Genomic DNA, 57,671 nt, shown 5'->3' on the forward strand with positions numbered 1-57,671 from the left:
TTGCGGCCAAAGTCTCTTTGAGGCTCTAGAAGACGAGTCTAAACCCATCTACCTTTAATAAACAGTGTTTAATATCACTCATGTCTTTATATTTAAGACATATGTATGGTCATACTTTGGGGTCCTGGGACGTGAACTGTGGTGCCTGTGAAGGTGTGTTGTTCTGACTTCTGAATACTTTTCTGGGTAAGTTTTCTTCCTTTTGGGTGGCCGCTGGGTGTGTTGAATAGAGTTGATGAATCTGTCAGATTTTTTTATTTGGCATAGCATGCGGGTGCAGAAAACCGCCCCACTCCTGAAGGAGTGGGGCGGTGAGGTAATAGAGGAGCTGGGGGCTACTTCTTCTTGCCGGAGAAGAGGAGGGCCAGGCCTGCGCCGAGCAGGACGACGTCCTTCGCCATGGCGGTGCCTTCCTGGGTGGGGCGGATGCCGTCCTTTTCAGTCATGGAATCAATGCCGAAGTACATGCTCAGCAGGCCGCTTGAGAAAGCGGTCAGGCCCAGGCCCGCCAGTTTGGGAGAAACGAAAGGGGTCAGTAGGGCAGCACCCAGGGCGGTTTCACTGACGGCAAGGGCCTTGCCGAACTGCTTGTCGGAGAGCTTGGCTACCTGGGGGACGCCGGCTGAAGCCATGCCCTTGAGGTGGCCGTAGGTGGCCTCGTCCATGGAGAGCTTGCCGATACCTGAGTTGAGAATCAGGGCGCCGGTGGTCAGGCGGAGGGCTGCGTTTGAAAGCTTGGGCATGAGAAATCCTGTCGATAGGGGTCTCGGGGCCGCATAGCAACCCGAGAAAATTTTGTTTCCGTGTAAACATTCTAGCGCGGCGGTGGCGGCTTGAACAGCGGGAAAGTGTGGACGAGCGGACGCCCGGGGTGACCCTGTGCGGAAAAACACCCCTGCTAGAAGGAGTACACTTGACCTGAACTATAACAAAATACCGGTCTGGAAAGGCGCGCAATCCCTGCTCTCCCCGCAGAAGAGGGGCCGTGTTCGCTCCCGGCAGGTCTTTGACTCTTCTAAGGGGGGGCGCTCATGGCTACAGCCGAGCACACACCTGAACCGCAGGCGGCAGAAGGCCTGCAGCGCGGTCTTTCGAACCGTCATATCCAGCTCATCGCCATTGGTGGCGCTATCGGCACCGGCCTCTTTATGGGCTCGGGCAAGACCATCTCACTCGCAGGCCCGTCCCTGCTGCTGGTCTACGCCATTATTGGTGCTGTGATCTTCCTGGTGCTCCGCGCCATGGGTGAGCTGCTGCTGTCAAACCTCAACTACAAGACCTTTAACGACTTCATCACCGACCTGCTGGGCCCCAGCGCTGGCTTCCTGATGGGCTGGTCCTACTGGTTTACCTGGGTCGTTATCGGTGTTGCAGATATTATTGCTATCACCAGCTACGTCCATTTCTGGTGGCCCGACCTTCCGGCCTGGATTCCAGCTCTCTGCCTGATTGGCCTGTTGCTGGCCCTGAACCTACCCAGTGTGAAGAACTTCGGCGAAATCGAGTTCTGGTTTGCCCTCATCAAGATCGTGGCAATCGTCCTTCTTATCATCGTGGGCCTGGTCATGGTCATCGCTGGCTTTACCTCCCCTAACGGTGATAAGGCCTCCGTTGCAAACCTCTGGAACGACGGCGGCTTCTTCCCCATGGGCGCAAGCGGCTTTTTCGCAGCCTTCCAGATCGGTATCTTTGCCTTCCTGGGCGCTGAACTGATTGGTACCACTGCCGCTGAAACCAAAGACCCCACCAAGACCCTGCCCCGCGCTATCAACGCGGTGCCGGTGCGTATCATCATCTTCTACGTGCTGACCCTGGCCGTGATTCTCATGGTCACCCCCTGGCGCAACATCGACCCCAACCAGAGCCCCTTCGTTGAAATGTTCACCCTGGCGGGTCTGGGCTTTGCCGCCCACCTGGTGAACTTCGTGGTGCTCACCAGCGCGACCTCGTCCGCTAACTCGGGTATCTTCTCAACCTCCCGCATGATTTACGGCCTGGCCCAAAGCGGTAGCGCCCCCGCCATCTTCGGCAAGCTTTCAAAGAACGGCGTGCCCCGCAACGGTCTCTTCCTGACCACCGTGCTGCTCTTCTCGGGCCTGATTCTGCTCTACTCGGGTGACTCCCTTATCGCGGCCTTCACCCTGGTGACCACCGTAGCTTCGGTTCTGACCGTTGTTACCTGGTCGCTGATTATGATTGCCTACCTCAAGTATCGCAAGACCCGCCCGCAACTACACGAGGCATCCGTCTACAAGCTGCCCGGTGGCGTCTTTACCTGCTACGCCGTCCTCGCCTTCTTCGCGGGCGTCATCGTGCTGCTCTTTATGTACGAAGACACCCGCCAGGCTCTGATCGCCATGCCTGTTTGGTACGCCCTGCTGGGCGCAGGCTGGTGGCTGGTCTACCGCAAAAACCGCGGCCAGACCCTCACCGCCCGCGCTGAAGAGAAGGCTAAGAACAACTAGCCAGCGAAGCTGGACCTGTAAGCGGGCTGGTCAGGGCACGTCGCGAGGACGCCCTGCATAGCCCGCTTTTCAGCGCCTGTGACGGTGAGCTGGTAGGCAGCTTTTACCGATACCTGCCGTGCCACGTATTCGCAGCGGTAGCCGGGCTGGGGGAGCCAGGCGTCCGCGCTCTTATCGGACTTCTCGGTATTCGCGGCCTGCCCCGCCGCCTGCAGGTTGAGCGGGTCATTCGCTAGTAGTACGCGCTGGTCTGCGCTCCACTTCCAGGCCCCAGAAACCCAAGCATTAGAGAGCGCCACTACATGGTCAATCGGCACAGCCTCGCTGGTCTTGGGGCCGCGGGTAAAGTCAATGCTTTCAGCGGTGTAGGGGTCTAGCAGGTTCCCCGAGAGCACATAGCAGTTAGCTCCAATCTCAAGGTGGGTGAGGTCGCGGGTCAAAATATCGTTGCGCTGGTCGCAGCCGTTTTTGTCAATATCCGTCCAGGGCTCCCCATAGGCGTCCCGTTTGTAGCGTGTTTCTGCGTAGGCCTCTGCCACTGTGAGGCCATCTAACACCTCACTGGCGGTGGAATAGGTCTGCACCCCCGAACCCGCAAAACCGGTACTCACAGCGGTACCCGCAGGATTGAGCAGGCTATCGAGGGCAGACCGCACATTCCACTGGTGTGACCGCAGCCAGAGCACGCCACCTACCAGCAACACCGCAACCAACAGAAGGGCTAACGCCCGCCGCAGACCCCGGGGCAAATCCGCTACAAAACGGACGCCCGCACGAATCTGGCGGTCACTGGGCGAGGAAAGACGGGGCGCGGAACGGCGCTTACGGGAGGTGCTCATAGGCCACCTATTCTAGCCCCGTAAGCTGGGTGTTCTAGTCAAAATCCTCAATCACCACGTAGCCGCTGCCGGTCACCGGCACCATGGGGATAGACCCGGTGCTGGGGTGAGCAACATTGGCCGCGGGGCTACCGGTGGGGTCGTCCGACTGGAAGTAGTCAGAGTGGTCACAACCCATGCCCTCGCGCATGGCCTCAATAATGCCGTGCGCGGCGTCCTTGACCGACAGGAAGTTGCGGGTCCAGCGTCCGCCCGCTGCGGGCGTCCGCCAGCCTGCCCCCTCCAGAAAGTCCGTATCGAGCTCTACCTCAATCAGGGCAAACTCTTCAGGGGAGGTCAGCTCACAGAAGTATCCGGCAGGGGAGCGCAGAATACTGACATAGTTGGTGTAGTCCCCGGTGGCCACTACCTCGGGTGAGATGTAGTACATGCGTAGGGAAAGGCTCCAGGGCAGCTCTTCCAGGCGCTGCTCCATCACCGACATCAGCCCCTGCCAGGCGCGGGCCGAGCGCTCGCTGTCGGTCAGGGGCTTGGGCCGCACCACGCCGATACCCTGGGCTTGGATATCTTCGATGTTAAGAGGCTCCGTGGGGTCCACAGGGGGCTGGGCGACAGACCTGGCAGGTAGAGCCGGTGAGCCCCCCATAGCCAGGGCATCGTTGAGCATCTGGCGGCCAGCTTGCAGGGCCAGGTGCCAGGAACCGTACTTGGCCCGAACCGCACCCAGGCGGGGCACGCGCCCGCTCCGGGCAGGGTCTTCAGCCCAGCTACCGTAGAGCAGCACCGAAGGCTTGCGGTCGTAGCGAATACAGTAGTTCAGGAATTCACCTAGGGTGTTGCGGAAAGTGCGCTCACTCAGGCTGTTGGCCTCGAGTTTAATTCCCTGATCTTCAGCGTCCGGCGGGCAGACTCCCACCTTCAGCAGGGCCTTCGACCAGGAACGGTCCCCCAGACGGTCTTCAATCAGTGCGCGGGACGGGGGCCACGAGAAATCCCCGCGAGAGATATGGGCAATTTCCTGCGGCAGGTTGGCGAGGAAGTCATCGTAGGCCTGCTCCTCAAGCAGGGTATAGGGGAGCTCTGCCATATATTTGAGGGCAGCACCAATGAGCCCAACGACACCGGCAATCGCATCAGAAGGAACCGCAAAGGACTCAAGCATGCGCGGAAGATCCTGGATGATGGTGGGGTCAAGGCCCACCGCAGCGTACTCGTAGTCGGGCTCAAGACCATAACTGACAGCTACCGCATACCAGATAGCCGAGGCCATGAGCACGTTCGAGTGGGTTTGCCCCTGGCTACCGCTAAAGAGCCAGCGGCCGGAGTGAACTGCCTGATCCAGTAAATCGCGGTCGATATCGGGGTAGAGAACGGACGCGCGGTGTACAGCTTCAGAGGAGGTCCAGCCCATGCACGCGAGCCCGCCCAGCAGGGAGTCGTATCGCTCGCAGAATTTGGCGTAGGTAAGGTCGGTTGCATCTGGCACGGTGGTTCTCCAAAGCAAAGGTCATACAAGATTGTGTTTGGGGTGAAAAAGTTTGGGGCTAGGCCTACCTAGACCGGCCCCCAGAATACCCTGTAGAACTACTTTAGGGGGTGCTACCCCTCTCTGACCACTGCAAGCGCAACTATTACACACAGATGAACGGACGCCCGCACCCGGCTTGGGGGCCTTGGGCGGCTGGGTTGCGTCCCTGGCTAATCTGCCCTGCTGATTCCGGTAGCAAACCGGTATGAGAAACTAGAAACTATGACACACGCAGGCCCGGTAGCAGACCCCCACGCCCCCCTTCCCTCCATCGAGGAACGTATCGCTGTAGAACTCGGTGCCCGCCCCGGCCAGGTGCGCTCGGCTGTAGCCCTGCTTGATGACGGAGCCACCGTGCCCTTCATTGCCCGCTACCGTAAGGAAGCCACCGGCGGGCTTGATGATGCCCAGCTACGCACTCTAGCTGAACGCCTGCGCTACCTGCGGGAACTTGAAGAGCGCCGGGTAGCTATCGTGCAGACCCTGCACGAGCGGGCTCTGCTCACCGACGAACTGGCCGCCGCGCTGGCGTCCGCCCCCACCAAAAACGAGCTCGAGGCGCTCTACGCGCCCCACAAAACCAAGCGCAAGACCCTGGCCTTTCTTGCCCGCGAGGCCGGGCTGGAGTCCCTGGTCGAAGACCTGCTTGAAGTTCCCTTCGCCCCCACCGCCGATATTGCTGACGCCTACGTCGAACCTGAACTGGCTGATGCCGAACCCGGTACTGTTGAGGCCACCGTCGCCTCGGTCGACAATGCCCTGGACGGAGCCCGGGCCATCTTGATTGAGCAGGCCATGACCGACCCCGCCCTGGCCGAAACCCTCCGCCAGCGCTTTGTACGCCGCGGCGTTATCACCTCCCGGCTAGTACCCGGCCAGCAGGAGGCCGGGGCGAAGTTCAGCGACTACTTCGAGTTCAACGAAGAGATCCGCCGCATCCCCTCCCACCGGGTGCTGGCCCTGCTCCGTGCCGAAAAAGAAGGTGCCGTTAAGGTCAGTTTTGACGTGGACGTGCTGCCCCCGGCCAAGTCCTCCCTCAAGGGTGCCGCCCGCGAAGCTGCCGAAATTTTGGCTGAAGAATACGACCGGGAGCGTAGCTGGTACGAACGTACCGTAGCTGAGGCTCTGGGGATCGGGGCCCAGGTGCTCAACATGGTCTCCGACGAAACCATGGTCGTTGGCTGGCTGGCCAAGACCGTGCGCATCGCCTGGCGTCAGCGCCTACTACCCCGCTTCGCCGCAGAAGCCCGAACCTCCCTCTTCGAACAGGCGGAAAAGGACGCCATCGCCGTCTTCGCCTCGAACCTGCGCGATGTACTGCTGGCAGCACCCGCTGGCTCCCGCACCACCCTCGGGCTCGACCCCGGCCTGCGCACCGGCGTTAAGGTCGCTGTCATCGGGCAGACCGGCCAGGTGCTGGCCACCGACGTCATCTACCCCCACGCCCCCCGAAACCAGTGGCAGGCGTCCCTCGACACTCTCACCCAGCTGGTGCAGGCCCACCGGGTAGAGCTCGTAGCCATCGGCAACGGAACAGCCAGCCGTGAAACCGACAAACTTGCCAGCGACCTCATCAAACAGTGCGCGGCTAACGGCTACCGGGGTCTTGAAAAAGTGGTGGTCTCCGAAGCCGGTGCCTCCGTCTACTCCGCCTCAGAACTGGCCAGCCGCGAACTACCCGGCATGGACGTCTCCCTGCGCGGGGCGGTCTCTATCGCCCGCCGCCTGCAAGACCCCCTGGCCGAACTGGTCAAAATCGAACCCCAATCCATCGGCGTCGGCCAGTACCAGCACGACGTTTCCCCGGCCGCCCTCACCCGCGCCCTCGACGGCGTGGTCGAAGACTCCGTCAATGCCGTTGGCGTACTCGTCAACTCAGCCTCCCCGGCTCTTCTTGCCCGGGTGGCGGGCTTCAACAAGACCATCGCCGAAAATATCGTTGCCTACCGCACCGAGCACGGCCCCTTCACCCGCCGCACCGACCTGCTCAAGGTACCCCGCCTCGGCCCCAAGGCCTTTGAACAGGCAGCCGGCTTCGTCCGTATCACCGACGGCAGCGAACCCCTGGATGCCTCGGGCGTGCACCCCGAATCCTACGACCTTGCCCGCAAGATTGTGGCCGCAGCCGGCGGCTTCACCCAGGGTAAAGTCAGCGCAGACGCCCTTGCGTCCCTCAACCCGCGTGACTTCACCACAGCCACCGTCGGCCTACCCACCATCACCGACATCATCACCGAACTTTCTGCCCCCGGCCGCGACCCCCGCCCCACCTTCCGCACCGCCCGCTTCGAAGAAGGCATCGAAACGATCGCCGATCTTACCCCCGGCATGATTCTTGAAGGAACCGTCTCCAATGTCGCGGCATTCGGCGCCTTCGTCGACATCGGCGTGCACCAGGACGGCCTGGTACACGTCTCGCAGATGAGCCGCGAGTTCGTCTCCGACCCCCACACCATCGTCAAATCCGGCGACATTGTGCAGGTGCGCGTAGTCGAAGCCGACCCCGCCCGCAAGCGTATCTCCCTCTCCCTACTCCTCGAAGAGCCAGAACCTAAGGCCCGCAAGACGAGCGGACGCCGGCGCCGCTAGTTAGAGCGGCAGAGCGGGGTACGGCTGCAACCAGCACCCTGAACGCCAGCCCCGAGCCAGCTGGCTGCCACCGCACCCCGCCTCTGCATTCTCCACAGCAAAGGACTTCCCTATGAACCTGTCCCTGACCATGAACGATGGCCGCAGCATTCCCCAGCTGGGCTTTGGTACCTGCCGTATCGCACCGGCTGCCACCGCAGCAGCAGTAGCAACCGCCCTCGACACCGGCTACCGTCACATCGATACCGCCACCATCTACAAGAATGAAGCGGGAGTGGGGCAGGCCGTGGCCGAATCCGGCCTACCCCGCGCCGAGCTCTTCATCACCACCAAGCTCTGGAACACCGACCAGGGCTACGACACCGCTATCGAAGCAGCCGAACGCTCCCTGGAACTTCTGGGTCTGGACTACCTCGACCTCTACCTCATCCACTGGGCCCAGCCCGGTCTTGGTCGCTACCGGGCCTCCTGGGAAGCCCTGGTCGAGCTGTGCGAGCGCGGGCTGGTACGCTCCATTGGCGTTTCTAACTTCACCGACACCCAGCTTGACCAGATCATCGGCGACACCGGCGTCACCCCGGCGGTCAACCAGATTGAACTGCACCCCTACCTCACCCAAAGCAGCATGCGGGCAGAAAACTCGGCCCGCGGCGTCCTCACCGAAGCCTGGAGCCCCCTCGGCAACGGCCTGGTGCTGACCGACCCCGCTCTGCAAGAGCTCGCAGACCGCCGCGGTATCGGGGTAGCCGAACTGGTGCTGGCCTGGCACCTGACCGTAGGTAACGTGGTTATCCCCAAGACCGAAACACCCGCCCGCATGGCCTCAAACCTGGCGGTGCAGGGCATGGAACTAACCCCTGACGAAATAGCGGCTATCGAAGCCCTGCACCGCAATCACCGCCTTGGCGGCGACCCCGCCGAAGGCGACCTGGGCGCCCCCGAATACAGCGACCGGCGCACGTTCACCCCTACCGAACAGGCTAGGGGCTAATCAGAAGAGCGGACTAGAGTGGGGTGTGACCGTGCATACTCGAAAGGAAAAACCATGACTGAGTCACCCCTTCTCACCTTCAACGACGGCAACAGCATCCCCCAGCTGGGCTACGGCGTCTGGCAGGTAGAAAACGACACCGCCGAAAAGGTCGTCGGCCTAGCCCTTGAAGCTGGCTACCGCCACATCGACACTGCCAAGATCTACGGCAACGAAGAGGGCACCGGCAAGGCAATTGCTGACTCCGGCGTCGCCCGCGAGGACGTCTTCCTCACCACCAAGATCTGGAACGACGAGCAGGGCTATGAACAGGCTCTAGCCGCGGCAGAGGCCTCCCTGGAACGCCTGGGCACCGACTACGTCGACCTGCTCCTGGTTCACTGGGCTAAGCCCTCCCAGGGTCTCTACACCGAGACCTGGAAGGCCCTCATCGAACTGCAGAAGCAGGGCAAAGCCAAGTCCATCGGCGTCTCTAACTTCCCCGAAGAGCAGCTGCGTGAAATCGTCGCCGAAACCGGCGTTGTGCCCGCTATCCACCAGATTGAGCTGCACCCCTACTTCGCCCAGGAGAACCTGCGCGAGGTCCACGCAGAACTTGGCATTGTCACCCAGGCATGGAGCCCCCTGGGCAACCGCTCCGACCTGCTGGATAACCCCGTGATTGGCGAAATTGCCAAGGCGCATGACGCCACCCCCGCCCAGGTTGTGCTGGCCTGGCACCGAGCCCACGGCATCGTTGCCATCCCCAAGTCAGTAACCCCCGAGCGTATCGTCTCTAACTTCGAGTCCCTGAACGTTGCCCTGACCGGCGACGAGGTTTCAAAGATTGACGCGCTCTCATCAGCCGAAGGCCGTATCGGCCCCGACCCGGCAGATATCGACTTCTAATAAGGGCTACCCAAGGGGCAGAGCAGGGTCACAGCGAAGCTGCTGGCTCGGGGCTGGCGTGAATCGCTTGTGAGCGCTAGCGAACCAGCGAGAGGGTCGGCAGCGAGCGTGACCCTGCTAGCCCCTGACTAGCGCGACTTCTAGGAGTCAACGATAGGCTGCTGCCGTGTTTCGGGGATAGGCTCCGGTACATAGCGCCAGAGGGCAGGTGCCGCCAGCGTTGCTAGGGCGATGGTGACCATCACCAGGGTTCCGCCGATGACCGCAGCTAAGGGGGAGCCCACCAGCTCGGCGGCACCACCCACAAAGGCCATGCCCAGGTTGGGGCCGCCCGCAACCGTGATGATGAAGAGCCCCTGTAAGCGTCCGCGCAGGGCGTCGGGGGTGGCTACCTGAATAATGGTGGAACGGTAGACCGACCCCAGGGCGTCTGCCCAGCCCATGAAAGCCAGCGCCGCAAAAGCCAGGCTGAGCGGCAGTAGGTTTTCGGTGATGGAGGCGCTGGGCACCCGCCCCTCATAAGCCCAGGCGATGAGCCCGAAGGCGATAAAGCCCAGCCCCCACCCGGTGTAGCTGAGGGTGAGGAAGCGCCCCTGGCGGCGGACGTCCTTAAGGAAGCCCGAGAAAGACACCCCGATCAAGGCACCCACGGGGCCGGCAGCTAGCAGCAGGCCGGCCCCGGCTTCACCGCCGCCGAAGGTCAGGGCCGCCAGGGCCGGGATGAGCGGGCGGGCCTGGGCGAAGAACATGCCGAGTAGGTCCACCACAAAGGTCATACCCACGACCGTGTTGCGGCGGACGAACCCCAGCCCCTCGCGGATTGAGGTCAGGACGGACGGACGCGCCGCCCCGCTCTGCTCCGGGAGCATGGCTGGGAGCCGGTAAAGGGCCCAGATGCCAACGGTCATCGCGAAAACGTTGATGGAGTAGGTGAGTTGGTAGCCGACGGAGGCTACGAGCAGGCCGCCGATGAGGGGCCCGGCGCTCATGCCCAGGGTGCCTACCGACATCATGAGGGTGTTGGCTGCCGGGAGTAGGCGGGGTTTGATGAGGCGGGGGATAATGGCCCCGCGGGCTGACTGGTTGATGGGCTGGAGCAGGGATTCTGCGGCGATGAGGGCGTAGAGTACCGCCACACTGTGGATGTTGAGCCAGGCGTGTAGAGCGATGAGTACGGTGACGCCCCACATGCCGAGGGTTGCTGTGAGGGCGACCTTGCGCCGGTCGTAGCGGTCGGCGATCACACCACCGTAGAGTCCGCCGATGACCAGGGGCACCACCGATACTAGACCCACCAGGCCCACGGCTCCGGCGGAGCCTGTGAGCGCGTAAATTTCGAGGGCGATTGCCACGCTGGTGATGGCAAAGCCGATGGTTGAGAAGAGCCCGCCGAGCCAGATGCGTCTGAAGTCGGGGGAGTAGGTGAGCGGGGTGAAGTCCATGAGAATTTTGCCCACGGTTAATCTCCTGTCTTCTCTGAGGCGGCACCCTGACCGGCGTCCGGTTCTGGGGCAGCCAGCAGGTCGCGTATCTGGGCGGCGGTGAGCTGGGAGGCAAAGAAGGCCCCCTCATCGACCACCGCGTCGAAGAGGGCCGCCTTGGATTCTTTGAGTTCCATGACCTTCTCTTCGATAGTGCCCGCTGAGACCAGTCGGTAGACCATGACGTTCTTGGTCTGCCCGATGCGGTGCACACGGTCAACGGCCTGCTGTTCGGCAGCCGGGTTCCACCAGGGGTCCATGATGAAGCAGTAGTCGGCGCTGGTCAGGTTCAGACCGAAGCCGCCTGCCTTGAGGGAGATCAGGAAGACGGGGACGGTGCCCGACTCGAACTCTTCGAGTAGCTCCCCGCGGTTGCGGGTGGAGCCGTCCAGGTAGAGGAAGGGGATGCCCATGTCAGAGAGCCTGCCCGCGACCTTTTTGAGGTAGCCGGTGAACTGGCTGAAAATCAGGGCCCGGTGGCCGTCGTGGATAATTTCGGGCAGGTTCTGCTCCAGGTAGTCCAGCTTGGACGACTCCACCCCGGCGTAACGCTCGGCGTCAATCAGGGTGGCATCCAGCGCCAGGCGGCGCAGGGTTGTGAGGGACTGGAAGATGGTGAAGCGGTTCTTGTCGATGTCTTCCAGTAGGCCCAGGATCTTCTGGCGCTCGCGCTGCAGGTGGGTGTCGTAGGCCCGGCGGTGGGCCGGGGCCAGGGGCACATCGATACGCATATCGGTCTTCTCGGGTAGGTCGGCGGCCACCAGTTCTTTGGTGCGGCGCTTCATGAGCGGACGGATGCGGCGGCGCAGTCTGCCCAGGGCCTTGGTTTCTTCACCGGATTCGATGGGGGTGGCGTAGACGTCCTTGAAAGCGCGGGCGGAGGGGAAGAGGCCGGGGGCGGCGATGGAGAACATGGACCACAGTTCCATGAGGTTGTTCTCCATGGGGGTGCCGGTCACCGCAATCTTGACGCGGGCGGGCAGGTCGCGGGCGGCCTGGTGGGCCTTGGTCTTAGCGTTTTTGACGAACTGGGCTTCATCGAGCACCAGCCCCTCGAAGGGCTGCTGGCTGCCCAGGTCAAAGTAGTGTTCTTCGTCGATGCGGAAGAGGGCGTAGCTGGTTACCACCACGTCGGCCGAGGCGACGGTATCGGCCAGGCGCCGCTTAGATTTCCGTACCGACTCTTCAACGCCGACCACCCGTAAGGAGGGGGCAAATCGTTTGATTTCCCGCACCCAGTTGGGCACCACCGAGGTGGGGGCGACCACCAGGAAGGGGGCGGACGCGTCCGCCCCGGCTTCCGCCCCACCCAGCTGCCCGGCGGCGTCCTGCCTCTTCTCCTGGGCGTGCAGGAAGAGGGCGATGGTTTGCAGGGTCTTGCCCAGGCCCATGTCGTCGGCCAGCACGCCGCCTAAGCCGTGCTCCCAGAGGAAGGCTAGCCACTGGTAGCCCTCCACCTGGTAGGGGCGCAGGGTGGCCTGTAGGCCGGTGGGCACCTCGGCGGGGGAGTGGTCATCGAGGTTGAGTAGGGCTGAAACCTGCTCGTCCCAGGCGGCTACGGTCTGGGTTTCGGCGGCGAGCTCTTCGAGTTCCTCCCACAGGCCTACCTGGTGGCGGTTGATTTCGAGCGGCCCGGTTTTATCGGTGAGCTGGGCGGCTTCGCGCAACAGCTCTTGTAATTTCATGAATTCGGGCCGGTCAAGGGCAAAGTATTGGCCATTGCCCAGGAGCAGGTGGGTTTGGCCCTTGGCCAGGGCAGCAACGACCTCTGAGAAGGCCACATGCCAGTCCCCGACCTTGATAGCGACACCCAGCCCGAACCAGTCGCGGCGGCGGGTGTCGTCCACAGTGACGATGATTTCGGGGGCTTCGTCAAGCTCACGGAACTCAGGTTTTGGGCCCTTGATATCGACCCGCACACCCTCAATCTGCTCGTAGTCGGGCACATAGGTTTCGAGCAGGGTGCGGGTGCCCCAGTTCTCGGTGTAGTGGCGGGTGAAGGGCACGCCGGGGCGAATCTTTTTGACCTCTTTGAGCACCCGGTACTCGTGGGCGGTATCGCGCACATCGGCCCGGTCTTCGCCGGGGTAGCCCAGGGCATCGAGCCTGAGAAAGTCGCTGTCGTCGCCGGTGGGATTGACCGGGTACTCCCAATGCCAGGCGGTGTGGGCGGTGAAGGGCGGGCCCGGCTCGTCAAAGGCAATGCTCAGCACCAGGGTGGGCATACGGACGGCAGGCAGCTCAAGATCTTCGCTGCTCGTTGAGATGGGCAGTGCCCGGGTGAGGGCAGGGTAGTAGTCGGCGAAGAAGGCGGGGACATCGGTAGCCGGAACGGTGACCGGCTCACCGGATATCAGGGATTCGGCAACCGCATCCAGCGGCTCAGCTAGGGGAATGAGCACCAGCTCGGAGTCGGCGGTGAGCCAGGAGGGGCGGTCCGTGGGCGCTACGTCCTCAGCCTGGGCCAGAGCCGAGGGCAGGGTGGACTCCCAGCGGGCAGCGGCCGCAGCCTTCACATAGGTCTCCTGGGCCGCCCCGCCCAGGGCGATAAAGCCCTGCCGGTTATTGCCCAGCTTGTGGGTAAAACTAGCGGGCAGGATGTAGGCCCCCCAACGGAGCAGGGGAGTCAGGCGCAGGGCATCGGCGGACGACCCCCGCTCGGGTACCGGTTCAAGGGCCAGTTCAACCTGGGGAGCGCTCGCGATAGTCAGGCCGGTTTCTTTGCCGTCTAAGAGGATAGACAGGCCCACCTCGCTAGCAGATTCCAGCATCTGCCAGAGCAGGGAAGAATCCACATTCGAGATAGAAGCCCAGTCGCGGTGGGAGGAATAGATGGACTGGGAGCCCCGAATCACCGCGTAAAACTCATTGAACCAGGCCGCGTGCTCGGGGAGCAGGCCGGTTCCCGCCGACCCGGCGGCAGAACCCGAAAACTTCTCCCAGCTCAAACCGCCCTTAATCCACTTGCCGCGGGCACCCATCATCAGGGGCCGGGCTTCAAGCGATACGCGGGGCGCCCCGATGTTCTTGGTCCACCCGTACTTACCGGGCACCACCAGGCGCAAATCAAGGGCACCGGCCACCCGGTGATTGCGGCTATCGTAGCTGGGGCGGGCAGCAAGAGAATGGGCCAGGGACCGCCGCCAAGCCGGTAGGGACTGCCCAGCCCGAGCACCGGCGTCCGCCTGCTCCTCGGTACCGGCACTCGCCTGCTCGCCCCGGTGTTCCCTCAGCAGATCTGCAGCCCGCTGCAGGCCCACCGTATCGGCCATCTCCAGGATCTCCTGCACCTTCTCGTCGGCGCTCGCTGTGGTCTTCCAGGTACTTGAGGACGCCGTCATAGCCCGCTTAGCCTTGGCCGTACGGTCGATTGCGGTCAGCATCAGCGCCACCGCATGCTTGCAGTTATGGGCCACCGGGCAGGAACAGGTCGCCGAAAAAGCATAGGAGCCCGCGGTGACCTCCGCAGGGAAAGCCACCCGCGCGGTGTAGGGAGCAGAACCAGAGCCAGCCACCTGCCCCTCCAGCACCCGCGCCTGCTCGTCATAGGTGTAACGAATGACATTACCCTCCCGCATATACCGCTGCCCCCGCGTGTAGGCACCAGAGCCCACCTGCCGAATAATGGCGGGGGCTGTCACCGGGATTTCAGGGAAAGAAGTAGACACAGGCACACCTTCACAACAGAGCAAATACCTAGTCTTCTAGCGTATCGCACCGCCTTACCCACAGCGCCCACGGGCAGGTTCGTCACAGTAAGAAAAATTTCTGAGACCGGTGTTTACAGAAGCGCCAACAGCGAGTTATGCTTTTACCAGCTTCAAGAGATTCAACTGTCAAGCTCCGACTTTGGTTGAACGCCAACCCCATGTTCACGGGTGGCTCGGATGACGAAGCGGTCTGCATCGCGCATTTCGGCGCTGTTTGGTGCAGGCAAGAGCAAGTTTCGAAAGGAATGCGCACTTTACGCGCAACGACGGCATGTCAAACGCTCGACCTCACGCCCACCGTCCTCACATCACCGTTCAGAAGAACATCTCTGCTGCCTCTGTACCCGCCCGCGGCGGCTACACCGCAATGAGCATCCAGGACTACACCCGCATCTCCAACGAGCGCAGCGAATTCCTCAACTTCCTGCTGGCCCCCAACCCCAGCGGTATCCCTGCAACTGAGTACGGTGTTCTGAAAGCTGCATGAGCCAGGTAGGTCTGCTTCTCGATTCCGATGTCCTTGCCGAGATCCGCAAGGCCAACCCGCACCCGCAGGTAGTGAACTGCCTGCGCCGCCGCTCCTACCGCACCATGTACATCTCGGTGCTCAGCCTCGGTGAACTCAAGGGGCTTTACCCCTACCCAGAAACCGAACGCTGGCTCGCTGAGCTCATGGACCGCTTCGACTCTCACGTACTAGAAGTCGACGCGAAGGTATCACTGGAGTGGGCCGGACGCCACGCCGAGAAGCACCTCCACCTGGTGGGTGGGCAGCGCCCCGCCCCCCTCGCCACAGCAGCCCTTGAGGGCCTGATGGCTGCCACCGCGACCGTCCACCAGCTTGAGATTATTTCGAGCAAGGCCGAGATTTATAAGTCCTGGGGCGTCCCGGCGGTGGATCCCTGGGAAGACTAGAGCCCGTAACATAGGTTCCACAGGCTCACGCTCGCTGCCGACCCTCTCGCTGGTTCGCTGACGCTCACGAGCGATTCACGCCAGCCGCCGAGCCAGCAGCTTCGCTGTGAGCCTGCGGAACCTTATCTAGTAGTCTCGCGTCCGCGCTATCGCAGCTGCCACCAGCCGGCGGGGTAGTGCCCGTGAGGCTGTAACCGCCAGCTTGTAGGGTAAGGACGGCACACAGATCGGCTTCCCTGCCGTCACCGCAGCGATACCTTCGGCAACAACCCGTTGGGGGCTCAGCCACAAAAAGTTCGGTAGGCTGGGCTCGCCCTGGCCCATGGCGTCGTGGAACTCCGAGCGGGTTAGGCCCGGGCATAGGGCCGTCACATGGATACCCCGATGCGAATACTGTAGATGGGCCGATTCTGAGGCCACCACGAGGAAACGTTTAACTGCCGAGTAGGTGCCGCCGGGGGTAAAGGCTGCCACTGAGGCAACGTTAATAATGCGGCCCCGGCCGCGCGGCAGCATGGCAACAATCGCCGTGTGCATGAGCTGGAGCGGAACCCTGGCCAGCACGTCGACCTGGTCAAGGTGGCGTTCTACAGGTGCTGCATCAAAGCTCTTGCCGAGCCCGAAACCCGCATTGTTGACCAGTATCTCAACGGGGCACTCAACCTGCTGTAGGCGCTCAACTAGGCGGGTGACGTCCTGCTCCACCAGCAAGTCGGCAGGGATTACCTCAATGTCCACCGCGAACCTGTCGCGCAGCTGGCCTGCTAAGTCTTCTAGAGCATCGGACCGCCGGGCGGTGAGTATCAGGTTGTACCCGGCTGCTGCATACTGGTGGGCGAACTCGGCGCCGATACCTGCTGAGGCGCCGGTAATCATCACATATGAAGTTTCACTGCTCATGGCTCCCACTCTACCGCCGGGGCGAGCTGGGCCGGTTATCTTCACCGCACTCTTACCCTGTTTACCGGCGCCATCAGGCACACAACAGAGAAACATGACATGATGAAAGACGATGAATACCACCGCTCACCCCAAACGTTCCCTCCCTATGCCCCTGTGGCTGCAGGGCTCAGTTGAACTTGCCCTCGTGGCGCTGGCCTCCTACCTCACTGTCGTCCTGCTCCTGGTGGCGGTCTGGTACACCAACGGCTTCAACAGCAGCGGTACCCTAGCCGGTGCTGTCTCTGTGGCCGGGCACCTGTGGCTACTGGTTCACGGCGTGCCCCTGAACATGAATATCCCCGAGCAGGGGGTCTTCTCAGCGGTGACCGGAACCATGAGCCTGGTACCCCTGGGCCTCACTCTGATCCCCCTAGCCCTCTGCTACCGCTCCGGCCGCCGCCTGGCCCGCGCCAGCTACGAGGGCCAGTTCTGGCAGCCCCTGGCCGGTGGTCTTCTCGCCTACGCCGTAGTGGGCGCCGGGGTGAGCCTGCTGTCCACTAACGACTTCTTCTCCACCTCACCCGCTCTCGCGGCCCTGGTACCCCTCTGGGTAGCGGCCCTGGGTATCCTCCTGGGTGGGTATGCCGAATCGCGCTCACTGGCCGCCATGATCGGTGTGAACGCGGCCGACTGGGTCAAGAAGTTCAGCCAGTATTCCCGCTGGGCAGGCTCCTATGTCTGGGCCCTGCTGAGGGCATCCCTGGTGAGCGTGCTGGCCTTTGTCGCCGGTGGTGCCCTACTACTTGCCGTCACCCTTTTCTGGCACTGGGACGACGTCGTCTCCCTTTATCAGACCCTGCACGCTGGTGCCGTCGGCGGCCTAGCCCTAACCCTGCTGCAGCTGGGTCTGCTCGTGAACCTGGTGGTCTACTCCATGGCGTGGAGCTCCGGCGCAGGCTTTGCCCTGGGCACCGGAACCTCCGTTGATCTGACCGGCACCAACGTGGGGGTCATGCCCTCCCTGCCGGTGCTGGGGGCGCTGCCGCACGCGTCCGAACCCTGGGGATACCTGGCCCTAGCTGTTCCCCTGGTCGCCGGTGCCCTGGGTGGCTGGTGGTTCTTCCGCGAAGGGGAAAACCACTTTGACGAGTGGCTTTCCCTCAAGATTCGCTTCCGCTGGCTGTCCTGGCCCCTCTCGACTCTGGGGCTTGCTCTCCTGACTCTGCTGCCGACCTTCCTGCTGACCACCCTGCTGGGCTGGGCTGCTAACGGGTCGTTGGGGCTGGGTCGCTTCACTGCTATCGGCCCGCACCCCCTCATCTTTGGGGCTTTCTCTGCCGTGCTGCTGGCTGTTGGCACCATGCTGGGGCTGGGCCTGGCCCACCTTCTGGTGCGCGACACCTCCGGTGAACTGGAGCGCTTTGCCCAGGCTAAGCCCACCCGCGAACAGAAGCGTGCCGCCCGCGCCGAGGCCAAAGCCCAGAAGGCAGCGGCCCGCGCCCAGCGCAAGGCAGAAAAGGCAGGGGCTGACCAGCCGGACGCTGCCGGGCCCGATACCGAGCAGGCCAGCCAAGAGCAGGAAGAGGCGGATTCTCAGGACGCCGGGGAAAAGACTCCCGCTGAGGGTGGGTCGGTTGCGGCCTCCAGCGAGAAGGGCGCCGCTACGCTGGCGCTAGCCCGTATTCTGGCCGACCGCGAGCAGATCCAGCCTGCCCAGAGCGATGAGCCCGCCGATAGCGATGAGCCCGCCGATAGCGATGAAGCTGCTACTGAAACTGACGAAGTAGCGCCTGAGAATGAAGCTGAAGATATCGCACCTAGGGCAGAAGAACCTGAAACTGTAACCGCTACTGAAGCCGAAGAGTCTGCTCTTGCAGAGCCCGAATCAGCTGATGCTGTCCCCGCAGAACTTGCTGTGCCCTTCCGGGCCGTGGTCAAGCGTCCTAAGTCCCTGCGTGCCCGCCGCCAAAAACGCCTTGAAGAGCTGGCAGACGGCACGGGTAAGGAACCTGAGACTCAGTAAGAGGTGGCCCAGACTCGCAGCGACGCTGCTGGCTCGGGGCTGGCGTGAATCGCCTTGTGAGCGCTAGCGAACCGGGCGAGAGGGTCGGCAGCGAGCGCGAGTCTGGGCCACCTTTGTATAAGGTAACTACTCACAGCCTACTGCCCCATAAGCTGCTGCAGCAGGCCGTCGCTCATTTGCGAGGTGCACTGCTGCTGGCGGCTCAGGGTCACAGCCTGCTGCAGGCACTCCGCGTAGGCGATGGTGGCGTCCACAAAAATCAGCTGAACCAGCGCGGCGAAGCCCAAAAAGAGCGACCAGAGCATCACCATGACCATGAGCACCACCGAAAAGGCGGGGAACTTAGCTCCCACCATTTTCACCAGGGTCACCGTGGCAAGAGTGCAGGTCAGCACTGCCAGAGCCGCTGTTACCGCGGCAAACCAGCCCGGGTAGGAGGTGCTAGCCACCGTAGCAACCATCGCCAAAAACGACAGGCGGGACCACACCTTGATATTCTCAAGCACACGGTCAGAGGGCAGCTGGGCAGAAGGACGCACGGTGTCAGACATACCTACCACCTTACCGCGCTCTGCCACCCGCCTCACACAGCACAAACTGCTGGCGTCTCAGCATGAAAACGCGGCAGTGTGTTGGCGCTCGCATGCGATAAACTTTTCTGTATGCGCATTGTGGTGATGGTGTCCGGATCGGGCACAAATTTACAGTCCATCCTTGACTCCGTAGCAGCCGGCGACCTGAACGCCACGGTCCTGGCCGTGGGTGCCGACAAGCCCTGCCTGGGAATCGAACGAGCAGAAGCAGCCGGAATCGAGACCTTCCTCGTAGAACCTTCCAGCTACGACACCCGCGAAGCCTGGAACCGCGCCCTGGAAGAAAAAATTGCCAGCTACGGCGCCGACTACATCATCTTCGCCGGCTTCATGCGCATCGTCGACGCCCAGCTCGTTGACCGCTTCAAAAACCGCATCATCAACACCCACCCCGCCCTGCTGCCGTCCTTCCCAGGAGCCCACGGCGTGCGCGACGCCCTTGCCCACGGGGTCAAAGTCACCGGGCTCACCGTGCACCTGGTCGACTCCGGCGTCGACACCGGCCCCATCCTGGCCCAAGCCGCCGTCGACGTCCTCGATGACGACACCGAAGAAACCCTGCACGAGCGTATCAAGGTCAAAGAGCGAGTGCTCCTGGTAGAAACCATCGCCCGCCTAGCTCAAGACCTCAACGGCGAACCAGCCTAACCCACAAGTTTAGCCCCGCACCACGGGGCTGGGCCTAGGGTCGGGGCTCCTTACCAAAACGACTCACACCCACGTAACCACCTGCTGACCCGGCCCAACCCGGCAGCAAAAGAAACGGAGTTAATCTGTGAGTCTCATTGAGCTCGACCGCGTACCGCTCAAGCGTGCCCTCATCTCTGTCTACGACAAGACCGGCCTCGAAGACCTAGCAAAGGGCCTGCACGAAGCCGGCGTCGCTATCGTCTCCACCGGTTCAACCGCCTCCACCATCGCCGCAGCCGGCGTGCCCGTCACCGAAGTCTCCGACATCACCGGCTTCCCCGAATGCCTCGAAGGCCGCGTCAAAACCCTGCACCCCCGCGTCCACGCCGGCATCCTGGCAGACCGCCGCAAGCAGGACCACATCGACACCCTTAAAGACATGGATATCGAGGCCTTCGACCTGGTCGTCGTCAACCTCTACCCCTTCGTTGAGACCGTAGCCTCCGGTGCTGACCAGGACGCCATCATCGAAAAAATCGACATTGGCGGCCCCTCTATGGTTCGCGCGGCAGCTAAAAACCACGACGCTGTAGCTATCGTCGTTGATCCCGCCAAGTACGGCCAGGTCGTTGAAGCTGCCAAGGCAGGTGGCTTCAACCTGGCAGAGCGCCGCCGCCTGGCGTCCGCCGCTTTTGCCCACACCGCCGCCTACGACACCGCCGTCGCCACCTGGACCGCTGCCCAGCTCGAGCAGGACGAGGATGCCAACTACTGGCCCCCCTTCGCAGGTCTCGCCTTCGAACGCTCTGAGTCCCTGCGCTACGGTGAAAACCCCCACCAGGCCGGTGCCCTCTACGTTGATCCCGCCGCAACCCCCGGTATCGCCCAGGCAGAACTGCTCGGCGGCAAGGCTATGAGCTACAACAATTACGTTGACGGCGACGCTGCCCTACGCGCCGCCTACGACTTCGACGAACCTGCCGTTGCCATCATCAAACACAATAACCCCTGCGGCATCGCCGTCGGCGCCGCAGATGCAGCCGATCCCATTGCAGATGCCCACGCCAAGGCCCACGCTTGCGATCCCCTCTCCGCCTACGGCGGTGTCATCGCAGCCAACCGCGAAGTTACCGCAGCCATGGCAGAAACCGTCAAGGGTATCTTCACCGAGGTCATCATCGCCCCCTCCTATGCCCCCGAAGCCCTGGAGATTCTGCAGACCAAGAAGAACCTGCGTATTCTTCAGTTGCCCGAAGGTTTTGCCCGCGATGCTATCGAATACCGCCAGGTATCTGGCGGTGCCCTCTTCCAGGATACTGACCGCCTGCATGCCGACGGTGACCGTGTGGAGAACTGGCAGCTGGTTGCCGGTGAGGCCGCCGACGCAGCCACCCTCGCTGACCTCGAATTCGCCTGGAAGGCCCTGCGCGCCGCCAAGTCCAACGCCATCCTGCTCGCCAACGACGGTGCCGCCGTCGGCATCGGCATGGGCCAGGTCAACCGCGTTGACTCCTGCCGCCTCTCCGTCGAACGCGCCAACACCCTGGCAGAAGGCGCAGAACGCGCCCGTGGCTCCGTCGCAGCCTCAGACGCCTTCTTCCCTTTCGCCGATGGCCTCCAAGTACTCCTGGACGCCGGCGTCCGCGCGGTTGTACAGCCTGGCGGCTCCATCCGCGATGAAGAAGTCATCGCTGCCGCCAAGGAAGCCGGAGTGACCATGTACTTCACCGGAAGCCGTCACTTCTTCCACTAGGCTCATCAACACGGCGGAGTGAATATACCTTCGCCGCTGATAGAACCAGTCAGCCACAGTAAAAAGTCCGCCCCTCCACGTCTGGAGGGGCGGACTTTTTACTGTAATCAGGGAAGATAGCCTACTGCTGCGCAGCTGCGTCCGAGATACCGGTGAGGGCTTCTGCGAAGATACGCTGAATGTCGGTGGGGGAGGACGCCATGTGGGCCTCGCCGCCGACGCTCTGGGCGATGGTGGTCAGAGCATTCATATCGGCGTCTTCAGAAACACCAATCATGATGATGAAGACCGGGTTAGCCGGGTCTTGCTCAGCCTGGATTGTAGAAATCAGTTCTTCCTGGCTGATGGAGTTATCGTCGTGGTTCTCACCGTCGGTCAGAACAATCACTGCGTTCACCGAACCGTAGGTGTAGTTTTCCTTAGCGGAACGGAAGGCCGCCAGGGTGGTGTCGTAGAGAGCGGTAAAGCCGTTGGGGTCGATAGTTGCTGCGATACCTGAGCCAGCTTCCTGTAGCAGCTCGCGCTGGGTCTTACCGTCTACAGTCTCTTCAAAACCGCGAACGGGTAACAGCTCCTGGTAATCAGAAACCGTGCCGTCGGGCAGAGTAAGGTCGCGGGAGAACTTCCACAGACCCATAGAGTCGCGGGCAGGGAAGAGCTGGGAACCTGCCAGAACAGACTCAACGGTAATGTCCATACGGGACTTATCGGTGCCCGCTACCGGCAGCAGCATGGAACCTGATGCATCGAGCACCACCAGGGCGTTCAGCGGTGCAGACTGGAGCGCGTAAGAAGTCCACACCTGGGTGAGTACATCCTGGTTGCTGGGAGCTAGCGCCGCAAAGCTTCCGACGCTGTATTCGCCCTCTAGTTCCTGGCCATCCGCAGCACGCAAGCCCGCACCAGCAAGAGCCTGTTTGCCCTCGTCGCTGGCCATAAAATCGATAATCTGCTGGGCAGCCTCATCAATGGTTGTGTTATTGCTGGTTGATGCCTGGTAGAGCGGGTAGTTCAGAGCGAAAGAAGCATTGCCAGGTATGGTGGCGGTCAGCCCGGAATCAGCGTGCGTCGAAGCGTAAGCTGCATAGTCAGCTTCAGTGACGATTGCGGCGTCCTTGGTGCCTTCATCAACATCGGTCAGCAACTCGGTGGCACTCTGGGCAGCTTCGGTAACACCGATGCTCTGGGCACGCAGAGCAGTGCCACCGGTCAGATCTTCGACGCTGACGGTGCCCGCTGATGCTTCAGAAATACCGCCCAGCAGGGCTGCAAAAGCGCCAGGGTCTTCCTTGGGGTCGCCCATGCTGACGGTGTCTTTAGCGTTGAGGGCTTCGAGCCAGGTGCTGTAGCTGGTGTTGTTTTCTGAAACGATGACGCCGGGGGTTTGCGCCAAGGACTCAGCAAGAGGCGTCAAACCGGCATTGGCCTCGCTCATGGCCAGCTCAGCACGTGCGGTGGAATCGGGAATCCAAAGGTTGGTGGTTGCTGAACCGCTGGTTGATTCGGACAGTACATCGCTGGCGGTTTTCTCGGTGGTGATGTCGAGAGTGATGCAGGTGTCTTCATCTACGGGCATAGCCTTGAGGGCTGCTGCCATGGGCTCGGTGGTGGCAACGGTGACGGCCTGGGTGGTGGAGCAGACAGCGGGTACGGTTTGGCCGTTGGTGGACTGCTTACCGTCGCTGGTGATGTTGGTGTAGGCGATAGCGCCACCGCAGAGCAGAATGACGGCTGCGGCGCCGGTTGCAATCCACTTGCGGCTGTTCTTCTTTTGCTTTTCAATGCGCTCTTGACGGCGCGATTTGGCGGTGTTCACCATGGGGTAGGTGCCTCTTCCCTAGTGCTATGCAGTGGAGTGGGCGAGCAGGGGCGCCTCAGCAGGTGCGGCTGGTGAGGTACTCGCAGATGCGGGTAACTGCTGCTGGGCAGTGCCGCTAGTTTCGCCCTTTAGTGTAGCAAGAAAGGCGCGCTCTGGCGGGGTTTATCGGGGTGAAGCCGTGACGGTGCCGGAGGTTGCTGAAGTAGTCAACGAACAGCTGGGTCTCTTACGCTCGCGTGTAGTGGCCAGTTACCGGGCCTGGGCCGAGACCGAACTAGATTTTTCCCCCGCGGAGCTTGAATCTTGGTTACAGGTGCTTGGCTCTGCTGTTCTCTCTGTACTGACCGGGTTTGCGGTGCAGGCCAGCACCATACAAGACTTTGACGCCGACAGCTACTTCGAATTCGCCCGCATTATTTTGAGGCAGGCCTAACCACCTCTTTCTCTGGGCGGACGTCGGTGGGCAGCTCACCGGCGTCCGCCCCCGCTGAAGGGGGAGGGGCAGAAAACCTGAAAATTGTCTCAAATCTGCCGGGGCAACGGGCACCAGCTAGCTAGGTCACATACACTTAAAAACAGAGTGCGCTCACACGCGCTACTCGGAAAGCATCACGTGATCTTCTGTATCCTTCGTACAGACAACAGAAGAAACTGATTCACCATACTCAAGGAAGTGGCATGACCAACCTTTCACCCAACGTCACCAACCTGCCCCTGGCTGAGGTAGACCCCGAGGTCGCCGAAGCTATCCAGCACGAGCAGGAACGCCAGCAGAACACCCTCGAAATGATCGCATCCGAGAATTTCGCCCCCCGTGCAGTTCTTGAGGCTCAGGGTTCTGTTTTGACCAACAAGTATGCCGAAGGCTACCCCGGCCGCCGTTACTACGGCGGCTGCGAATTTGTTGACGTGGTGGAGCAGCTGGCAATCGACCGCGCTAAGGCTCTTTTCGGTGCTGACCACGCCAACGTCCAGCCCCACTCCGGTGCCCAGGCTAACAACGCTGTCATGCATGCCCTGCTGACCCCCGGCGACAAGATTATGGGCCTGTCTCTGGCTCACGGTGGCCACCTGACTCACGGCATGAAGCTCAACGTCTCCGGTAAGCTCTACGAAGTCGTCGCCTACGGGGTGGATGAAGAAACCGGCCGCGTGAACATGGACGAGGTCCGTGAGCTGGCCCTGGCTGAAAAGCCCAAGGTTATTATCGCCGGCTGGTCTGCCTACACCCGTCAGCTGGACTTCGCTGCCTTCCGCGAGATTGCCGACGAGATTGGGGCCTACCTCTGGGTTGATATGGCCCACTTTGCTGGTCTGGTAGCAGCGGGTCTGCACCCCAACCCCGTCCCCCACGCCCACGTTGTGTCATCTACGGTCCACAAGACCCTGGCCGGTCCTCGCTCCGGCTTTATTATGTGCGTTGAAGACCTGAAGAAGAAGATCGATTCGGCGGTATTCCCCGGCCAGCAGGGCGGCCCCCTCATGCACGCTATCGCAGGTAAGGCAACCGCCTTTAAGATCGCTGGCTCCGACCTGTTTAAGGACCGCCAGAAGCGTACTCTCGAAGGCGCCCAGATTCTGGCTGACCGCCTCAACCAGGCTGATATGGCAGAAGCTGGCGTCAAGGTGATTTCCGGTGGCACCGATGTTCATCTGGTCCTGGTTGACCTGCGTGACTCAGAAATCAACGGGCGTGAGGCCGAAGATCTGCTGCACGAAGCCGGCATCACCGTCAACCGTAACGCAGTGCCTAACGATCCCCGTCCGCCCATGGTCACCTCGGGTCTGCGCATCGGCACCCCTGCCCTGGCTACCCGCGGCTTTGATGCTGAGGCCTTCACCGAGGTCGCCGATATCATCGCCGAAACCCTCAAGCCCGGCGTTGATGTCGCCGCCCAGCGGGCACGCGTCACCGCCCTGTGCGAGAAATTCCCCCTCTACTCCGGTATCGAGGAGTGGTAGGCATGCCCCAGATTCTTGACGGCACCGCTACCGCCGCCCAGATCAAGAAAGAGCTGGCTGAGCGCGTAGCTACCCTCAAAGAGAAGGGGGTAACCCCCGGCCTGGCGACCGTGCTGGTGGGCGATGATCCGGCTTCCCGCTCTTATGTGGGCGGTAAGCACCGCGACTGCGAAGAGGTCGGCATTGCCTCCATTAAGGTGGAGCTACCCGAGACCATTAGCCAGGAGGAGCTCGAAGCTGAGCTGGAGAAGCTCAATAACGACCCTGCCTGCACCGGCTACATCGTGCAGCTGCCCCTGCCCAAGCACATTGATACCAACCGTGTTCTTGAGAAGATTGCCCCTGAGAAGGACGCCGACGGCCTGCACCCCATGAACCTGGGCCGCCTCGTCCTCAACGTAGGTGAACCCCTGAACTCACCCTTGCCCTGCACCCCTAACGGGGTCATTGAGCTGGTGGAGCGTCACGGTATCTCCTGGAAGGGCAAGAAGGTCGCGGTGCTGGGGCGCGGTATCACCGTGGGCCGTCCCCTGGGCCTGCTGCTGACCCGCAAGGACGTCAACTCCACCGCTACCCTGGTTCATACCGGCACTGAGGACGTCACCGCCGCCCTGGCTGACGCTGACGTTATTGTCGCTGCCGTCGGCGTTGCCCACGCGGTGAAAGAACACCAGGTCAAGGACGGTGCCATCCTGCTGGACGTTGGGGTCTCCCGCATCGAGGACCCCGAGACCGGTAAGAAGAAGCTGACCGGCGATATCTCGCCCGAGGCCGCAGCTAAGGCCAGCTGGTACTCACCCAACCCCGGCGGCGTTGGCCCCATGACCCGCGCTATGCTGCTGGTCAACGTGGTAGAAACCGCAGAACGCCAGGCTGCCTAAGTCTAAGTGTCCACGAGAATCGCCGAGTGCCTACCAAGAGCGTATGCACTTGGCGATTCTCGTATGCACTCACGGAAAAAGAACTACCTCTTGACCTCTATCTCAAAGTCGTAACGGTCGCCCCGGTAGAGGGTCTGGGTACTTTCCACGGGCAGGCCGCGCACGGTGTAGCCCACTTTTTCAACGCGTAAGGCGGCTGCCCCGAGGGGAACCCCCAGCCGGGCTGCTTCTGCCTGGGTCAGGTTGGTCGCTACCACTCGCACGGTTGCGGTTTCTACCTGGAAGCCGGACGCCCGCATCTGGGCATCGAGCGAGGCAGACAGCTCGGGCTCCACATGGGAGAAGGCCTCGGGCAGGAAGTAGGCGGTTTCAAGAGCGATAGGGGAGCCGTCCGCCTGCCGCAGCCGCTGAATCTGGATCACCTTGGCACCGGCGTCCAGATTTAAATCGCGCTGAACCGCCAGCGGCGCCTCGATGAGGTGGCAGGTGAGGGTGAGGGAGTGGGGGCGGTGGCCGCGTGCAGCCATGTCGTCTGTGAAAGAGCGCAAGGACGGCGTCCGCATCGGGTGCTTGCGCGGGGCAACATAGGTGCCTGATCCCTGCACATGGTAGATAAGGCCGGCGTCAGCTAGTTCCCGTAGGGCCCGGCGGACGGTGTCGCGTGAGACGGAGAAGATATCCTGCAGCTGCCGTTCTGTGGGCAGGGGTATGTTCTCATCGGCCGGGCAGATATAGCGCTCTTCGATGAGCCTGGCGACCTGATGGTACTTCGTTTCACGTGATGAGGGCATCATGTACCCCACTTTACGCTTAAGTTGGGCCTGCGATTCAGCGCGGCCTGGCTTCCTTTGACATAATAGAGGTCATGCAGTCGAACGGTTCAGAAAAAACAGCACAAGAGCAGAACACTAAGGTCGTCCTCATTGGGGCGGGCATCGGCATGGCAATTCTCGTTGCCCTGCTGGCCTGGGCTATCGTCCAGTCAGCCCGCGAAGAGTCGGTGCTGGGTTGGATTCTGGCCGGTATTATCGCAGCCTGGCTGGGTATCGCAGCCTACCTCCTAGTAAACGTCAACCGTACCCTGGTAGCCCAGCGCAAGGCCTACGAGGAGCACGCCGTGAAGCGTGCTGAGTACGAGTCTGATGTGCACACCGAGAAGCTCGCCCACTCTTTCCAGATTTGCCTGGTGCAGTCAAAGGTGATTGCCGAGCAGCTTGAGGTCAACGACGAAAACTCCCGCGACATGATTGATCGCGCTATCGACACCATTAACTTCACCGCTAAGAACGGTATGGAACTGGCCCGTGAAGGGGCCTAAACACAGCGAAGGACGCCCCGTGAGCAAGTCACAGCAGACCACCCCCGAAGAAAACATCAAGGCTAAGATTCCCAACGCGGCAACCGGTGCGCCGCGTGCTTTCTCGGGCGCCCAGCCGTCCGCGGATTCCATGCACCTGGGTAATTACATTGGTGCGGTCAATAACTGGGTTGACCTGCAGAAAGACCACGAGTGCCTCTACTTTATTCCCGATATGCACTCGATTACCGTGCCCCAGGACCCTGCGGTTCTGCTGGAGCGCACCCGCAAGACCGCGGCCCAGTACATCGCAGCCGGTATCGACCCCGAGAAGACCCCGCTCTTCGTGCAGTCGCATGTGCCCGAGCACGCCCAGCTGGCCTGGGTGCTCAACTGCATTACCGGCTACGGTGAAGCTGCCCGCATGACCCAGTTCAAGGACAAGGCAGCTAAGCAGGGTACCGATAACGCCTCGGTGGGGCTCTTCACCTACCCCGTCCTTATGGCAGCAGATATTCTGCTCTACCAGGCCGACGTGGTGCCGGTAGGCGAGGACCAGCGCCAGCACCTGGAACTGACCCGCAACCTGGCCCAGCGCTTCAACTCCCGCTTTGGCGATACCTTCGTGGTGCCTGAGCCGGTTATTCTCAAAGAGACTGCCAAGATTTACGATCTGCAGACTCCGGATTCTAAGATGAGCAAGTCAGCAACCACCGATAAGGGCATTATCTGGTTGCTCGATGACCCCAAGAAGACCGCCAAGAAGATTAAGGGCGCAGTCACCGACGCCGGCAGCGAGATCACCTATGACCGCGAGAACAAGCCCGGTGTTTCTAACCTGCTATCCATCTACTCGGCAGTGACGGGCAAGGCCATTGACGACATCGTCGCTGAATACGAGGGCAAGATGTACGGCCACCTCAAGGTTGACCTGGCCGAGATCGTGGTTGAAGAGCTGTCGCCCATTCGTGAGCGCGCCCTGGAACTCATGGACGACCCGGCGGAGCTAGACCGCCTGCTGGCCATCGGTGCCGGTAAGGCCCGTGAGATTGCCTCTGTGACCGTGAAGAACGTGTATGACGCGGTAGGCTTCCTGCCCGCCCTCTAAGAGTTAGACGACCTAGCCTGGTGGCTTCTTCACCGACTATAGACCCCGACCGCAGGTACCTCAGCATTGTTGCCGAGGTACCTGCGGTGGTGTCTGCGCGCCTGGTCAGCTGGCGGGCAAGCCAGGGCCTGGTAGGCCCCGTTGCAGAAAGCTGCCACATTACGATTTTGATTAGCGAGGACGCCGGCGGCGACCCCCTGCGCTCCATTGAGCAGGTGGTGGCCGGCATCGGCCCCGTGCAGGTGGATCTGGGCCCAGCTGCTACCTTTGAGCCGGTTACCCCTGTAACCTACCTCCCCGTTGTTGCCGGGGCAGATAGGCTCACCCTGATTCATACAGCCTGCCAGAATGCGGTAGGGGAGTCCGTGTCACCTTTTCCCTACGAGCCGCACCTCACCCTAGCCAACCATGCCCCGGCCCCTGCCCTGGCGGCATCCTTACGCGATTTTGCGACCCTACCACCCGCGCTTGCCCATTTCACCGTGAACCGGTTGACTGTCTACCGATTCAGCGCAGGCAGCTGGCAGCAGCTGGGAACAGTGCGCCTTTAAACAATAGAAGCTTATTCATAAAGATCGGTGGAGCAGGCTCACAGCGAAGCTGCTGGCTCGGGGCTGGCGTGAATCGCTTGTGAGCGTCAGCGAACCAGCGAGAGGGTCGGCAGCGAGCGTGAGCCTGCGGAACCGCTTATGAATAAGCTTTATCGATAAAACGCTAGTGGTCAGAGTCCACTTCGGTAGTGGTGACCAGTTCTGCACTGCGGGAGATACCGTTGATTTCGTTGGGTACCTCGGGCAAGTCGATGCTGGCAAATACCTCGGCGGTGCCGTCGGCAATCTTCGCCAGGGAAACAACGTGTAGCTTCTTGGTGGCGGGGTCGGTGACGTAGGCGGTTTCGCCGTCAACCCAGATAGCGGGGCGGGGGTCCTGCCAGATTTCTGACTCGGTCCAGGAGTCCATGATGTCGACGGACCCCAGTTCGGTGCCGTCCTCAGCCCAGAAGCGGAGCTTGCCGTCGGTTGTCAGCAGCAGGTGGGAGCCTTCGGGGCCGCGGGCCAGTGAACGGAAGGTGTAGGAGACGCCTTCGGGCAGGGCAATCTTAGTGCGTTCCTTGGTGATGGTGTTGATCAGGGCAAACTGTTCGGGGCGTTCGAGCTCGGCGTCCTGGTCGGTTTTGTAGTCGGCAAGCACGATAGCTGAATCAGCTGAACCGGCCTGGTTGCCGGAGCGGGAGTAGGGGTCTTCGGGGTTGGTTACCTTGGTGAAAGTGCCGTCTGCGTAGATGAGGGCGCCGTCCTGGCAGCCAACAGTGAAGGTGTCGTTAGCGGCAATCGCTTCGCCGTGAATGCCGGGGCAATCGAGGTTTTCGGTGACAACCGAGCCGTCTGCGTTGATGACGGCGGCGCCGGTGCGGGCGTCCTCGGTGCCTACCGAAACCAGGTACTGGTTGTTCTCGAGGGGGATGGCCAGGCCGTGGTGGGCGTCGGGAAGGGCGATGGTTTCGGTGCTGACGCTGGTAGCGGTGTACTGGTCAGCACCGGTTAGGTCAGCGGGGGAGTAGACCTCGATGGTGCCGGTGTTGTCGGCGAACATGGCTGAGCGGCCGTAGTCGGTGATGACGTGGCCGGTGCCGTCCGCTGCGAAGGACAGGGAGGTGAGGGTGGGGGTAGTGGTGTAGTAGTGGTCGTGGTCGCCGTGAGCCTGGGTCCAGGCGCCCATGTCGAGCATGGTATAGGAGGAGCCGTCGGCTACGACCAGGTGGCGGTTGTCGCCTGCGGGCTGCAGGCGTAGGAAGCCTTCTTTTTCAATGGTTTCGATGACTTCAAAGGTCTTGCCGTCCACAATCATGATTCCGCCGTCGTAGGTCAGGGCGATGCGGGCTGAGGGGGTGGATGCTTCGGTGATGGCTGCGCGTTCTGCGGCTGCGGTGGCGCTGGCCTGATCACTGCTTGAAGTGGCGGAGGGGGAGGACGCTGCCCCGCAGCCTGCGAGGGCAAGGGCGAGGGTGGCGCTGATGAGGGCGAAAAGAGGACGATAGGTGTTGTGCATGCCCACCAGTCTAAACTAAATGAGAATCATTTGCATAATGTAAGTGTCAAAAAGGCCCGCACCGGGAAAACGGTGCGGGCCTTTGTGTAACTCTGATGGGCTAGAGCAGGTTGTCCTGGCCCAGTTCTTTCAGGGTATTGACGGTGTTCTTAACGCTCTGGGCGTCGTCGCGCACGGTGACAAGCAGGGCATCTGCGGTGTCAACGATAACAACATCTTCGATACCGATGACCGAAATCTTACGGCCGGTGTTGTTGACGACGATACCGGTGGATTCTTCACTGATGACGCTGGACTTGTCGCCCAGTACGAAGAGGTCGTCACCGCTCTTTTCGATGTTGAGGCGGGCTACGGCGTCAAAGTCGCCTACGTCGTCCCAGCTGAAACGACCGGGAACCATGGCTACGTCACCGGCTGCTGCGGCAGGCTCAGCTACTGCATAGTCGATGGCGGTCTTGGGTAGGGTCTCCCAGAGACGGTTCATGCAGGCTTCACGTGCGGGGGTGTCCCAGGCGCGGGCGATTTCCATGATGCCGGCGTAGAGTTCCGGCTCGTTGGCTTCGAGGTGCTGCAGCATGAGGGCAGCAGGGGCCACGAACATGCCGGCGTTCCAGGTGTAGTCGCCGCTGGCTACGTACTCGGTTGCGGTGGCCTCATTGGGCTTTTCGACGAACTGTTCAACGGCAAGGACGCTGGGGGCGTCTTCCAGCCCCAGGTTCTGGGTGGCCTTGATGTAGCCGAAGGCGGTGGAAGGTTCGGTGGGCTCGATGCCGATGGTGACAATCTTGCCGGAGGCCGCGGCGTGTACGGCCTCGCGTACTACGGCCTGGAATTCTTCGACCGGGCTGATGATGTGGTCAGCGGCGAAGGAGCCAATGATGGCCTCGGGGTCGCGCTCGTGCAGAATAGCGCAGGCAAGGCCGATGGCCGCCGCAGAGTCACGAGGTGAAGGTTCGAGTACCAGGTCAGACCCGCGCAACTCGGAAAGCTGCTGCGTGACGGCGTTGGCGTGGGCCTGCCCAGTGACGACAAGGACGCCGTCAGCTGCAAGATCAACCAAGCGATCGTAGGTAGCACGAAGGAGGGACGAACCTGTCCCGGTCAGGTCAAGCAAAAATTTAGGTTCTACGGCGCGAGAAAGAGGCCATAGGCGGGACCCTACGCCGCCGGCCGGAATGAGGGGGTAGAACCGTTCAAGTGGTGTTCTCATTGTTCCTACAGTGTACCGAGATTTGAAGTCATAATGATGAAATCTTTTCCTTAAGCTGTACGACGCCGGTCACTTTTGGCGTAAAACGTCCTGCCACCTCCCGCGTGATAGCGCACCTAGGTGGCTTAAGGGCATTAAAACCTTGCCTATTTGGGGCCACCTCAGGCCTAAAGTGATGGTGACACGGTGTAAGTAAGTGACCTCAAAACCTGATAATCTTGCTGTTGAGTAGAACACACAATACGTATGTTGCGTGGGCACGCCAACAGGCTGAAACCGTCGGCGTGTCGCTCCGCATCACACAGGAGGTTATTCAGTGCCGAATACATCCAAGGGCACGCTGTACCGCGGCCGTGAAGGTATGTGGTCGTGGGTTGCCCACCGCATCACCGGTATCGCCATTTTCTTCTTCTTGCTGGTTCACGTGCTTGACACCGCTGTTGTTCGCGTCTCCCCTGAGGCTTACAACGCTGTTATGCACATCTACAAGAACCCCATCATGGGTTTGGGTGAAGCCGTACTGGTAGCCGCTATCGTCTACCACGCTTTCAACGGTATCCGCATTATCCTGGTGGACTTCTGGAAGAACGGTGCCAAGAACCAGAAGGCAATGCTCTGGGGCGTTCTGGTGCTCTGGGCCGTCGTTATGGTTCCCTTCCTCGTCCGTCATCTCATGCTCGTCTTTGGGGGTCACTAAGACATGGCAACTCCTCTGAAAACCAAGATTTCGGTTCCCCGCAGCCGCGACAACACTGTTTCGGGCGTCAAGTACAACCGAGCCTCATCTAAGCGCAATAACTTCGAGATGTTCGCCTGGCTCTACATGCGAGTATCCGGTGTTCTGCTGGTTATCCTGATTTTCGGTCACCTTTTCGTCAACCTCATGATGGGCGAGGGTGTCCACCGTATCGACTTCGGCTTCGTCGGTGGCAAGCTGGCTAACCCCTTCTGGCAGGTCTGGGACCTTCTGCTCCTGTGGCTGGCTATGCTCCACGGCGCTAACGGTATCCGCGTCATCATCGATGATTACGCAGAAAAGGATGGCGTGCGCTTTGCCCTGAAGGTCGCCCTCTTCCTAGCCACCGCTTTCGTGATTCTGCTGGGCACCCTGGTCATCTTCACCTTTGACCCCTGCCCCGCCGGTGCAGCCGCAGACCTTCTGCCGTCCTTCTGCACCGCCCCGTAAGCTATTGGCGCTCTAGATTTTAGAAAGAAGCATTCACACAATGCAGGTACATAAGTACGACGTCGTTATCATCGGCGCAGGCGGCGCAGGTATGCGAGCCGCTATCGAAGCTGGCCAGCGCGTCCGCACCGCTGTGCTCACCAAGCTCTACCCCACCCGCTCCCACACCGGTGCCGCCCAGGGCGGCATGTGTGCGGCTCTGGCTAACGTTGAAGAGGACAACTGGGAGTGGCATACCTTTGACACCATCAAGGGTGGCGACTACCTGGTAGACCAGGACTCAGCTGAGGTCATGGCTAAGGAAGCCATCGATGCCGTTCTTGATCTCGAGAAGATGGGTCTTCCCTTCAACCGCACCCCCGAGGGTCGTATTGACCAGCGCCGCTTCGGCGGTCACACCCGCGACCACGGTAAGGCTCCTGTGCGCCGCGCCTGCTACGCAGCAGACCGCACCGGTCACATGATTCTGCAGACCCTCTACCAGAACTGCGTCAAGCACAACGTAGAGTTCTACAACGAGTACTACGTGCTTGACCTGGTTATGGTGGAGGACGAGGACGGCGTCCGCCGCCCCGCAGGTGTTGTCTCCTATGATCTGGCTACCGGTGACGTCCACGTCTTCCAGGCCAAGAGCGTTATCTTCGCCTCCGGCGGCTGTGGCAAGATCTTCAAGACCACCTCCAACGCCCACACCCTGACCGGTGACGGCATGGCAATTGCCCTGCGCAACGGTATTCCGCTGGAAGACATGGAGTTCGTGCAGTTCCACCCCACCGGCCTTGCAGGCCTGGGCATCCTGGTTTCTGAGGCTGCCCGCGGTGAAGGCGGTATTCTGCGTAACTCCGACGGTGAACGCTTCATGGAACGTTACGCACCCACCATTAAGGACCTTGCCCCCCGCGACATCGTGGCCCGATCTATGGCAAACGAGGTTCGTGAAGGCCGAGGCTGTGGCCCCAACAAGGACTACGTCCTTCTGGACCTCACCCACCTCGAACCCTCCCACATCGACGAGAAGCTCCCCGATATCACCGAGTTCGCTCGCACCTACCTGGGCGTTGAACCCTACACCGAGCCCGTCCCGGTTTTCCCCACCGCCCACTACGCCATGGGCGGTATCCCCACCAACATCAAGGCAGAGGTGCACTCCAACTCTGAGGACATCATCCCCGGTCTCTACGCTGCCGGTGAGGTTGCCTGTGTATCGGTCCACGGCTCCAACCGCCTGGGTACCAACTCCCTGCTCGACATCAACGTCTTCGGTAAGCGCGCCGGTATCTACGCAGCAGAATACGCAGCATCAGCTGACTTCCTGCCCGTCCCCGACGACGCCGCAGACGCCACCCTGGAACTGCTCAACCAGATCCGCAACGGCGAAGGCACCGAAAAGGTAGGCCAGCTGCGCAAGGAACTGCAGGACGTCATGGACGCCGACATGCAGGTCTTCCGCACAGAGGCAACCATCCACAACGCCGTCAACAAGATTGTTGAGCTCGAAGAGCGTTACAAGAACATCCAGATTCAGGACAAGGGCAAGCGCTTCAACCTCGACCTGCTTGAAGCGGTCGAGCTGGGCTTCCTGCTGGAACTGGCCAAGGTTATGTCTGTGGCTGCCCTGCACCGCAAGGAGTCCCGCGGCGGCCACTTCCGCGAAGACTACCCCGACCGCGACGACGCCAACTTCATGAAGCACTCAATGGTCTACCTCGATGAGAACGCCGAGATGGAAGGCATCAAGGGCCTGCGCTTCGACACCAAGCCCGTGACCTTCACCCGCTACGAACCGATGGAGCGTAAGTACTAAAATGGCTGATTTTGAAGCACGTGAACCCGAATCCAAGGTTGAGCTGAAGTCTGAGTCAGGCGAAGCGGGCGCTATTCCCACCTTCGACGTGACTGTGCAGGTTCGCCGCTACAACCCCGAAGAGTCAGCAGAAGCCCACTGGGACGAATTCAAGCTGACCATGTACGGCACCGACCGTGTGCTCGATGCCCTGCACAAAATCAAGTGGGAGATCGACGGCTCGCTGTCCTTCCGCCGCTCCTGTGCTCACGGTATCTGTGGCTCCGACGCCATGCGCATCAACGGCCGTAACCGTCTGGCCTGCAAGACCCTGCTCAAGGACCTTGACCTGTCCAAGCCGATTACCGTTGAGCCCATCAAGGGTCTGCCCTGCGAGAAGGACCTCATCGTAGACATGGAACCCTTCTTCCAGGCCTACCGTGAGATTATGCCCTTCCTGGTCAACGATACCCACGAGCCGGAGCGCGAGCGTTACCAGTCCCAGGAGGACCGCGCCCGCTTTGACGACACCACCAAATGCATCCTTTGTGCTGCGTGTACCTCGTCCTGCCCTGTTTTCTGGACCGACGGCCAGTACTTTGGCCCGGCAGCTATCGTCAACGCCCACCGCTTCATCTTCGACTCCCGCGATGATGCTGGCGATATGCGTCTTGAGATTCTCAACGATAAGGAAGGCGTCTGGCGCTGCCGCACCACCTTCAACTGCACCGAGGCCTGCCCCCGCGGTATTGAAATTACCAAAGCGATTGCCGAGGTTAAGCAGGCTATCCTAGCTCGATCTCTCTAAAGACCGGTAGAAAGTCGCGCTCCACATCCCCTGTGGAGCGCGACTTTTTTGTGCGAAGGGCTACTCTATATACATGTCGTCCTATTCTTTTGCTGCAAGCTCCTTGGATCTGAGCTCACCCTTGTTTGCCCAGCGTCTGCGTACCCTGGTGCCGGAACTGATTGCTTTTCGCCGCGAGGTGCATCAGAACCCTGAGCTTTCCTACCTAGAGAACAAGACGACCGAGCGTATTTTTCGTACCCTCACCGAAGCGGGTCTGGCCCCCAAACACTTGAAAGGTACCGGCTGTTACGTGGACGTAGGCTCTGGTCCGATAGCTGCGGCTCTTCGGGCCGATATTGATGCCCTGCCGATTCAGGAAGAAACCGACCTGCCCTATGCCTCGCAGGTCGATGGCGTCATGCACGCCTGCGGCCACGATATTCACCAGACCGTCATGCTGGGCGTAGCCATTGCCTTGCACCGGCTGCACAGCGAAACTCCCTTGGGAGGTACCGTCCGCATTATCTTCCAGCCGGCTGAAGAGCAGCTGCCTGGCGGAGCAGTGGACGTCATTGCTCAGGGCATCCTTGAGGGTGTGCCCCGCGCCTTCGCTCTGCACTGCGAACCCAAGGTTGACGTGGGCAAAATTGGTACCCGCATCGGTGCTATTACCAGTGCCTCCGATACCATCAAAATCACTCTCAAAGGCCGCGGTGGGCATACCTCCCGGCCCCACCTGACCGAAGACGTTATCTACGCGCTCTCTCAAATTGCTATTAACGTACCGGCGGTGCTTTCCCGTAAGACGGACGTGCGCTCCGGTGTGCTGGTTGCCTGGGGACAGATTGAGGCGGGGGTGGCTCCCAACGCTATTCCGTCTACCGCTTTTTTGGCGGGCACCATGCGCTGCCTGGATGCGGACGTCTGGAAGCAGGCCGGCGCCATGCTTGATGAGGTGGTCGACCAGATTGCTGCCCCCTACAACGTCGAGGTTGAACTGGAGCATTTCCGGGGGGTGCCGCCGTCCGTCAATACCGAGGACGAGGTTGCCATGATTGAGGCCGCCTCCCGCGCGGAGCTGGGGGAGGACTCCGTGGTTCTGGTGGAGCAGTCCATGGGCGGTGAAGACTTTGCCTGGATGCTCCAGGAGGTTCCCGGCGCCCTGATTCGTCTGGGGACCCGCGTGCCCGGCGGAGTAACCTACGACTTGCATCGGGGTGACTATGCGCCGGACGAGCGCGCCATCGAGTACGGGGTGCAGGTAATGGCTGCAACCGCGCTACGGGCTATTCGCTCGGAGCTGTCTCGCAGCTAACGTCCTGTAAGTTACCGGTCAGTAAGTTTTTTCAGAAAATTTTTTGCGAGGGTAGGACGCTGGCCCCCGCTGCCTGGGGCAGTCTCCTGCCCTGTGTGATTAGCTCAAACGCTCCACGGTGTGATTAAACAGCAGTGGCCTGTTATGCGGTTCACGTTCTTTAAGGTGAATCGGGGGTGAACGGGAAGCTGAATCACACTAAGATGTGTTGTGTTACGCAAAATTTTCTCTGAAAGCAGCACTCACACACAGGTGGCGTACACTATGCGCCATACGCTTTCAGGGCCGTACGAAAAGGACCTTCATGGCTTTCTCACGTAAGCACGTTGCTTCCACCGGTTCCATTCTGGGCATCTCAGCCCTGCTGCTGTCAGCTTGTGGCGCTGCCCCCGAAGAATCATCATCAGCTTCCGGCGAAGCAGCCGACTACCTGGGCTGCATCGTTTCTGACTTCGGTGGTTTCCAGGACAAGTCCTTCAACCAGAACTCCTACAAGGGTCTGAAGGATGCCGTCGCTGAATACGGCATCGAGTACAAGGAAGCTGAGTCCACCACCGAAACCGAGTACGGCCCCAACCTCGACCAGATGGTTCAGTCAGGCTGTAACCTGACCGTCACCGTTGGCTTCGGTCTGGCAGATGCTACCAAGGAAGTAGCAGAAGCTAACCCCGACATGCACTTCACCATCGTTGACGACAACTCCATCGAGCTCGACAACGTACGCCCCATCGTCTTTGACACCGCCCAGGCTGCCTTCCAGGCAGGCTACCTGGCTGCTTCCCAGACCAAGACCGGTAAGGTAGCAACCTACGGCGGTATGGAATTCCCCACCGTTACCATCTTCATGGACGGCTTTGCCCAGGGCGTTGCCTACTACAACGAGCAGAAGGGCGCCAACGTTGAGGTGCTCGGCTGGAACACCGAGAGCCAGTCAGGTACCTTCACCGGTGACTTCGAAGATGCCACCAAGGGCAAGACTAACACCCAGAACTTCCTGGACCAGGGCGCTGACATCATCCTGCCCGTTGCAGGCCCCGTAGGCTCCGGTACTCTCGAAGCAGTCAAGGAATACAACGCCACCAGCCCTGAGAACCCCGCCTCCGTGATCTGGGTTGACTCCGACGGCGTTGAAACCAATCCCGAATTCGAAAGCATCATCCTGACCTCTATCATGAAGAAGATGGATGCCGCTATCACCGAAACCATCAAGTCAGACATGGACGGCAACTTCACCAACGAAGCCTACATTGGCACCCTGGAGAATGACGGCGTTGGCCTGGCCCCCTTCCACAGCTTCGAATCAGCAGTCTCAGACGAGACCAAGGCTGAGCTCGACAAGATCAAGGAAGACATCATCTCAGGCACCATCAAGGTCGAAACCGCAGGTACCCCCACCGCCTAAGCAGGTAGGTTAGCCTCGGGCTATTTGAAACGGCTCACACCCTCAGCAACGAGAGGTGTGAGCCGTTTGTCTGGCCAGCGGTCCTGCTGTGGCAGACAGCCTTTAGGGCAGGGGCCTAACCCGCTAAACTAGGCACAAGCACTCCTTCACTCTGCAGCCCCCGGGCCCGCAGTGTGCGTCCGGTTCTCACACAGAAAGCCACCCCATGAAACTCGAACTGCGCAAGGTCACCAAACGCTTCGGTGACTTTACCGCGAACGACAGCATCGACCTTGTGGTCCGCCCCGGCACGGTACACTGCCTGCTGGGTGAAAACGGCGCGGGTAAGTCCACCCTCATGAACGTTATCTTCGGCCTCTACCAGCCCACCGAAGGTCAGCTCTTCATTGACGATCAGCCGGTTGAGTTTTCAGGCCCATCAGACGCCATGGCAGCGGGTATTGGCATGGTGCACCAGCACTTCATGCTGGTTCCGGTATTCACCGTTGCCGAGAACGTGGCCCTGGGCTCTGAATCAGTCAAGGGCGGAACCCTCGACCTTGAGACCACCCGCCGTAAGATTCGTGAAATCTCTGACCGCTACGGCTTTGCGGTTGACCCCGACGCTATTGTTGAAAACCTGCCGGTTGGTGTGCAGCAGCGCGTTGAAATCATCAAAGCCCTGGTGCGCGACGCAGAAGTGCTCATTCTGGACGAGCCCACCGCCGTGCTCACCCCCGCCGAAACCGATCAGCTGCTGGGCATCATGGACCAGCTCCGCAAGGACGGCAAGTCCCTGCTCTTTATCTCCCACAAGCTTCGCGAAGTCCGTGAGATTTCAGATGACATCACCGTCATCCGCCGCGGCAAGGTAGTTGGCCATGCTGACCCCTCCATGTCGACCACTGAACTGGCCTCTCTCATGGTGGGTAAGGCCGTTCAGCTAACCGTTGACAAGTCTGAGGCTCAGACTAATGAGCAGACCTTCGCCGTTGAAAACCTCACCCTAGTAGCCGATAACGGCGTGCCCCTGCTCAAGGATGTCAGCTTCACCGTGCACGGCGGCGAGATTCTCGCCGTTGCCGGTGTGCAGGGCAACGGCCAGACCGAGCTGGCAGAATCCATCATTGGACTGCACCCCAAGGCCACCGGCTCTATGAAACTCAACGGTCTTGAGCTTCTTGGGAAAACCACCAAGCAGGTGCTGCGCTCCGGGGTCGGTTTCGTGCCCGAAGACCGTAGCAAGGACGGCCTGGTCGGCTCCTTCTCTATCTCAGAGAACCTGATTCTCGACCTCTTTGACACCAAAGACTTCTCCTCAGCCGGTACCCTGAACCGCACCAAGATTTCTGAAAATGCCGACCGGGCAGGAGCCGAGTTCGATATCCGCATGGGGTCCAAGGAACACGCAGCTTCCACTCTCTCCGGCGGTAACCAGCAGAAAATCGTTGTTGCCCGCGAGCTCTCCCGCCCGCTAGAACTCTTCGTCGCATCCCAGCCCACCCGCGGCGTCGACGTTGGTTCTATCGAATTCATCCACAAGCGCATCGTCGAAGAGCGCGACAAGGGCGTGCCCGTCATCATCGTCTCTACCGAACTCGACGAAGTTTACGGTCTAGCCGACCGCATCGCCGTCTTCTTCCACGGGGAGCTCATGGGAATCGTCCCGCCCAGCACCCCGCGCTCCGTTCTTGGCCAGATGATGGCAGGAGTCACCTACGAAGAGGCTCTCGCAGCAGCTGCAGAACACGAAGAAGAAGCCCCCAGCGCATCCCACGCCAAGCACATGGCCCCCACCCCCGAGACCCCCTGGGCAGAAGGAGAAGAGAATGAGCGAGCATAAGCCCGCAACCCCGCAGGTAGACCCTGCCCTTGCTGCCGATACGGCAGATAAAACCCCGCCCCAGGACGTTCCCTCCCAGCTAGTAGCCACCGAGAAGCCCTCCGCCTTCGCTCGTATCGCAGGCGGCAACGTCGGCCTCTCCATCGGTGCAGCTCTGGCCGCCTTTATCGTGGGTGGCATTCTCATCGCTTTCACCGACCCGGCAACCCAAAAAGCGGCAGGCTACTTCTTTGCTCGACCCCTGGATACCATCAGCGCTGGCTGGACTGCCGCCTACGAGTCCTACCTGGCCCTGCTACAAGGCGCTATCTACAACCCCAACGGTAAGAGCTTTGTCCAGCAGATTCGCCCCATCACCGAAACCCTCACCGTAGCCACCCCGCTCATCTTTGCGGGCCTGGCCGTAGCCCTCTCCTTCCGAGCAGGTCTCTTCAACATCGGTGCCCAGGGCCAGATTATCCTCGGTGCTATCGTCTCCGGCTGGGTCGGCCTCAATGCTGGCCTCCCCGCCGTCGTCACCATCCCCCTGGTTATCCTCGGCGGTATCATCGGCGGTGCCTTCTGGGGCGGTATCATCGGCGTTCTCAAGGCTAAGACCGGTGCCCACGAAGTCATCCTGTCCATCATGATGAACTACATCGCGGCCAACCTGCTGGTCTACCTGCTCAAGACCCCCCTGCTCCAGCGCGAAGGCAGTTCCAACCCTATCTCCGAAAAACTGCCAGAAGCCGCGGCCTTCCCCCAGATCCTAGGCCCTTCCTTCCGCCTGCACCTGGGCTTCATCCTCGCGATTCTCGCCGTTCTCTTCATCAGCTGGCTCCTGAACCGATCCACCATCGGCTTCCGCCTGCGCGCAGTCGGCGCTAATCCTAACGCTGCACGTACCGCAGGTATCTCGGTTGCTTCGGGCTACATCATCGTCATGGCCATTTCCGGTGCCCTCGCAGGCCTCGCCGGTACCGCCCAGGTCTCTGGCACCGAAAAGGTGCTCACTACCGGTATCGCCGGTACCCTGGGCTTCGACGCCATCACCGTAGCTCTGCTCGGACGCTCCACCCCCTGGGGCACCTTCTTCGCTGCCCTCCTCTTCGGCGCTTTCCGCGCAGGCGGCGTCTCCATGCAGGTAGCCACCGGCACCTCTATCGACATCGTCCTTGTGCTCCAGGCCCTGATCGTCCTCTTCATCGCCGCGCCCCCGCTGGTTCGTGCCATGTTCCGCCTGCCCGATCCCACTGGCAAGCCCAAGAAAAAGAAGTCAGCTAAGAAGAAGGCCGTGGAGGCATAACCATGAGCGTCATCGCAACTCCCGAAACCACCGCCAGCACTTCAGAAGAAAAGCTGGTCGTCAAAAACTGGAAGAACCCCATCATCTACGGGGCACTTGCAGTACTTGCCACCCTGCTCATTGCCCTGCGCGCCCCCAAGAGCACCATCAGTCTGGGCATCTCGGACGGCGTCAGCTGGTTCTCAGCCGAACCCCTCCAAATCAATCCCCAGGTCTACGGCTGGGTAGCCTCCATCGTCATGCTTGCTGTAGCAGGCTATGCTCTGGTCACCACCAACGCCGGCAAAACCCTGGGCCGCTGGGTAGCGCCCCTCTTCTGGTTCGCCTTCGCCTCCGGTCTGCTCATCTGGGCCATCGGCTCCACCACCAAGCCAGAACTCTCCCTGGTTTCCCTGCTCAATGGCGCCGTGCTGCTCTCCATCCCCATGATCTTCGGCTCCATGGGCGGTCTGCTCTGTGAGCGTTCCGGCATCGTCAACATCGCCATCGAAGGTCAGCTTCTGCTGGGCGCCTTCTCCGCTGTCCTGGTGGGTTCCATCACGAAGAACGCCTGGGCAGGCCTTCTTGCAGCCATGATCGGCGGCATGCTGGTCTCAGCCCTGCTGGCCCTCTTCTCCATCAAGTACCTGGTCGACCAGGTCATCGTGGGTGTCGTGGTCAACGTCCTGGTCTCAGGCCTCACCGGCTTCCTCTTCAGCCGAGTCCTTGAACCCAACGCGTCCACTCTCAACTCTGCGCCCAAGCTGCCGGCCTTCGCCATCCCCGGCCTCTCCGAAATTCCTGTTCTGGGCCCCGTCCTCTTCAACCAGAACGTGCTGGTCTACCTCATGTACATCGTGGTAGCCGTCATCTGGTTCGCCCTCAACAAGACCCGCTGGGGCCTGCGTACCCGTGCTGTCGGTGAGCACCCCAAGGCGGCCGATACCCTGGGCGTTAACGTCAACCGCTTGCGCGCCACCAACGTCCTGCTGGCCGGTGCCGTAGCCGGTATGGGCGGCGCCTTCTTCACCCTGGTCTCCGTATCCTCCTTCAACTCCGACATGACCGCAGGCCAAGGCTACATCGCCCTCGCCGCCCTCATCTTCGGCCGCTGGACCCCCATCGGAGCCCTCTCCGCCGCCCTCCTCTTCGGCTTCTCCCTCAACCTGCAGTTCGTCCTCTCCATCCTGGGCACCAGCGTGCCCACCGAACTGCTCGCCATGCTGCCCTACCTGGTCACCATCTTCGCGGTAGCCGGTCTGGTGGGCCGCTCCCGCGGCCCCGCCGCAGTGGGCAAGCCTTACATCAAGGAGTAGGTCCGGACGGACGCAGGGAGATAAGTAGCGCCATCCGGGTATGCCGCCGCTGCGCAACCATTCTTTCTCCTCGCGCGGGGCGCTCGTCGAAATTCATCGCCAGGCCCGATCCACGCGCCGGCAGGCGGCATACCCTACCGGCGCTTGAACTCCTTCTCCCCTAAGCCAGGTGGCCGCTACCTTCATGTAGGGTAGCGGCCACTGCTGTCTTACCGTTCTTAAATTTCGGCTACCGGGGCGTCCGCCTCCCCCATACCTATAGAAAACTTACAAAGGAAGATACCAATGACTACACAAGATATTGACTGGGACCAGCTCACCGCTGCCGCCACCGCAGCCCTAGCGAACTCCTACTCGCCCTATTCCAACTTCGCGGTTGGGGTCGCTGCCCTGACCACCGACGGGCGCTTGATCACCGGCGCCAACATCGAAAACGCCTCCTACGGGCTCACCCTCTGCGCCGAATGTTCGCTGATTTCCGAGCTCTTCCGCACCGGCGGCGGTAAGCTTGCCGCATTTGCCTGCGTCGATAAGGACGGCAACGCACTTATGCCCTGTGGCCGTTGCCGTCAACTGCTCTACGAACACAGCACCCCCGGCATGCTCCTGCGCTCTACCAGCGGAGTGCTCACCATCGAGCAGATGCTGCCCGACGCCTTCGGCCCCGACCGCCTAGCTGCCCCCTAGCGTCCTCATCTTTCCCGTTCACCGACCGCTTTGCAGCGGCCACGCCCCGGCGCGAACTGGCATACTGGAAGATAAGACCGAAGAACACAAGAACACAGGGCAGGGGAGCGAAGCTGCACCCTGCCGGGAAGGTGAGCGCTTGAGCACCGAAGCTTTCGACGCCGTAGACATTATCCGCACCAAACGTGACCACGGAACCCTCACCAACGACCAGATCGACTGGGTCATCGACGCCTACACCCGCGGCGTTGTAGCCGACGAGCAGATGAGCGCCCTGGCCATGGCCATCTTCCTCAACGGCATGAACCGCGAAGAGATTGCCCGCTGGACCGATGCCATGATTCGCTCCGGTGAGCGCATGGACTTCTCATCCATCATCGGTCCCGGCAAAAAACTTGCCACCGCAGACAAGCACTCCACCGGCGGCGTCGGCGACAAAATCACCCTGCCCCTGGCCCCGCTGGTCTCCGTCTACAACGTGGCAGTACCCCAGCTCTCAGGCCGCGGCCTGGGCCATACCGGCGGCACCCTCGATAAGCTCGAAGCTATCCCCGGCTGGCAGGCCAACATTTCCAACGAAAAGACCCTGGACATTCTCGGTACCGTCGGCGCTGTTATCTCAGCCGCAGGCACCGGCCTGGCCCCCGCCGACAAGAAGCTCTACGCCCTGCGCGACACCACCTCCACCGTTGAAGCGATTCCGCTCATTGCCTCGTCCATTATGAGCAAGAAAATCGCCGAGGGCACCGACTCTCTGGTGCTCGACGTCAAGGTCGGCTCCGGTGCCTTTATGAAGGACGCCGCGCGCGCCCGTGAGCTGGCAGAGGTCATGGTTGAGCTGGGTCGGGGCGCCGGCGTTAAAACCAGTGCCCTGCTCACCAACATGGACACCCCCCTGGGCCTGGCCGTTGGCAACGCCAATGAGGTGGCAGAATCTGTTGAGGTGCTCGCCGGCGGTGGGCCCGCCGATATTGTCGAACTAACCGTCGAGCTGGCCCGGGTCATGCTCAAAAACTCCGGCATCGATGCCGACCCCGCCGAGGCTCTTGCGGACGGCCGCGCCATGGACAAGTGGCGCGAAATGATTTCCGCCCAGGGCGGCGACCCCGATGTAGCCCTGCCCCAGGCCCGCGAAACCCACACCGTCTACGCTGACGCAAGCGGCACCCTAACCCGCTTGGACGCCCTGGCTGTTGGCGTGGCGTCCTGGCGCCTGGGCGCAGGCCGAGCCCGCAAGGAAGACGCCGTGCAGCTGGCAGCGGGTATCAACCTGCACGCCAAGCCCGGCGACACCGTCACCGCCGGTCAGCCCCTGATGACCCTGATGACCGACACCCCCGAACGCTTTGAACGGGCCCTGGAATCCCTCAAGGACGCCTGGACTATCGGAGGCGATTACACCCCCACCGACCTGATTCTGGATAGAATCAACGCTTAAAACCTCCCTTCGACCCTGCAAGAAAAGAGAAGAACCGTGGGCCTATTTAGCCGCAAGAAAACTCAGGCACCTGCCCCCGCACAGAACACCGCCCAGCCCGCCTCTAGCGACACCGCTCAGCGGGATGTTCTGGCAACCGGTATCGACGCCGAGCAGGCGCATACCCCCAAGAGCGCTGAGACTGCCCCTGCCCCCACCCGCCTGGGCGCAGGCGAGGGCCTTAAGGCCGTCGTGAAGCTCATGCGTGCTAAGGCAGAGGGCCAGGTGACCCTGAACCTGACCCAGAACGCCAACGACATGAAGTACACCCTCTACCAGCGCGGCCAGGAAGTTGAGTCTGGTCTAGTCACCCCCGGTAGCGAGTGGTTCCAGGCCGTGGCTGACCTCTACGTTGAGGAAGAGAAGAGCGAGCGCGGCGCCTGGAACCGCGCCCTGATTGTGGTTAACCCCGCTATTGGCAGCGATGCGGCTGTGCACGCTTCTTTCATGAACACCGCCACCAGCAAGACCCACAACCTCAACTACGCCCTGGACATGGGCGCTGCCCAGGCTCAGCAGGCTGGCGAGGCTGAGCAGGCCGGTAAGGCCCAGCAGGTTGCTGAGGCTCAGCAGGGTAAGGACGCCGCCCCCGCCCCGGTTGCCACAGGGCAGGGGGAAACCGCAGCCCAGGCTGAGGACCGCATGAGCCGTATCTCAGCCCGTCTGGCTCAGGAGAAGGCAGCGCAAGAGAAAGCAGCACAGGAGAATACTGACCAGAGCGAAGCAGAGAATGCTGAAAGCCCCGCTGAGGAAGCCTCAGATACCGCTGAAGAAGCGGCTGTAGAGCCTGCGCAGGAAGAGGCCTCCGCAGTAGAAGCAGGTAGCGCTGAAGAAGCTGCTGCGGAAGAAGCTACCGCCGAGGAGACTCCCGAAGCAGATACCGCTTACCAGCAGGGTGCCGTAACCGCTGCTGCCGCTGAGAACTACCCGGCGACTGCGAGCGTCCGCTCTGCAACACTCGTCGAAGAAGCAGCACCTGCCGAAGAAGTAGCGCCCGCCGAAGACGCCGCCCCGGTAGAAGAAGCTGCCGCATCCGACGAGAATGATGCCCACCAGCTGCCCACCCACCTGGACGACAGCGAATTTGAAGCCGACGACCAGCCCCAGGCGTCCGCTGCACAGGCCCAGGCCCGCAGCCTGCCCGCGTCCGCACCGACCCTGGATGCCCCCATGACGAGCACTAGCGTGGACATCGCCCCCTCCTACGCCGAGCACAGCCAGCCCAAGCCCTCTGCCACCAAGAAAGCCAGCGGCAACCTGGTGCTCACCGAAGCCGAGGTCGTCTCCCGCTTCGCCCCGGCCTACGAAGCCCTCTTCGGTGCCTCTGGCACCGCCCGCGATGTCTCCACCGTGCTGATTCGCGTTCGAACCCTGGGCTCCTACTACGACGCCCTGACCCACGTGCGCCGCAACGGCTTCTGGGAACAGGTACGCACCTTCGACCTGATCCCCGAAGAAACCCTAGCGATTCTGCAGCTCAAGGCCGATTCCTACAAGGAAGGCCACGGCTCGCCCCTGGCCATCAACATCCGCTTCACCCCCGGCACCCCCGTTGAAGCCACCTTCGACTATGCCGATGAAGAGGCCTTTGTGCGCTACCCTGAGCACCTGCCTGCCCAGCAGTACGTAGAGGAGCTGCGCATGTTCCCCCGCACCGGTGAGAACATCCCGGCCCACATGAATGAGGCTCTGGCCTCCTGGACCTTCTAGGTCAGTACCCACCACTTTCTACCCTCCCGCCCCGAAAGAGCCCCGGCCTTTTCGGGGCGGGCCACTACCGAAAGAGCTTTCCCCGTATGACCGCCCCCGCGCCCACCCTGACCTGGCTCCAAAAGCTGCCCAAAGTCTGCCTGCACGACCACCTCGACGGTGGCCTGCTGCCCGAGACCCTCATCGAGCTAGCCGATCGAGTAGGCCACACCCTGCCCACAACCGACCCGCAGGAGCTGGGGGAGTGGTTCAAGCAGGCAGCAGACTCCCGCTCCCTGGCCCGCTATCTAGAAACCTTTGAGCACACCGTAGCTGTCATGCAAACCGCAGATAACCTGCGCCGGGTTGCCCGCGAGCACGTATTGACCCTGGCCGCCGACGGCGTTATCTACGGCGAGGTGCGCTGGGCCCCCGAACTGCACCTGCGCGGTGGGCTGACCATGGCCCAGGCCGTTGAAGCGGTCGCCGACGGGCTCATGGACGGCATGGAGCAGGTAGGTCGGGCAGGCGGACGCATCCTGGTCAACCAGATTCTGTGCGCCATGCGCCACCAAAACAACTCCCTGGACGTCGTTAAAACCGCCCTGGCCTACCGGGCCCTGGGCGTGGTGGGCTTCGACCTAGCCGGGCCCGAGGACGGCCACCCCACCTCATCTCACGCAGAAGCCCTGAACCTTGCCGCCGAGCACTTCCTGCCCGTCACCCTCCACGCCGGTGAAGCCTTCGGTCTGGCCTCTATCCGCGAAGCTCTGGTCACCGGCCGGGCTCTGAGACTGGGCCACGGCGTCCGCATCACCGAAGACATTACAGCCCGCACCCTGGCAGAGATCGACCCCGACGGCTCCCTCATGCCCGGGGCAGACCCCAGCCAGACCGTCCTGCAGCTGGGCGAGGTCGCCGAAGCCGTCAAAAACCGCCGTATCGTGCTTGAAACCTGCCCCTGCTCCAACCTACAGACCGACGCTGCCGAAAAAGCCAGCAACGTGGGGCAGAAGAAGGCCTTTGAACCGGCCCTCAGCCACGAAGAGCACCCGGCAGCCCTGCTCCTGCAGGCCGGGTTCGCGGTCACTATCAACCCCGATAACCGCCTGATGAGCGCCACCAGCATGACCCGGGAATTCGCCGAACTCGCCACCCACCAGGGCTTTGGTCTACCCGAATTCTTCGAAGTCACCTACAACGCCATCAACGGAGCCTTCTGCTCCTTCGACGAAAAACAGGCCCTGCTCACCAGCATCCAGAGCGCCTACGGGCAGCTGGCCCTCGAAGAGCCCGGCCAGGCAGGCACCGACCAGGCAGGCACCGACCAGGCAGGCACCGACCAGGAAGGGCAGCGCGGCGCATGACCCGGTCGAGACAAGAGCACCCCGCCCCAGCACCAGAACCCGGTGATCTCGGGGGCAGCTTCGAGCACCTGATGGGGCTCATGCAGACCCTCCGCAGCCCCGACGGCTGCGCCTGGACGTCCTCCCAAACCCACGCGTCCATCATGCACTACCTCATCGAAGAAACCTACGAGGTCGCCGAAGCCGTTGAAGCCCCCGGCGGAGTCAACCTGCCCCTGCTGTGCGAAGAACTGGGGGATGTGCTGCTCAACGTCATCTTCCACGCCACCATGGCCGCCGAAACCCCCGCCGCGCAGGGCAGCTTCACCATGCAGGACGTCATCGACGGGCTCGCCGCCAAACTGGTGCGCCGCAACCCCCACGTCTTCGCGTCCACCGACCAGGGCCGCGAAAAGCTCAGTGCCGCCGACATCTACGATGCCTGGGACCAGCTCAAAAAAGCCGAAAAACCCGAACGCACCGGCCCCTTCGACGGGCTCCCACCGGCCCTGCCCGCGCTCGCCCTCGCCGCCAAGGTCGCGGAGAGAGCCGAGACCGCCGGGGTTGACCTTACAGGCGCGGACGCCGGTGAGCCGCTCCCGGCCTTCGCCAACGAGCAGGAGCTGGGCGCCTACCTCTACAAGCTGGCAGCCTCCGCCCGCACCGCTGGGCTCGATGCGGAGCGGGCCCTGCGGACCTATGTGCAAGGGTTGATACGCGACTGAGGCGGTGGGGTGGCGGTGCTCTGGCAGCCCGCTGGCTGGATGTAGCGAGCGGGTGCGTCAGCACATAAGAGCGAGTGGAATCCGCCGTTAGGCGGGGCGTGAATCATGACGAGCCGCCAGGCGAGGAATGAGAGGGTCGGCGGGCAGAAGAGCACCGCCACCCCACCAGCACCGCCATAAGGTAGTTGTGACCCGTTGGTCAGAATCCCACAAAACCTCAGAAGTGCTGAAGAAAACCGTTGGAAATGTTGAATTCCTGTGTGCTTATGTGGGTTTTTTGGTAGACTGGGGGCATAAACGCGCGCGGGCTCCACGGCCCGATCAGCAACCGGCTGTAGCGCTATATAGCCATTTTCATTTCTCATCCTTCAAGGAGCATTTTCATGGCTTTGATTACCGCAGTTCACGCTCGTCAGATTCTTGACTCACGCGGCAACCCCACCGTTGAGGTTGAGGTTCTGCTCGAAGACGGCGCTTTTGGCCGTGCAGCAGTTCCCTCAGGCGCATCCACCGGTGAGTGGGAAGCCGTAGAGCGCCGCGACGGCGACAAGGCTGTTTACCTGGGCAAGGGCGTTCTCGGCGCTGTCTCTGCAGTGATTGAAGAAATCGCTGAAGAGGTTATCGGCATCGACGCAACCGACCAGCGCGCTGTTGACGCAGCCATGATCGCCCTGGACGGCACCAACAACAAGGGCAAGCTCGGCGCAAACGCTATCCTCGGCGTTTCTATGGCCGTTGCTAAGGCAGCAGCTGAGTCCTCAGACCTGCCCCTCTACAAGTACCTGGGCGGCCCCAACGCTCACATCCTGCCCGTTCCCATGATGAACATCCTCAACGGCGGCTCACACGCTGACTCCAACGTTGACATCCAGGAATTCATGATCGCCCCCATCGGCTTCGACACCTTCTCCGCTGCCCTGCAGGCTGGCGTTGAGGTGTACCACGCTCTCAAGAGCGTTCTGCACGACCGTGGCCTGTCCACTGGTCTGGGCGACGAGGGTGGCTTCGCTCCCAACCTCGACTCCAACGCTGCAGCTCTTGACCTAATCATCGAGGCCATCGAGAAGGCCGGCTACAAGCCCGGTGAAGAGATTGCCCTGGCTCTGGACGTCGCTTCTTCCGAGTTCTACAACGACGGCGCCTACGACTTCGAAGGCCAGAAGAAGTCCGCAGCTGAAATGTCTGCCTACTACGCTGACCTGGTTGCTAAGTACCCCCTCGTTTCCATCGAGGATCCCCTGGATGAGAACGACTGGGACGGCTACAAGACCCTCACCGCCGAAATTGGCGACAAGGTTCAGATCGTTGGCGACGACCTCTTCGTGACCAACCCCGAACGTCTGGCTCAGGGCATCGAGGGTGGCGCTGCTAACGCCCTGCTCGTGAAGGTAAACCAGATTGGTTCACTGACCGAGACCTTCGACGCTATGAGCATGGCTCAGCGCAACGAGTACCGCTGCATGGTTTCACACCGTTCAGGTGAGACCGAGGACGTGACCATCGCTGACCTGGCTGTTGCTACCAACGCTGGCCAGATCAAGACCGGTGCTCCCGCCCGCTCCGAGCGCGTTGCTAAGTACAACCAGCTGCTGCGCATCGAAGAAGAGCTCGGCGATCAGGCTGTTTACGCAGGCAAGGGTGCTTTCCCCCGCTTCGCAAAGTAGTCTGCCCACTCTCTAAGGTAAGAGAGTAAGGACGCCCGTGCCCCGGCCAGGTTGCCCCTGGCCGGGGCTTTGCGTATTTAAGAGGCTTATTCATAAGGTGTTTCACAGGCTCACGCTGGATGGAGCCCAGCAGATTCTGAGCGCGCGAGGAAATAAATCTGCGGGCGGAATAGACGGTAAGCCTGACCCTCACGCCCCGCCTAGCGGCGGATTCCGTTCCCTCTTGCATGCTGTCGCACCCGCTCACTTCATACGAGCCAGCAGCTTCGCTGTGAGCCTGCTCCACCTGCCCTAATGAATAAGCTTCTAAGAAGCTGATAGCTTTGATCGTATTTGCTCTACTACCTGGTGGTATCACCTAAAGATAAGGTTCTTCGTTTTTTGTAATTCCTGAGCAGTTTCAGGCCAGTAGAATTTGGTTAAAAAACCTAAAAATGTATTGTATGTCACTAAAGGGGGGTGTAATATGGCTATACACCTCTTAGGAGGGGTAAAGAAAAAGATGCATGGAAGGTGGTTGGGCCTACAATCCATGCATCACAGTGAATTATCACTAAGGAGAATATATCATGCGAACTGTAAGACTTGCATCTTCACTAGTAGTTGCGGTACTGACATTTGTAGCTATGGCGCCTGCGTCAGCTTTGTCAGCCGAAAACAATGATTCTGTAGCACCTGTCCCAGTTGCAGCGGCTGTAGGTGAAGATTTCGGTAGGGAGATAGCCCCTCTGTGGACAGCACTGGGTATGAAATCTCAGCACCCGGATGAAGGTGGTACCTGGGAGTATGGCTTTCAAAATGCAAAAGTTCGTTCTTACTACACTGTGAACAAGTGCCATGGCTCAACTGTGCGGGATGGGGCAGGTCGTGAATCACGTAGCGTTAATACTGCCTCAGGTCATAAATCGATTGCAGAAATCTGGGCGATCAATTCTCCCAACCTTAATCCTAGCTACTACTACTGGATTTGTTAGTTGACGATAGCCTAGCTAGTGGTGAGAGGCTAATTTTGGGTTAGTCTCTCACCATAGTTAAAGTGTGAAAGGATGGGTGAAAGTGATACGGCGTTGTATGGCTTTTCTCAGTTTTCTAGCTGCAATTTTGATTGCCTTTTCGCTTTGGCAGGCCATGCAGGGTGTACAGTATTCTTACCCCGCTGGCAGTAATATCAGTTTTTCGCTCAACACAGCAGGTCAGCTTGAAAATAAACAGACTCTCACAAAGACTCTCAACGATTTAGCTCTTAAGCACGATACCAATATTTATAAAATAACCAGTGGGCAATCTGAAACCACTGAAACGCAACGCAACCTCGTAGTCTTTGGAAATCCTCAAAAAATTTCAGACCTGCATATTACAGAGGGAAAAATTCAGTGGGCTGCGCCAGAGGTTTCAGGGAACCTCGTCACTTATGACAGGCTAGGAGAAATCCCTCTTAGTGGTGATTATGTACTCAAAAATAATCCTGAACTAATTAGGGATATACAAGAAACACTTGCTCAGGCCGGAGTAGACGTTGCAATAGGTAACGAACTGAATCCCCTTGTAAGAAGCGCAAGCTTGGTCGCTCAAAGTGGTGCTGGTGCAGCTCTCATAGCAACAACCTTAGCCACTGCTCTACTTATGACAGGCTACTTTGCCCGTAAAATGCGAGGCCGTTCTATCCGGTATCTAGGCGGAATGACATACCGTCAAATCCATCGACAAGATATAGGTGCGACAGTGCCCCCGCTGGGAATAGGTGCTCTACTTGGGGTGGTTTTCTCAGCTGCGGGGCTTTACGCGATGACAAACGTTGCAACCCTGCATACATTGTTACCGTTTATAGCAGGAGCAGTGCTCTTCTACCTTGTAATTCTTTTTTTCCTTACCGGAGGAATCTCATGGGTTTGCAAACCGACGCTTCAAGCAGTGAGGGAACGCCGGGAAAATTATCGAAAAGTAACACTTTTGTTAGTACTTCTAGCGACTTTTGCTCTTACGCTGACTACATTCACAACTGCGAATACTTTGGCGCTTAGTAAAGCTGCTTACAGAAGTCTGACACAAGCTAAAGAGCTTGAACTCCTCGGTGATGCCTATGCTCTTAATATCAACTCAAGTTATTTCGACAACCCAGAAAATTCCGACCAATTGGAGCAAACGCTCAATACTCTCGAGGCGCAGGGTAACCTCTACCTATCCCTCGCTTTCAGCACTGCTTTTGAAGGAATGGAAACTACGAGCGGGGACGCATTTGATGATATCTTCCTAGTTAATACTGAGTATTTGGAAGCAACCGGAACTACTCCAGGGCTAGAAATAAGAGAGCTGGATCAAGATATCCTTCAGGGGAGCTTCATCGATTTCTGGAAACCCCAACTAGAGATTCTGTTGAAGGACCCCTCAACCTTCAACCAGGCTTTCTCCTTCTATACTCCTACCGAAGATCACATGGTTCTGGGGCTGGGAACAAACTTTCACTATGGGGGAAAGACCGTCGAAAGCTCTGATGCTTTAGTAGTGCTAGTTCATAATCCTGTTCAATACTTGCAAGTGAATGGGGCTCTTATGCCTCTGATGACCACAGGGAATGTATTCTTCGCTAATCCAGAAGAGACTATGCAAATATTTGAAGCGGCCCCCTTTTATGCTCAAGGTATTTACTCAGCGGACAGCATCAATGAGAACTCTCTTACCAAAGCCCAAGGGTTTTGGCAGGAACTAGTCTTTTACCTACTATCAGGAATCTTGCTTGTAGTTTCACTGATAGCCTTGGTTTACACCAGAGCACTTACTTGGGCTCGGTCTCAACGCGAGAGTATCTTTATTCTTCGTTGTGCCGGTAAGAGTTACCAAAAAATCGTAAATAATCCTCTACGTGTTCAGGTAGGGTACGGTGCTGGAGCTTTGCTGCTTGGAGCAGTCCTTGCTATAAGCATCGGTTCCTATTCAACTGCTATAGATGGAATACAGTCCTTCATCCTTATGCTAGGGCTCTATCTACTGCTCCTGGTATCTTCCTATATTTTTGTTACCCGTCGTGAATTCAAATCTGCTGTACTGCGAGAGGAACAATCATGACCCACCTTGAGGCACAAAATATCACTGTAGTTATAAGAGAGAGAAAAATTATTCAGGAAGTTTCGCTTTCTGCTATGCCGGGGCAGATTACGGCGCTTACAGGAGTCAGCGGCAGCGGTAAAAGCACCCTACTAGCTACCCTCGGTCTTCTCGTAACACCAACATCGGGAAAAGTTACTATTGATGGCCATGACACAAGCCCATGGCCAGAGAAGAAACGGGCCCAGTTTTGGGCTCAGAAGGCAGCCTTCATATACCAGGATTACGGAACATTGACTGATGAAACAGTCGGCGCAAATGTAACCCTCTCAGACCGGGATTTTAAACGTAACCGCCAGACTGTCGAAGAGGCCCTAACCCAGGTAGGGCTGGAAGGGCGTAGTCTAGAATCCGCAACCGTACTTTCTGGAGGCGAAAAACAGCGACTAGGTATTGCCCGGGCCTTGTATAAAAGGGCTGATGTTCTCTACGCTGATGAGCCCACAGCTTCACTAGATCACCATAATAGCCAACTAATATATGACTTACTCAGAAAAAGAGCAGACGCCGGTGCTACGGTACTTGTAGCAACTCACGATGACTGGCTCATCTCACGTTGCGATGCTGTCTACCAACTGCCGTAAGCAAAGAAACAAGGTAGACAATATGCCTTGTCTGCTCCCTCTCTAAGGTAAGAGAGTAAGGACGCCCGTGCCCCGGCCAGGTTGCCCCTGGCCGGGGCACTGCCCTTTAAGAGCGAAGGCAGGAACCGTTCAGCGGGTGCCCAGTTCAGGCGGTAAAATAGGAAAATCACGGACGAGAGGGCAGGAAGAGCACATTATGGCACGCACACCGGGTAAGAAACCCAACCCCATCGCAGCCTTCTTCGGCTTCGGCCTGGGGAAGCCGGCGTCCGCCCCCTCCCCGGAAAAGCAGACCAAACCCCGCCGCGCCCGGGCAGCTAAGCCCCTGCGCGCTGAGACCGCTGAAACCCCCGCACAGGAGCTGGCCACCCCGGTAGCCGCCCACTCCTTTAGCGGGCACTTCATCACTTTCGCCATCGTGTTGGTGATTATTGCCCTGTCGGTCTACAACCCCCTGACCTCCTTTATCCGTCAGAACAACGAAATCAACGACGCCAAAGCCAGCATCGCTGCCCTGCAAGCCGAGCAGGACTCACTAAACGCCCAGGTCAGCTGGTGGCAGGACGACAACTACGTCAAACAACAGGCTAAAAGCCGTCTCTTCTACGTACAGCCGGGGGAGACCCCCTACCTGGTCGTGGGTCTGGACTCCACCAGCGAACTAGCGGACGACACCAGCGCATCGGCTAAAACCGCCCCCGAAGACTCCTGGACCACCAAACTCTGGGGCTCCCTGCAACTAGCTGCTGAAGACACCTCCGTCAGCAGCCCCGCCCCCGAAAGCTCAAGCAGCCCGAGCGCCAGCACCTCAGCTACCCCGAGCGCAGAGCCCACCGCTACCGCCACCACCCGCTAGCGCCGGTAGACTAGAAAAACCAGCACCACCCTCTAAGGACACCATGACCACACCCGCAAGCACCGAGCACCAGCCCCAGGGCTTTGGCGTCACCGCCGAAACCCTCGCCCCCACCGAGCTAGATCTGAAAGTGCTCTCAGCCCAGCTAGGTCGCACCGTGCGCGACGTTGTAGAAATCCCGGCCCGTTGCGTCTGCGGCAACCCCCTGGTCGCCGCCACCGCCCCGCGCCTGGCCAACGGCTCACCCTTCCCTACCACCTTCTACCTGGCCCACCCCGTTATCACCGCCGCAGCCTCCCGCCTCGAAGCTGAGGGCGCTATGTACGAGATGACCGATGAGGTCACCGACGACGAGAGCAAGGCAGCCGCCTACCGGGGCGCCCACGAGAACTACCTGGCAGAGCGCGAACGCATTCGCGTCAAGGCCGGTCTAGAAGAAGTGCCCGAAATTGAGGGCGTTTCAGCCGGTGGCATGCCCACCCGCGTCAAGTGCCTGCACGCCGTGCTTGGCCACACCCTGGCTGTTGGCCGCGGCATCAACCCCTACGGCGACGCAACCCTCGACCTTATCGCTGAGTGGTGGACCCCCGAAACCTGCCACTGCGACCCCGCCTGGCGCGACTAGCCGCCCACCGGCGTCCGCCCCACCCTACCTAACCTGCCCTACGAGTCACCGGGAGTAACCATGCGCGTTGGCGCTATCGACTGCGGAACCAACTCAATTCGCCTGCTCATCGCCGAGGCCGAAGCCACCGAACACGGCTTTGTGCTCACCGACCTTGAGCGTCGCATGAAGATTGTGCGCCTGGGCAAGGGCGTGGACGCCACCGGCTGGCTAGCCAAAGAATCCCTGGAGCGCACTTTCGCAGCGGCCCGTGAATACGCTGAACTTCTGCGCGAGTACGGGGTAGAGCAGGTGCGCTTTGCCGCCACCAGCGCCACCCGCGACGCGGGCAACCGCCAGATTTTCATCGACGGCATCCGCGATATTCTGGGGGTAGAACCCGAGGTCATTACCGGGCGGGAAGAGGCAGAACTGTCCTTTGCAGGTGCCGTCTCGTCGGTGGGTAACACCGACGAGATGACCCTGGTGATTGACCTGGGCGGCGGCTCCACCGAGTTCGTGCTGGGAAACAAGGACGGCCTGGCCGCAGCTCGTTCGGTTGATATCGGCTGCGTGCGTATGACCGAACGCCATATTAGCTCCGACCCTGCCAATGTCACCCAGGTTTCCCGCGTCATTGCAGATACCGACCGGGCTATTGCAACCGCAAGTGCCTCCGTTGACCTATCGGCGGCCCGCCGCGTTGTGGGCGTGGCGGGAACCGTCACCACCGTGGCAGCCCACGCGATGGGGCTTGACGCCTATGACCCCGAAAAAATCGACCGCGCCGAGATCGCCATTAAGGACATCTCCCGGGCCGCTGCCGATATGGTCGCTATGACCAGCGCCGAGCGTGCCGCCCTGCCCTACATGCACGAGGGCCGGGTGGACGTCATCCCTGCAGGGTCGGTTGTCTGGGCCCGCATCGTTGAGCGCATCAGCGCCCTCACCGGGGGAGCGGTCACCAGCGCTATCGCTTCAGAAAAAGACATCCTCGACGGCCTGGCCCTCTCGGTAGCCGAACGCGCCAGCCGCTAGGAGTCGCCCATGGCCTTTCGGCGACTTCCCACCGGCACCGCCCTGCTCACCAGCGGCCTTGCCCTCACAACGGCCCTGGCCCTAGGCGTCCTACCGGCTCGTGCCACCACCGCTAGCCCCTCTGCCAGTGCTAGCCCCACAGCCAGCGCTTCAGCTACGGCGACGTCTAAGGCTAGCGCCAGCCCCAGTGCCCTGGCCTCGGTGCCCACCATCGCTGCACCAAAGGGCGACTCTATCCGTGCCCGCCAGTACTGGCTGACCCAGTACGGCTTTACCGACCTGTGGAAGCAGACCACGGGTAAGGGAGTGACGGTGGCTGTGCTCGATACCGGTGTGGACGGCACCCACCAGGACCTGGCAGGTAACGTAGAAAGCGGCTACGACGCCTCGACCGGAACCACCAAGAACAAGGGCTGGAAGGGCCTGGGCGTTGAACCAGAACACGGCACCCTGGTTGCCTCTGTCATCGCAGGCCACGGCCACGATGACGGCACCACTCCCGCAAACTCCGGTGAACCCGGGGAGTCCGCAGGCATGATCGGGGTAGCACCCGATGCCACCATTTTGCCTATTTCCCTAGAGCTCGGTACCACCAGCGCTACCACCCGCTCGGTCGACGAGCAGATTCCGGACGCCGTGCGCTACGCCGTCGATAACGGGGCCGATATCATCAACCTGTCTGTGGGCTCCGACAAAACCAGCTGGCCCGAATCTTGGGACTCAGCCTTTGCCTACGCCGAAGAAAAGGGCGTCATTATCATCGCCTCTGCCGGCAACCGCGGTGCTGGACTCACTCAGGTGGGCGCCCCTGCCACCATGCCCGGGGTGCTCACCGTTGGCGGCGTCGATAAAAACAAGCAGGACTCCTGGTCCTCATCCTCGCAGGGTATCTCTATCGCGGTCTCAGCCCCCAGCGAGTCCATGATTGGCGCTATCCCCAACAACAAGTACGCCACCTGGTCAGGCACCTCAGCCGCCGCCCCCATCGTTGCCGGCCTTGCCGCCCTCATCATGGAAAAATACCCCGACCTGACCGGCAACCAGGTAATTCAGCGCATCATTGCTTCCAGCGATGACGCCGGAGCGGACGGACGCGATGCCCTCTACGGCTACGGCATCATCAACCCCAAAGCCGCCCTGGCCAGCTCCACCCCGGACGACACCGACACCAACCCGCTCGGCTCCATGAGCGACTGGATCAACGTCCACCGCAAAAACACCGCCTCAGCTGCGCCCAGCGCCAGCGAAACCCCCGTGCACCAGGCCGGCGAAACCATCACAGAAGCAGCCGCCCCCACGCCCGTCCGCCCCGTTGAAGACTCCGGCATCCTACCCTTCATCGTGCTCGCCGCCTTCGCCCTCTGGGTCGGCATCATCACCTTCGGCTCCATCCACCAGCTCACCAACA

Annotated in this window: 48 protein-coding genes and 1 riboswitch (1 of these 49 only partly in view); of the genes, 37 read left to right on the forward strand and 11 right to left on the reverse strand. The window is 60.7% G+C overall.

Annotated features, from left to right (window positions below):
- Positions 1-335: 335 nt before the first annotated feature.
- Entirely contained in the window at positions 336-743 is a 408-nt protein-coding gene (locus ACFP6B_RS01600) for a hypothetical protein (RefSeq protein WP_237207538.1), read from the reverse strand.
- A gap of 288 nt (positions 744-1,031) precedes the next feature.
- Here ACFP6B_RS01600 and ACFP6B_RS01605 point away from each other — a divergent pair, with 288 nt between their 5' ends.
- On the forward strand, positions 1,032-2,465 hold the full coding sequence (locus ACFP6B_RS01605) for an amino acid permease (RefSeq protein ID WP_377125947.1): 1,434 nt from the start codon (positions 1,032-1,034) through the stop codon (positions 2,463-2,465).
- Here the strand turns inward: ACFP6B_RS01605 and ACFP6B_RS01610 are convergent.
- Both ACFP6B_RS01610 and ACFP6B_RS01615 read right to left on the reverse strand, forming a co-directional pair.
- Entirely contained in the window at positions 2,462-3,304 is an 843-nt protein-coding gene (locus ACFP6B_RS01610; RefSeq protein WP_377125950.1) for an HNH endonuclease family protein, read from the reverse strand. The two genes, ACFP6B_RS01605 and ACFP6B_RS01610, sit on opposite strands and share 4 nt — an antisense overlap.
- A gap of 34 nt (positions 3,305-3,338) precedes the next feature.
- A complete protein-coding gene (locus ACFP6B_RS01615) occupies positions 3,339-4,790 on the reverse strand; it encodes a hypothetical protein (RefSeq protein WP_377125953.1) in 1,452 nt (483 codons plus the stop codon).
- A 264-nt stretch (positions 4,791-5,054) separates the two neighbouring features.
- Here ACFP6B_RS01615 and ACFP6B_RS01620 point away from each other — a divergent pair, with 264 nt between their 5' ends.
- From ACFP6B_RS01620 to ACFP6B_RS01630, 3 genes are all read left to right on the forward strand, one after another.
- Positions 5,055-7,421 carry a Tex family protein gene (locus tag ACFP6B_RS01620; protein WP_377125956.1) on the forward strand — a complete coding sequence of 789 codons (2,367 nt, stop codon included), beginning with the start codon at positions 5,055-5,057 and terminating at the stop codon, positions 7,419-7,421.
- A 112-nt stretch (positions 7,422-7,533) separates the two neighbouring features.
- The gene (locus ACFP6B_RS01625; protein ID WP_377125959.1) at positions 7,534-8,412 is read left to right on the forward strand and encodes an aldo/keto reductase; all 879 of its coding nucleotides are present in this window, start codon (positions 7,534-7,536) and stop codon (positions 8,410-8,412) included.
- 54 nt (positions 8,413-8,466) lie between these two features.
- Complete coding sequence (locus ACFP6B_RS01630) at positions 8,467-9,300, forward strand: aldo/keto reductase (RefSeq protein WP_377125962.1); 834 nt, start codon at positions 8,467-8,469, stop codon at positions 9,298-9,300.
- A 140-nt stretch (positions 9,301-9,440) separates the two neighbouring features.
- Here the strand turns inward: ACFP6B_RS01630 and ACFP6B_RS01635 are convergent, their stop codons facing one another.
- Both ACFP6B_RS01635 and ACFP6B_RS01640 read right to left on the reverse strand, forming a co-directional pair.
- Positions 9,441-10,757: an MFS transporter gene (locus tag ACFP6B_RS01635; protein WP_237222387.1), complete on the reverse strand. Its 1,317-nt coding sequence runs from the start codon at positions 10,755-10,757 to the stop codon at positions 9,441-9,443.
- 2 nt (positions 10,758-10,759) lie between these two features.
- On the reverse strand, positions 10,760-14,449 hold the full coding sequence (locus ACFP6B_RS01640) for a DEAD/DEAH box helicase (protein ID WP_377125966.1): 3,690 nt from the start codon (positions 14,447-14,449) through the stop codon (positions 10,760-10,762).
- Between the two features lie 150 nt (positions 14,450-14,599).
- Positions 14,600-14,727, forward strand: a riboswitch (SAM riboswitch).
- Between the two features lie 35 nt (positions 14,728-14,762).
- Between ACFP6B_RS01640 and ACFP6B_RS01645 the strand changes: the two genes are divergently transcribed.
- Together ACFP6B_RS01645 and ACFP6B_RS01650 are read left to right on the forward strand one after the other, a co-directional pair.
- Positions 14,763-14,978 (forward strand): nuclease PIN, encoded by a 216-nt coding sequence (locus ACFP6B_RS01645; RefSeq protein WP_083091505.1) that lies wholly within the window; start codon positions 14,763-14,765, stop codon positions 14,976-14,978.
- The gene (locus tag ACFP6B_RS01650) at positions 14,975-15,406 is read left to right on the forward strand and encodes a PIN domain-containing protein (protein WP_237197002.1); all 432 of its coding nucleotides are present in this window, start codon (positions 14,975-14,977) and stop codon (positions 15,404-15,406) included. Before ACFP6B_RS01645 ends, ACFP6B_RS01650 begins: the two co-directional genes overlap by 4 nt.
- 126 nt (positions 15,407-15,532) lie before the next feature.
- Here the strand turns inward: ACFP6B_RS01650 and ACFP6B_RS01655 are convergent, their stop codons facing one another.
- Complete coding sequence (locus tag ACFP6B_RS01655) at positions 15,533-16,306, reverse strand: SDR family NAD(P)-dependent oxidoreductase (RefSeq protein WP_377125976.1); 774 nt, start codon at positions 16,304-16,306, stop codon at positions 15,533-15,535.
- Positions 16,307-16,418: 112 nt separating this feature from the next.
- Here ACFP6B_RS01655 and ACFP6B_RS01660 point away from each other — a divergent pair, with 112 nt between their 5' ends.
- Positions 16,419-18,311, forward strand: a complete 1,893-nt coding sequence (locus ACFP6B_RS01660) for a cell division protein PerM (RefSeq protein ID WP_377125979.1) — start codon at positions 16,419-16,421, stop codon at positions 18,309-18,311.
- 137 nt (positions 18,312-18,448) lie between these two features.
- Here ACFP6B_RS01660 and ACFP6B_RS01665 read toward each other — a convergent pair whose 3' ends face one another.
- Positions 18,449-18,862: a hypothetical protein gene (locus ACFP6B_RS01665; protein WP_377125982.1), complete on the reverse strand. Its 414-nt coding sequence runs from the start codon at positions 18,860-18,862 to the stop codon at positions 18,449-18,451.
- A gap of 111 nt (positions 18,863-18,973) precedes the next feature.
- On the opposite strand from ACFP6B_RS01665, the gene purN reads away from it, so the two are divergent.
- Both purN and purH read left to right on the forward strand, forming a co-directional pair.
- Positions 18,974-19,552: a phosphoribosylglycinamide formyltransferase gene (gene purN / locus ACFP6B_RS01670; RefSeq protein ID WP_237198808.1), complete on the forward strand. Its 579-nt coding sequence runs from the start codon at positions 18,974-18,976 to the stop codon at positions 19,550-19,552.
- Positions 19,553-19,679: 127 nt separating this feature from the next.
- Positions 19,680-21,287 carry a bifunctional phosphoribosylaminoimidazolecarboxamide formyltransferase/IMP cyclohydrolase gene (gene purH, locus ACFP6B_RS01675; protein ID WP_377125985.1) on the forward strand — a complete coding sequence of 536 codons (1,608 nt, stop codon included), beginning with the start codon at positions 19,680-19,682 and terminating at the stop codon, positions 21,285-21,287.
- Positions 21,288-21,408: 121 nt separating this feature from the next.
- On the opposite strand, the gene ACFP6B_RS01680 is transcribed toward purH, so the two are convergent.
- The gene (locus tag ACFP6B_RS01680; protein ID WP_377125988.1) at positions 21,409-23,106 is read right to left on the reverse strand and encodes a substrate-binding domain-containing protein; all 1,698 of its coding nucleotides are present in this window, start codon (positions 23,104-23,106) and stop codon (positions 21,409-21,411) included.
- Between the two features lie 178 nt (positions 23,107-23,284).
- Here ACFP6B_RS01680 and ACFP6B_RS01685 point away from each other — a divergent pair, with 178 nt between their 5' ends.
- The 3 genes from ACFP6B_RS01685 (at position 23,285) to ACFP6B_RS01695 (ending at position 25,949) form a co-directional block, all read left to right on the forward strand.
- On the forward strand, positions 23,285-23,539 hold the full coding sequence (locus ACFP6B_RS01685; protein ID WP_377125991.1) for a hypothetical protein: 255 nt from the start codon (positions 23,285-23,287) through the stop codon (positions 23,537-23,539).
- A gap of 245 nt (positions 23,540-23,784) precedes the next feature.
- Complete coding sequence (gene glyA, locus ACFP6B_RS01690; protein ID WP_346875372.1) at positions 23,785-25,068, forward strand: serine hydroxymethyltransferase; 1,284 nt, start codon at positions 23,785-23,787, stop codon at positions 25,066-25,068.
- A 2-nt stretch (positions 25,069-25,070) separates the two neighbouring features.
- Entirely contained in the window at positions 25,071-25,949 is an 879-nt protein-coding gene (locus ACFP6B_RS01695) for a bifunctional methylenetetrahydrofolate dehydrogenase/methenyltetrahydrofolate cyclohydrolase (RefSeq protein ID WP_377125994.1), read from the forward strand.
- An 83-nt stretch (positions 25,950-26,032) separates the two neighbouring features.
- Here ACFP6B_RS01695 and ACFP6B_RS01700 read toward each other — a convergent pair whose 3' ends face one another.
- Positions 26,033-26,743: a GntR family transcriptional regulator gene (locus tag ACFP6B_RS01700; RefSeq protein WP_377125997.1), complete on the reverse strand. Its 711-nt coding sequence runs from the start codon at positions 26,741-26,743 to the stop codon at positions 26,033-26,035.
- A 71-nt stretch (positions 26,744-26,814) separates the two neighbouring features.
- Here ACFP6B_RS01700 and ACFP6B_RS01705 point away from each other — a divergent pair, with 71 nt between their 5' ends.
- The 3 genes from ACFP6B_RS01705 to ACFP6B_RS01715 are packed head-to-tail and all read left to right on the forward strand — an operon-like array spanning position 26,815 to position 28,905.
- Positions 26,815-27,267, forward strand: coding sequence for a hypothetical protein (locus ACFP6B_RS01705; RefSeq protein WP_185173464.1), 453 nt, complete (start codon positions 26,815-26,817; stop codon positions 27,265-27,267).
- 19 nt (positions 27,268-27,286) lie between these two features.
- A complete protein-coding gene (trpS, locus tag ACFP6B_RS01710; protein ID WP_377126000.1) occupies positions 27,287-28,354 on the forward strand; it encodes a tryptophan--tRNA ligase in 1,068 nt (355 codons plus the stop codon).
- Between the two features lie 20 nt (positions 28,355-28,374).
- On the forward strand, positions 28,375-28,905 hold the full coding sequence (locus tag ACFP6B_RS01715; RefSeq protein ID WP_377126003.1) for a 2'-5' RNA ligase family protein: 531 nt from the start codon (positions 28,375-28,377) through the stop codon (positions 28,903-28,905).
- 163 nt (positions 28,906-29,068) lie between these two features.
- Here ACFP6B_RS01715 and ACFP6B_RS01720 read toward each other — a convergent pair whose 3' ends face one another.
- Both ACFP6B_RS01720 and ACFP6B_RS01725 read right to left on the reverse strand, forming a co-directional pair.
- Positions 29,069-30,403, reverse strand: coding sequence for a hypothetical protein (locus ACFP6B_RS01720; RefSeq protein ID WP_377126006.1), 1,335 nt, complete (start codon positions 30,401-30,403; stop codon positions 29,069-29,071).
- A gap of 100 nt (positions 30,404-30,503) precedes the next feature.
- Entirely contained in the window at positions 30,504-31,613 is a 1,110-nt protein-coding gene (locus ACFP6B_RS01725; RefSeq protein WP_237187243.1) for a mannose-1-phosphate guanylyltransferase, read from the reverse strand.
- Positions 31,614-31,929: 316 nt separating this feature from the next.
- Here ACFP6B_RS01725 and sdhC point away from each other — a divergent pair, with 316 nt between their 5' ends.
- The 22 genes from sdhC to ACFP6B_RS01835 form a co-directional block, all read left to right on the forward strand.
- A complete protein-coding gene (sdhC, locus tag ACFP6B_RS01730) occupies positions 31,930-32,310 on the forward strand; it encodes a succinate dehydrogenase, cytochrome b556 subunit (RefSeq protein ID WP_237187242.1) in 381 nt (126 codons plus the stop codon).
- A 3-nt stretch (positions 32,311-32,313) separates the two neighbouring features.
- Positions 32,314-32,799: a succinate dehydrogenase hydrophobic membrane anchor subunit gene (locus ACFP6B_RS01735; RefSeq protein WP_237196973.1), complete on the forward strand. Its 486-nt coding sequence runs from the start codon at positions 32,314-32,316 to the stop codon at positions 32,797-32,799.
- A 40-nt stretch (positions 32,800-32,839) separates the two neighbouring features.
- The gene (sdhA, locus tag ACFP6B_RS01740; RefSeq protein ID WP_135011169.1) at positions 32,840-34,603 is read left to right on the forward strand and encodes a succinate dehydrogenase flavoprotein subunit; all 1,764 of its coding nucleotides are present in this window, start codon (positions 32,840-32,842) and stop codon (positions 34,601-34,603) included.
- A gap of 1 nt (position 34,604) precedes the next feature.
- Entirely contained in the window at positions 34,605-35,390 is a 786-nt protein-coding gene (locus ACFP6B_RS01745) for a succinate dehydrogenase iron-sulfur subunit (RefSeq protein WP_135011168.1), read from the forward strand.
- Between the two features lie 73 nt (positions 35,391-35,463).
- A complete protein-coding gene (locus tag ACFP6B_RS01750; protein ID WP_377126012.1) occupies positions 35,464-36,687 on the forward strand; it encodes an amidohydrolase in 1,224 nt (407 codons plus the stop codon).
- A gap of 304 nt (positions 36,688-36,991) precedes the next feature.
- A complete protein-coding gene (locus ACFP6B_RS01755; protein ID WP_377126015.1) occupies positions 36,992-38,089 on the forward strand; it encodes a BMP family lipoprotein in 1,098 nt (365 codons plus the stop codon).
- Between the two features lie 205 nt (positions 38,090-38,294).
- Positions 38,295-39,911, forward strand: a complete 1,617-nt coding sequence (locus tag ACFP6B_RS01760; RefSeq protein WP_377126018.1) for an ABC transporter ATP-binding protein — start codon at positions 38,295-38,297, stop codon at positions 39,909-39,911.
- Entirely contained in the window at positions 39,898-41,196 is a 1,299-nt protein-coding gene (locus ACFP6B_RS01765; protein WP_377126021.1) for an ABC transporter permease, read from the forward strand. Before ACFP6B_RS01760 ends, ACFP6B_RS01765 begins: the two co-directional genes overlap by 14 nt.
- 2 nt (positions 41,197-41,198) lie before the next feature.
- Complete coding sequence (locus ACFP6B_RS01770; RefSeq protein WP_377126023.1) at positions 41,199-42,491, forward strand: ABC transporter permease; 1,293 nt, start codon at positions 41,199-41,201, stop codon at positions 42,489-42,491.
- 285 nt (positions 42,492-42,776) lie between these two features.
- Entirely contained in the window at positions 42,777-43,178 is a 402-nt protein-coding gene (locus tag ACFP6B_RS01775) for a cytidine deaminase (RefSeq protein WP_377126026.1), read from the forward strand.
- A 139-nt stretch (positions 43,179-43,317) separates the two neighbouring features.
- Positions 43,318-44,616 (forward strand): thymidine phosphorylase, encoded by a 1,299-nt coding sequence (locus ACFP6B_RS01780; protein WP_377126029.1) that lies wholly within the window; start codon positions 43,318-43,320, stop codon positions 44,614-44,616.
- Positions 44,617-44,652: 36 nt separating this feature from the next.
- Entirely contained in the window at positions 44,653-46,365 is a 1,713-nt protein-coding gene (locus ACFP6B_RS01785; RefSeq protein ID WP_377126032.1) for a hypothetical protein, read from the forward strand.
- A gap of 86 nt (positions 46,366-46,451) precedes the next feature.
- On the forward strand, positions 46,452-47,711 hold the full coding sequence (locus ACFP6B_RS01790) for an adenosine deaminase (RefSeq protein WP_377126035.1): 1,260 nt from the start codon (positions 46,452-46,454) through the stop codon (positions 47,709-47,711).
- Positions 47,708-48,415: a MazG nucleotide pyrophosphohydrolase domain-containing protein gene (locus tag ACFP6B_RS01795; protein WP_377126038.1), complete on the forward strand. Its 708-nt coding sequence runs from the start codon at positions 47,708-47,710 to the stop codon at positions 48,413-48,415. Before ACFP6B_RS01790 ends, ACFP6B_RS01795 begins: the two co-directional genes overlap by 4 nt.
- A 383-nt stretch (positions 48,416-48,798) precedes the next feature.
- Positions 48,799-50,079: a phosphopyruvate hydratase gene (gene eno / locus ACFP6B_RS01800; protein WP_377126041.1), complete on the forward strand. Its 1,281-nt coding sequence runs from the start codon at positions 48,799-48,801 to the stop codon at positions 50,077-50,079.
- 569 nt (positions 50,080-50,648) lie between these two features.
- Positions 50,649-51,053 (forward strand): lactococcin 972 family bacteriocin, encoded by a 405-nt coding sequence (locus tag ACFP6B_RS01805; RefSeq protein ID WP_237205660.1) that lies wholly within the window; start codon positions 50,649-50,651, stop codon positions 51,051-51,053.
- Between the two features lie 97 nt (positions 51,054-51,150).
- Complete coding sequence (locus ACFP6B_RS01810; RefSeq protein ID WP_377126044.1) at positions 51,151-53,142, forward strand: hypothetical protein; 1,992 nt, start codon at positions 51,151-51,153, stop codon at positions 53,140-53,142.
- A complete protein-coding gene (locus ACFP6B_RS01815; protein ID WP_377126047.1) occupies positions 53,139-53,765 on the forward strand; it encodes an ABC transporter ATP-binding protein in 627 nt (208 codons plus the stop codon). Before ACFP6B_RS01810 ends, ACFP6B_RS01815 begins: the two co-directional genes overlap by 4 nt.
- A gap of 196 nt (positions 53,766-53,961) precedes the next feature.
- On the forward strand, positions 53,962-54,621 hold the full coding sequence (locus ACFP6B_RS01820; protein ID WP_377126050.1) for an FtsB family cell division protein: 660 nt from the start codon (positions 53,962-53,964) through the stop codon (positions 54,619-54,621).
- Between the two features lie 43 nt (positions 54,622-54,664).
- Complete coding sequence (locus tag ACFP6B_RS01825; protein ID WP_377126053.1) at positions 54,665-55,246, forward strand: DUF501 domain-containing protein; 582 nt, start codon at positions 54,665-54,667, stop codon at positions 55,244-55,246.
- Positions 55,247-55,306: 60 nt separating this feature from the next.
- Entirely contained in the window at positions 55,307-56,263 is a 957-nt protein-coding gene (locus ACFP6B_RS01830) for a Ppx/GppA phosphatase family protein (RefSeq protein WP_377126056.1), read from the forward strand.
- 9 nt (positions 56,264-56,272) lie between these two features.
- Positions 56,273-57,671, forward strand: partial view of a S8 family peptidase gene (locus ACFP6B_RS01835; protein ID WP_377126059.1) — the 5' portion only. The gene runs 26 nt beyond the window's last position; only the first 1,399 of its 1,425 coding nucleotides appear in the window; the start codon lies at positions 56,273-56,275; the stop codon falls past the right edge of the window.

It is taken from the genome of Rothia nasimurium (assembly GCF_042660305.1).
Lineage (GTDB): Bacteria > Actinomycetota > Actinomycetes > Actinomycetales > Micrococcaceae > Rothia > Rothia nasimurium.

Bases quoted from the DNA above. Each gene is read 5' to 3' on its own strand.
- ACFP6B_RS01805 (WP_237205660.1), top strand. From the start codon at position 50,649: ATGCGAACTGTAAGACTTGCATCTTCACTAGTAGTTGCGGTACTGACA.
- ACFP6B_RS01720 (WP_377126006.1), bottom strand. From the start codon at position 30,403: ATGCACAACACCTATCGTCCTCTTTTCGCCCTCATCAGCGCCACCCTC.
- ACFP6B_RS01630 (WP_377125962.1), top strand. From the start codon at position 8,467: ATGACTGAGTCACCCCTTCTCACCTTCAACGACGGCAACAGCATCCCC.
- ACFP6B_RS01770 (WP_377126023.1), top strand. From the start codon at position 41,199: ATGAGCGTCATCGCAACTCCCGAAACCACCGCCAGCACTTCAGAAGAA.
- ACFP6B_RS01820 (WP_377126050.1), top strand. From the start codon at position 53,962: ATGGCACGCACACCGGGTAAGAAACCCAACCCCATCGCAGCCTTCTTC.
- ACFP6B_RS01620 (WP_377125956.1), top strand. From the start codon at position 5,055: ATGACACACGCAGGCCCGGTAGCAGACCCCCACGCCCCCCTTCCCTCC.
- ACFP6B_RS01745 (WP_135011168.1), top strand. From the start codon at position 34,605: ATGGCTGATTTTGAAGCACGTGAACCCGAATCCAAGGTTGAGCTGAAG.
- ACFP6B_RS01760 (WP_377126018.1), top strand. From the start codon at position 38,295: ATGAAACTCGAACTGCGCAAGGTCACCAAACGCTTCGGTGACTTTACC.
- ACFP6B_RS01755 (WP_377126015.1), top strand. From the start codon at position 36,992: ATGGCTTTCTCACGTAAGCACGTTGCTTCCACCGGTTCCATTCTGGGC.
- ACFP6B_RS01705 (WP_185173464.1), top strand. From the start codon at position 26,815: ATGCAGTCGAACGGTTCAGAAAAAACAGCACAAGAGCAGAACACTAAG.
- ACFP6B_RS01655 (WP_377125976.1), bottom strand. From the start codon at position 16,306: ATGAGCAGTGAAACTTCATATGTGATGATTACCGGCGCCTCAGCAGGT.
- ACFP6B_RS01735 (WP_237196973.1), top strand. From the start codon at position 32,314: ATGGCAACTCCTCTGAAAACCAAGATTTCGGTTCCCCGCAGCCGCGAC.
- ACFP6B_RS01750 (WP_377126012.1), top strand. From the start codon at position 35,464: ATGTCGTCCTATTCTTTTGCTGCAAGCTCCTTGGATCTGAGCTCACCC.
- ACFP6B_RS01695 (WP_377125994.1), top strand. From the start codon at position 25,071: ATGCCCCAGATTCTTGACGGCACCGCTACCGCCGCCCAGATCAAGAAA.
- ACFP6B_RS01605 (WP_377125947.1), top strand. From the start codon at position 1,032: ATGGCTACAGCCGAGCACACACCTGAACCGCAGGCGGCAGAAGGCCTG.
- ACFP6B_RS01600 (WP_237207538.1), bottom strand. From the start codon at position 743: ATGCCCAAGCTTTCAAACGCAGCCCTCCGCCTGACCACCGGCGCCCTG.
- glyA (WP_346875372.1), top strand. From the start codon at position 23,785: ATGACCAACCTTTCACCCAACGTCACCAACCTGCCCCTGGCTGAGGTA.
- ACFP6B_RS01665 (WP_377125982.1), bottom strand. From the start codon at position 18,862: ATGTCTGACACCGTGCGTCCTTCTGCCCAGCTGCCCTCTGACCGTGTG.
- eno (WP_377126041.1), top strand. From the start codon at position 48,799: ATGGCTTTGATTACCGCAGTTCACGCTCGTCAGATTCTTGACTCACGC.
- sdhA (WP_135011169.1), top strand. From the start codon at position 32,840: ATGCAGGTACATAAGTACGACGTCGTTATCATCGGCGCAGGCGGCGCA.
- ACFP6B_RS01825 (WP_377126053.1), top strand. From the start codon at position 54,665: ATGACCACACCCGCAAGCACCGAGCACCAGCCCCAGGGCTTTGGCGTC.
- ACFP6B_RS01765 (WP_377126021.1), top strand. From the start codon at position 39,898: ATGAGCGAGCATAAGCCCGCAACCCCGCAGGTAGACCCTGCCCTTGCT.
- ACFP6B_RS01830 (WP_377126056.1), top strand. From the start codon at position 55,307: ATGCGCGTTGGCGCTATCGACTGCGGAACCAACTCAATTCGCCTGCTC.
- ACFP6B_RS01625 (WP_377125959.1), top strand. From the start codon at position 7,534: ATGAACCTGTCCCTGACCATGAACGATGGCCGCAGCATTCCCCAGCTG.
- ACFP6B_RS01775 (WP_377126026.1), top strand. From the start codon at position 42,777: ATGACTACACAAGATATTGACTGGGACCAGCTCACCGCTGCCGCCACC.
- ACFP6B_RS01815 (WP_377126047.1), top strand. From the start codon at position 53,139: ATGACCCACCTTGAGGCACAAAATATCACTGTAGTTATAAGAGAGAGA.
- ACFP6B_RS01795 (WP_377126038.1), top strand. From the start codon at position 47,708: ATGACCCGGTCGAGACAAGAGCACCCCGCCCCAGCACCAGAACCCGGT.
- ACFP6B_RS01645 (WP_083091505.1), top strand. From the start codon at position 14,763: ATGTCAAACGCTCGACCTCACGCCCACCGTCCTCACATCACCGTTCAG.
- ACFP6B_RS01700 (WP_377125997.1), bottom strand. From the start codon at position 26,743: ATGATGCCCTCATCACGTGAAACGAAGTACCATCAGGTCGCCAGGCTC.
- purN (WP_237198808.1), top strand. From the start codon at position 18,974: ATGCGCATTGTGGTGATGGTGTCCGGATCGGGCACAAATTTACAGTCC.
- ACFP6B_RS01660 (WP_377125979.1), top strand. From the start codon at position 16,419: ATGAATACCACCGCTCACCCCAAACGTTCCCTCCCTATGCCCCTGTGG.
- ACFP6B_RS01680 (WP_377125988.1), bottom strand. From the start codon at position 23,106: ATGGTGAACACCGCCAAATCGCGCCGTCAAGAGCGCATTGAAAAGCAA.
- ACFP6B_RS01790 (WP_377126035.1), top strand. From the start codon at position 46,452: ATGACCGCCCCCGCGCCCACCCTGACCTGGCTCCAAAAGCTGCCCAAA.
- ACFP6B_RS01810 (WP_377126044.1), top strand. From the start codon at position 51,151: ATGGCTTTTCTCAGTTTTCTAGCTGCAATTTTGATTGCCTTTTCGCTT.
- ACFP6B_RS01650 (WP_237197002.1), top strand. From the start codon at position 14,975: ATGAGCCAGGTAGGTCTGCTTCTCGATTCCGATGTCCTTGCCGAGATC.
- ACFP6B_RS01725 (WP_237187243.1), bottom strand. From the start codon at position 31,613: ATGAGAACACCACTTGAACGGTTCTACCCCCTCATTCCGGCCGGCGGC.
- ACFP6B_RS01610 (WP_377125950.1), bottom strand. From the start codon at position 3,304: ATGAGCACCTCCCGTAAGCGCCGTTCCGCGCCCCGTCTTTCCTCGCCC.